At 60.9% G+C, this 54,599-nt stretch carries 61 protein-coding genes, 1 tRNA gene and 1 pseudogene (1 of these 63 running past the window's edge); 26 read left to right on the forward strand and 37 right to left on the reverse strand.

Translation table 11 applies throughout. The annotated features are described in order from the left end of the window. Positions 1-123: 123 nt before the first annotated feature. From DK870_RS22120 to DK870_RS22130, 3 genes are read right to left on the reverse strand one after another with little or no spacing between them, the layout of a single operon-like run. On the reverse strand, positions 124-666 hold the full coding sequence (locus tag DK870_RS22120) for a DUF2937 family protein (protein ID WP_060753122.1): 543 nt from the start codon (positions 664-666) through the stop codon (positions 124-126). Positions 667-677: 11 nt separating this feature from the next. Next, positions 678-1,454: a class II glutamine amidotransferase gene (locus DK870_RS22125; protein WP_090366180.1), complete on the reverse strand. Its 777-nt coding sequence runs from the start codon at positions 1,452-1,454 to the stop codon at positions 678-680. 30 nt (positions 1,455-1,484) lie between these two features. Continuing rightward, positions 1,485-1,946, reverse strand: a complete 462-nt coding sequence (locus DK870_RS22130) for a hypothetical protein (protein ID WP_060753120.1) — start codon at positions 1,944-1,946, stop codon at positions 1,485-1,487. A gap of 90 nt (positions 1,947-2,036) precedes the next feature. Between DK870_RS22130 and DK870_RS22135 the strand changes: the two genes are divergently transcribed. Next, the gene (locus tag DK870_RS22135) at positions 2,037-4,079 is read left to right on the forward strand and encodes a S9 family peptidase (protein WP_161549688.1); all 2,043 of its coding nucleotides are present in this window, start codon (positions 2,037-2,039) and stop codon (positions 4,077-4,079) included. Here the strand turns inward: DK870_RS22135 and DK870_RS22140 are convergent. Beyond that, on the reverse strand, positions 4,076-4,360 hold the full coding sequence (locus DK870_RS22140; protein WP_060753118.1) for a hypothetical protein: 285 nt from the start codon (positions 4,358-4,360) through the stop codon (positions 4,076-4,078). The genes DK870_RS22135 and DK870_RS22140 overlap by 4 nt on opposite strands. A 78-nt stretch (positions 4,361-4,438) precedes the next feature. On the opposite strand from DK870_RS22140, the gene DK870_RS22145 reads away from it, so the two are divergent. Then, positions 4,439-5,125, forward strand: a complete 687-nt coding sequence (locus DK870_RS22145; protein ID WP_161549689.1) for a hypothetical protein — start codon at positions 4,439-4,441, stop codon at positions 5,123-5,125. 10 nt (positions 5,126-5,135) lie between these two features. Here DK870_RS22145 and DK870_RS22150 read toward each other — a convergent pair whose 3' ends face one another. Next, positions 5,136-6,056 carry a ParB/Srx family N-terminal domain-containing protein gene (locus DK870_RS22150; RefSeq protein ID WP_161549690.1) on the reverse strand — a complete coding sequence of 307 codons (921 nt, stop codon included), beginning with the start codon at positions 6,054-6,056 and terminating at the stop codon, positions 5,136-5,138. Between the two features lie 98 nt (positions 6,057-6,154). Here DK870_RS22150 and DK870_RS22155 point away from each other — a divergent pair, with 98 nt between their 5' ends. The 3 genes from DK870_RS22155 to DK870_RS22165 all read left to right on the forward strand — a co-directional run bounded on the left by DK870_RS22155 (position 6,155) and on the right by DK870_RS22165 (position 7,598). Then, positions 6,155-6,529, forward strand: coding sequence for a YajD family HNH nuclease (locus DK870_RS22155; RefSeq protein ID WP_060753115.1), 375 nt, complete (start codon positions 6,155-6,157; stop codon positions 6,527-6,529). Between the two features lie 183 nt (positions 6,530-6,712). Continuing rightward, positions 6,713-7,180 carry an RNA methyltransferase gene (locus tag DK870_RS22160; protein ID WP_003189607.1) on the forward strand — a complete coding sequence of 156 codons (468 nt, stop codon included), beginning with the start codon at positions 6,713-6,715 and terminating at the stop codon, positions 7,178-7,180. 67 nt (positions 7,181-7,247) lie between these two features. Then, positions 7,248-7,598: a DUF2892 domain-containing protein gene (locus tag DK870_RS22165; RefSeq protein WP_060753114.1), complete on the forward strand. Its 351-nt coding sequence runs from the start codon at positions 7,248-7,250 to the stop codon at positions 7,596-7,598. A 42-nt stretch (positions 7,599-7,640) separates the two neighbouring features. On the opposite strand, the gene DK870_RS22170 is transcribed toward DK870_RS22165, so the two are convergent. Beyond that, a complete protein-coding gene (locus tag DK870_RS22170; RefSeq protein ID WP_161549691.1) occupies positions 7,641-8,861 on the reverse strand; it encodes a hypothetical protein in 1,221 nt (406 codons plus the stop codon). A gap of 13 nt (positions 8,862-8,874) precedes the next feature. Further along, entirely contained in the window at positions 8,875-9,324 is a 450-nt protein-coding gene (locus DK870_RS22175; protein WP_060753112.1) for a YcgN family cysteine cluster protein, read from the reverse strand. Positions 9,325-9,478: 154 nt separating this feature from the next. Between DK870_RS22175 and DK870_RS22180 the strand changes: the two genes are divergently transcribed. After that, positions 9,479-10,063, forward strand: coding sequence for a nitroreductase family protein (locus DK870_RS22180; RefSeq protein ID WP_060753111.1), 585 nt, complete (start codon positions 9,479-9,481; stop codon positions 10,061-10,063). Between the two features lie 163 nt (positions 10,064-10,226). On the opposite strand, the gene DK870_RS22185 is transcribed toward DK870_RS22180, so the two are convergent. The 5 genes from DK870_RS22185 to DK870_RS22205 form a co-directional block, all read right to left on the reverse strand. Further along, positions 10,227-11,159 carry a D-2-hydroxyacid dehydrogenase gene (locus tag DK870_RS22185; protein WP_104995809.1) on the reverse strand — a complete coding sequence of 311 codons (933 nt, stop codon included), beginning with the start codon at positions 11,157-11,159 and terminating at the stop codon, positions 10,227-10,229. 107 nt (positions 11,160-11,266) lie between these two features. Further along, positions 11,267-11,560 carry a YcgL domain-containing protein gene (locus tag DK870_RS22190; RefSeq protein WP_060753109.1) on the reverse strand — a complete coding sequence of 98 codons (294 nt, stop codon included), beginning with the start codon at positions 11,558-11,560 and terminating at the stop codon, positions 11,267-11,269. Further along, a complete protein-coding gene (gene rnd / locus DK870_RS22195) occupies positions 11,557-12,690 on the reverse strand; it encodes a ribonuclease D (RefSeq protein ID WP_060753108.1) in 1,134 nt (377 codons plus the stop codon). The genes DK870_RS22190 and rnd overlap by 4 nt, the downstream gene beginning before the upstream one ends. 122 nt (positions 12,691-12,812) lie before the next feature. Continuing rightward, on the reverse strand, positions 12,813-13,412 hold the full coding sequence (locus tag DK870_RS22200; RefSeq protein WP_161549692.1) for a class I SAM-dependent methyltransferase: 600 nt from the start codon (positions 13,410-13,412) through the stop codon (positions 12,813-12,815). Between the two features lie 101 nt (positions 13,413-13,513). Continuing rightward, complete coding sequence (locus tag DK870_RS22205; RefSeq protein ID WP_161549693.1) at positions 13,514-14,884, reverse strand: glutamine synthetase family protein; 1,371 nt, start codon at positions 14,882-14,884, stop codon at positions 13,514-13,516. 402 nt (positions 14,885-15,286) lie between these two features. Between DK870_RS22205 and DK870_RS22210 the strand changes: the two genes are divergently transcribed. Together DK870_RS22210 and DK870_RS22215 are read left to right on the forward strand one after the other, a co-directional pair. Next, complete coding sequence (locus tag DK870_RS22210; RefSeq protein ID WP_060753105.1) at positions 15,287-16,051, forward strand: transporter substrate-binding domain-containing protein; 765 nt, start codon at positions 15,287-15,289, stop codon at positions 16,049-16,051. Between the two features lie 48 nt (positions 16,052-16,099). After that, on the forward strand, positions 16,100-16,936 hold the full coding sequence (locus DK870_RS22215) for a cache domain-containing protein (protein ID WP_090366194.1): 837 nt from the start codon (positions 16,100-16,102) through the stop codon (positions 16,934-16,936). A 69-nt stretch (positions 16,937-17,005) separates the two neighbouring features. On the opposite strand, the gene DK870_RS22220 is transcribed toward DK870_RS22215, so the two are convergent. After that, positions 17,006-18,523 (reverse strand): MDR family MFS transporter, encoded by a 1,518-nt coding sequence (locus DK870_RS22220; protein WP_161549694.1) that lies wholly within the window; start codon positions 18,521-18,523, stop codon positions 17,006-17,008. Positions 18,524-18,590: 67 nt separating this feature from the next. Then, complete coding sequence (pobA, locus tag DK870_RS22225) at positions 18,591-19,775, reverse strand: 4-hydroxybenzoate 3-monooxygenase (protein ID WP_178126900.1); 1,185 nt, start codon at positions 19,773-19,775, stop codon at positions 18,591-18,593. Positions 19,776-19,964: 189 nt separating this feature from the next. Between pobA and DK870_RS22230 the strand changes: the two genes are divergently transcribed. Beyond that, a complete protein-coding gene (locus tag DK870_RS22230; protein WP_060753684.1) occupies positions 19,965-20,840 on the forward strand; it encodes a helix-turn-helix domain-containing protein in 876 nt (291 codons plus the stop codon). Here DK870_RS22230 and DK870_RS22235 read toward each other — a convergent pair. Both DK870_RS22235 and DK870_RS22240 read right to left on the reverse strand, forming a co-directional pair. Continuing rightward, on the reverse strand, positions 20,833-21,012 hold the full coding sequence (locus DK870_RS22235) for a hypothetical protein (RefSeq protein ID WP_060753685.1): 180 nt from the start codon (positions 21,010-21,012) through the stop codon (positions 20,833-20,835). The two genes, DK870_RS22230 and DK870_RS22235, sit on opposite strands and share 8 nt — an antisense overlap. A 100-nt stretch (positions 21,013-21,112) precedes the next feature. Beyond that, entirely contained in the window at positions 21,113-22,018 is a 906-nt protein-coding gene (locus DK870_RS22240; RefSeq protein WP_161549696.1) for a LysR family transcriptional regulator, read from the reverse strand. 105 nt (positions 22,019-22,123) lie between these two features. Here DK870_RS22240 and DK870_RS22245 point away from each other — a divergent pair, with 105 nt between their 5' ends. Beyond that, positions 22,124-22,990: an MBL fold metallo-hydrolase gene (locus tag DK870_RS22245; RefSeq protein WP_060753687.1), complete on the forward strand. Its 867-nt coding sequence runs from the start codon at positions 22,124-22,126 to the stop codon at positions 22,988-22,990. A 34-nt stretch (positions 22,991-23,024) separates the two neighbouring features. Then, positions 23,025-23,639 (forward strand): NAD(P)-dependent oxidoreductase, encoded by a 615-nt coding sequence (locus DK870_RS22250; RefSeq protein ID WP_161549697.1) that lies wholly within the window; start codon positions 23,025-23,027, stop codon positions 23,637-23,639. 254 nt (positions 23,640-23,893) lie between these two features. On the opposite strand, the gene DK870_RS22255 is transcribed toward DK870_RS22250, so the two are convergent. Next, positions 23,894-24,772, reverse strand: coding sequence for a LysR substrate-binding domain-containing protein (locus DK870_RS22255; RefSeq protein WP_104995801.1), 879 nt, complete (start codon positions 24,770-24,772; stop codon positions 23,894-23,896). Between the two features lie 111 nt (positions 24,773-24,883). On the opposite strand from DK870_RS22255, the gene DK870_RS22260 reads away from it, so the two are divergent. Beyond that, positions 24,884-26,521 carry a 5-guanidino-2-oxopentanoate decarboxylase gene (locus DK870_RS22260; RefSeq protein WP_161549698.1) on the forward strand — a complete coding sequence of 546 codons (1,638 nt, stop codon included), beginning with the start codon at positions 24,884-24,886 and terminating at the stop codon, positions 26,519-26,521. Positions 26,522-26,695: 174 nt separating this feature from the next. Next, positions 26,696-27,001: pseudogene (locus tag DK870_RS22265) on the forward strand (LysR family transcriptional regulator); the annotation flags it as partial. A gap of 27 nt (positions 27,002-27,028) precedes the next feature. On the opposite strand, the gene DK870_RS22270 reads toward DK870_RS22265, so the two are convergent. After that, the gene (locus DK870_RS22270) at positions 27,029-27,391 is read right to left on the reverse strand and encodes a 5-carboxymethyl-2-hydroxymuconate Delta-isomerase (protein ID WP_090366203.1); all 363 of its coding nucleotides are present in this window, start codon (positions 27,389-27,391) and stop codon (positions 27,029-27,031) included. 93 nt (positions 27,392-27,484) lie between these two features. Continuing rightward, positions 27,485-28,420, reverse strand: coding sequence for a LysR substrate-binding domain-containing protein (locus tag DK870_RS22275; protein ID WP_060753693.1), 936 nt, complete (start codon positions 28,418-28,420; stop codon positions 27,485-27,487). Positions 28,421-28,549: 129 nt separating this feature from the next. Here DK870_RS22275 and DK870_RS29440 point away from each other — a divergent pair, with 129 nt between their 5' ends. Further along, positions 28,550-28,726, forward strand: coding sequence for a hypothetical protein (locus tag DK870_RS29440; RefSeq protein WP_162843513.1), 177 nt, complete (start codon positions 28,550-28,552; stop codon positions 28,724-28,726). A gap of 49 nt (positions 28,727-28,775) precedes the next feature. Beyond that, the gene (locus DK870_RS22280) at positions 28,776-29,165 is read left to right on the forward strand and encodes a VOC family protein (RefSeq protein ID WP_060753694.1); all 390 of its coding nucleotides are present in this window, start codon (positions 28,776-28,778) and stop codon (positions 29,163-29,165) included. Positions 29,166-29,180: 15 nt separating this feature from the next. On the opposite strand, the gene DK870_RS29445 is transcribed toward DK870_RS22280, so the two are convergent. After that, positions 29,181-29,330 (reverse strand): hypothetical protein, encoded by a 150-nt coding sequence (locus tag DK870_RS29445; protein WP_178126898.1) that lies wholly within the window; start codon positions 29,328-29,330, stop codon positions 29,181-29,183. Positions 29,331-29,521: 191 nt separating this feature from the next. On the opposite strand from DK870_RS29445, the gene DK870_RS22285 reads away from it, so the two are divergent. Together DK870_RS22285 and DK870_RS22290 are read left to right on the forward strand one after the other, a co-directional pair. Next, entirely contained in the window at positions 29,522-30,826 is a 1,305-nt protein-coding gene (locus tag DK870_RS22285; protein WP_060753695.1) for an MFS transporter, read from the forward strand. Further along, positions 30,826-31,584: a substrate-binding domain-containing protein gene (locus DK870_RS22290; RefSeq protein WP_060753696.1), complete on the forward strand. Its 759-nt coding sequence runs from the start codon at positions 30,826-30,828 to the stop codon at positions 31,582-31,584. The genes DK870_RS22285 and DK870_RS22290 overlap by 1 nt, the downstream gene beginning before the upstream one ends. Here DK870_RS22290 and DK870_RS22295 read toward each other — a convergent pair. Further along, a complete protein-coding gene (locus DK870_RS22295; protein WP_060753829.1) occupies positions 31,576-32,478 on the reverse strand; it encodes a LysR family transcriptional regulator in 903 nt (300 codons plus the stop codon). The genes DK870_RS22290 and DK870_RS22295 overlap by 9 nt on opposite strands. Before the next feature lie 194 nt (positions 32,479-32,672). On the opposite strand from DK870_RS22295, the gene DK870_RS22300 reads away from it, so the two are divergent. Beyond that, a complete protein-coding gene (locus DK870_RS22300; protein WP_161549699.1) occupies positions 32,673-33,551 on the forward strand; it encodes a hypothetical protein in 879 nt (292 codons plus the stop codon). 68 nt (positions 33,552-33,619) lie between these two features. Here the strand turns inward: DK870_RS22300 and DK870_RS22305 are convergent, their stop codons facing one another. Beyond that, a complete protein-coding gene (locus tag DK870_RS22305) occupies positions 33,620-34,159 on the reverse strand; it encodes a tetratricopeptide repeat protein (RefSeq protein WP_178126899.1) in 540 nt (179 codons plus the stop codon). 245 nt (positions 34,160-34,404) lie between these two features. Here DK870_RS22305 and DK870_RS22310 point away from each other — a divergent pair, with 245 nt between their 5' ends. Beyond that, the gene (locus DK870_RS22310) at positions 34,405-35,631 is read left to right on the forward strand and encodes an MFS transporter (RefSeq protein ID WP_060753699.1); all 1,227 of its coding nucleotides are present in this window, start codon (positions 34,405-34,407) and stop codon (positions 35,629-35,631) included. A 423-nt stretch (positions 35,632-36,054) separates the two neighbouring features. Next, positions 36,055-36,294 (forward strand): type II toxin-antitoxin system RelB/DinJ family antitoxin, encoded by a 240-nt coding sequence (locus DK870_RS22315; protein WP_161549759.1) that lies wholly within the window; start codon positions 36,055-36,057, stop codon positions 36,292-36,294. A 114-nt stretch (positions 36,295-36,408) separates the two neighbouring features. Here DK870_RS22315 and DK870_RS22320 read toward each other — a convergent pair. The 5 genes from DK870_RS22320 to dapA form a co-directional block, all read right to left on the reverse strand. Further along, positions 36,409-36,498: transfer RNA gene (locus DK870_RS22320), tRNA-Ser, on the reverse strand. Between the two features lie 83 nt (positions 36,499-36,581). After that, positions 36,582-37,295, reverse strand: a complete 714-nt coding sequence (gene purC / locus DK870_RS22325; protein WP_010212191.1) for a phosphoribosylaminoimidazolesuccinocarboxamide synthase — start codon at positions 37,293-37,295, stop codon at positions 36,582-36,584. Between the two features lie 27 nt (positions 37,296-37,322). Next, the gene (locus DK870_RS22330) at positions 37,323-38,081 is read right to left on the reverse strand and encodes an MBL fold metallo-hydrolase (protein WP_104995791.1); all 759 of its coding nucleotides are present in this window, start codon (positions 38,079-38,081) and stop codon (positions 37,323-37,325) included. Positions 38,082-38,085: 4 nt separating this feature from the next. Further along, complete coding sequence (gene bamC / locus DK870_RS22335) at positions 38,086-39,201, reverse strand: outer membrane protein assembly factor BamC (protein WP_161549701.1); 1,116 nt, start codon at positions 39,199-39,201, stop codon at positions 38,086-38,088. A gap of 17 nt (positions 39,202-39,218) precedes the next feature. Next, positions 39,219-40,097, reverse strand: a complete 879-nt coding sequence (gene dapA, locus DK870_RS22340) for a 4-hydroxy-tetrahydrodipicolinate synthase (RefSeq protein WP_104995790.1) — start codon at positions 40,095-40,097, stop codon at positions 39,219-39,221. A gap of 273 nt (positions 40,098-40,370) precedes the next feature. On the opposite strand from dapA, the gene DK870_RS22345 reads away from it, so the two are divergent. Together DK870_RS22345 and DK870_RS22350 are read left to right on the forward strand one after the other, a co-directional pair. Beyond that, on the forward strand, positions 40,371-40,931 hold the full coding sequence (locus DK870_RS22345; protein ID WP_003172487.1) for a glycine cleavage system protein R: 561 nt from the start codon (positions 40,371-40,373) through the stop codon (positions 40,929-40,931). A 10-nt stretch (positions 40,932-40,941) separates the two neighbouring features. Next, on the forward strand, positions 40,942-41,415 hold the full coding sequence (locus DK870_RS22350; protein WP_161549702.1) for a peroxiredoxin: 474 nt from the start codon (positions 40,942-40,944) through the stop codon (positions 41,413-41,415). A 130-nt stretch (positions 41,416-41,545) separates the two neighbouring features. Here DK870_RS22350 and DK870_RS22355 read toward each other — a convergent pair whose 3' ends face one another. Both DK870_RS22355 and DK870_RS22360 read right to left on the reverse strand, forming a co-directional pair. Continuing rightward, the gene (locus DK870_RS22355; RefSeq protein WP_060753706.1) at positions 41,546-42,616 is read right to left on the reverse strand and encodes an AI-2E family transporter; all 1,071 of its coding nucleotides are present in this window, start codon (positions 42,614-42,616) and stop codon (positions 41,546-41,548) included. A 30-nt stretch (positions 42,617-42,646) separates the two neighbouring features. Then, positions 42,647-42,886, reverse strand: a complete 240-nt coding sequence (locus DK870_RS22360; RefSeq protein WP_090366217.1) for a sulfurtransferase TusA family protein — start codon at positions 42,884-42,886, stop codon at positions 42,647-42,649. A 94-nt stretch (positions 42,887-42,980) separates the two neighbouring features. On the opposite strand from DK870_RS22360, the gene DK870_RS22365 reads away from it, so the two are divergent. After that, the gene (locus tag DK870_RS22365; RefSeq protein WP_060753708.1) at positions 42,981-44,414 is read left to right on the forward strand and encodes a M48 family metalloprotease; all 1,434 of its coding nucleotides are present in this window, start codon (positions 42,981-42,983) and stop codon (positions 44,412-44,414) included. A gap of 67 nt (positions 44,415-44,481) precedes the next feature. Here DK870_RS22365 and DK870_RS22370 read toward each other — a convergent pair whose 3' ends face one another. The 4 genes from DK870_RS22370 to rpoE all read right to left on the reverse strand — a co-directional run bounded on the left by DK870_RS22370 (position 44,482) and on the right by rpoE (position 48,336). Beyond that, positions 44,482-45,921 carry a DegQ family serine endoprotease gene (locus tag DK870_RS22370; RefSeq protein ID WP_060753709.1) on the reverse strand — a complete coding sequence of 480 codons (1,440 nt, stop codon included), beginning with the start codon at positions 45,919-45,921 and terminating at the stop codon, positions 44,482-44,484. Between the two features lie 234 nt (positions 45,922-46,155). Beyond that, on the reverse strand, positions 46,156-47,118 hold the full coding sequence (locus DK870_RS22375) for a MucB/RseB C-terminal domain-containing protein (RefSeq protein ID WP_060753710.1): 963 nt from the start codon (positions 47,116-47,118) through the stop codon (positions 46,156-46,158). Between the two features lie 16 nt (positions 47,119-47,134). Continuing rightward, entirely contained in the window at positions 47,135-47,722 is a 588-nt protein-coding gene (locus tag DK870_RS22380; protein WP_060753711.1) for a sigma-E factor negative regulatory protein, read from the reverse strand. A 32-nt stretch (positions 47,723-47,754) separates the two neighbouring features. Further along, the gene (gene rpoE / locus DK870_RS22385; protein ID WP_060753712.1) at positions 47,755-48,336 is read right to left on the reverse strand and encodes an RNA polymerase sigma factor RpoE; all 582 of its coding nucleotides are present in this window, start codon (positions 48,334-48,336) and stop codon (positions 47,755-47,757) included. Between the two features lie 464 nt (positions 48,337-48,800). Here rpoE and nadB point away from each other — a divergent pair, with 464 nt between their 5' ends. After that, positions 48,801-50,417 (forward strand): L-aspartate oxidase, encoded by a 1,617-nt coding sequence (gene nadB, locus DK870_RS22390; protein WP_060753713.1) that lies wholly within the window; start codon positions 48,801-48,803, stop codon positions 50,415-50,417. Here the strand turns inward: nadB and DK870_RS22395 are convergent. Together DK870_RS22395 and DK870_RS22400 are read right to left on the reverse strand one after the other, a co-directional pair. Next, positions 50,386-50,832 (reverse strand): protein YgfX, encoded by a 447-nt coding sequence (locus DK870_RS22395; protein ID WP_161549703.1) that lies wholly within the window; start codon positions 50,830-50,832, stop codon positions 50,386-50,388. The two genes, nadB and DK870_RS22395, sit on opposite strands and share 32 nt — an antisense overlap. Then, positions 50,816-51,070, reverse strand: coding sequence for a succinate dehydrogenase assembly factor 2 (locus tag DK870_RS22400; protein ID WP_017255216.1), 255 nt, complete (start codon positions 51,068-51,070; stop codon positions 50,816-50,818). Before DK870_RS22400 ends, DK870_RS22395 begins: the two co-directional genes overlap by 17 nt. Positions 51,071-51,210: 140 nt before the next feature. On the opposite strand from DK870_RS22400, the gene DK870_RS22405 reads away from it, so the two are divergent. Continuing rightward, a complete protein-coding gene (locus DK870_RS22405; protein WP_060753715.1) occupies positions 51,211-52,152 on the forward strand; it encodes a folate-binding protein YgfZ in 942 nt (313 codons plus the stop codon). Between the two features lie 36 nt (positions 52,153-52,188). After that, positions 52,189-53,010 (forward strand): HDOD domain-containing protein, encoded by an 822-nt coding sequence (locus DK870_RS22410; RefSeq protein ID WP_090366225.1) that lies wholly within the window; start codon positions 52,189-52,191, stop codon positions 53,008-53,010. On the opposite strand, the gene DK870_RS22415 is transcribed toward DK870_RS22410, so the two are convergent. Next, entirely contained in the window at positions 53,011-54,396 is a 1,386-nt protein-coding gene (locus DK870_RS22415; protein ID WP_161549704.1) for a sensor histidine kinase, read from the reverse strand. Continuing rightward, positions 54,389-54,599 carry the 3' portion of a response regulator gene (locus tag DK870_RS22420; protein WP_060753718.1) on the reverse strand. Its footprint extends 461 nt past the window's final position, so 211 of the gene's 672 nt are visible here — the last part of the coding sequence; the start codon falls outside the window, past its right edge — the gene reads right to left on this strand; the stop codon is at positions 54,389-54,391. The genes DK870_RS22415 and DK870_RS22420 overlap by 8 nt, the downstream gene beginning before the upstream one ends.

A 54,599-nucleotide genomic window follows, 5' to 3' on the forward strand; every position in this document is an offset into this window, starting at 1 on the left:
AGGTGCCTGGGTTTGGGGCGGCTGCGCCACCCAGCGCGGGGCAAGCCCGCTCACTACAGATGATGTGTTCTACATCCGCCATTTAACTGACTGGCATTAGGGCTTGCTCCCTACCGCATCATGTCAGAGGCCCTTGAGGTCGCGCTCTTCAATCGGCCGGCTCTGGCGCATGCGCTTGCCGCCCAGCACGATCCAGTCGATCAAGCGATACAGGCACTCCAAGCCGAACGACAACAACATCGCCCCACCCAGCCCCCAGCCCATGGCTTCGGGCGTGAGCAGGATCTGGTAGCTGTAGCCGTTCCAGGTTTCCCGACGAATGTCCGGGTCGGCGGCCACCGCCACTTGCAGGGCGCGGATATACCACGGGCCTTGCATGGCCTGGAATTGCTTGTCCAACGCCACCTGGCGGTCGAGCAAGGTACCCAGACTGTTGGCATCGCTGCGGAACACCGGGTCGTCGCTGGCGCGGTAATGCGCCACCAATGCCTGCAAGTCGCCGTTGAAGAACTGTTGCGCGGTGGCATCGAAGCCACGCAGGCCGGTCTGGGCTTCGATCAAGTGAGCTTCGACGCGCTTGGCATAGTCGTTGATAAACCCCGGTACTTGCACACCGACCAGCAAGCCAATGGCAAACAGTACCAACCGCAGATAACTGAGCAACATGGTCGATATCCTTACTCGGTGACACCCTGGCTGACGCATTCACCGCGTCGCCACAGGCTCCATTGGCCCGGTTCGTAGCGGGTCCAGTTTTCGTTGTCGGTCAAAGGTTCGGTGGCGATGACCGTGACCACGTCATCGGGCGTGGTTTCGGCCTGAAAATCGACGATCACGTCGACATCCTTCAAGCGCGCCGGGCCGAAAGGGGCGCGCCGGGTGATCTGTGCCAGTTTGGTCGAGCAGTAGCAAAACAGCCAGTCGCCGTCACTGAGCAGGCAGTTGAACACGCCTTTGCTGCGGTATTCGGCACAAGCGGCGATCAGGTCAGGCAAGACCTGTTCGATCTCCACAGGTTCGGGGAAGGCCTCACGCACGCGGTTGAGCAAGTCGCAGAATGCCGCTTCGCTGTCGGTATCGCCCACCGGCCGGTAGAACGTGGCGCGGGGGTTGAAGTCCGCCAGCTGGCCGTTGTGCGCAAAACACCAGTTGCGCCCCCACAGTTCGCGCACGAACGGGTGGGTATTGGACAGGCACACCTTGCCCACGTTGGCCTGGCGGATATGACCAATCACCACTTCACTTTTGATGGGATAACGCTGCACCAGCAAGGCGACTTCCGACTCACTGCTGGCAGCCGGGTCCTGGAACAGGCGCAGGCCACGGCCTTCATAGAAAGCAATGCCCCAGCCATCACGGTGGGGGCCGGTGCGTCCGCCGCGCTGCATCAGCCCGGTAAAACTGAATACGATATCGGTGGGGACGTTGGCACTCATGCCCATCAATTCACACATGCCAGGGCTCTCGCTGCAGGGCGGACGACGTCAAAGGCGCGGCTCGACCCGTACACCACTGACCGGTGCCGGGCGGCGCAAGGGTTCCTCGTCGTCCTGCTCGGCGGCCAACGCGGCATCGACCGCCGCCTTGCGCTCGCGACGGGCATTGGCGGCGCGCTCGATGGGCCAGCGGATCAACACAAACACGAGATACACGGCAAACGCGATCATCGTGTACATGAACAGATCGGAAATGGCCCGCCAGGCGTTATTGCCGACCTTGAGCACCAGGTCCATGGCGGTGATGGCTACCGCCGGGGCGAACTGGGTCTTGACCGGGTCGACGATGGTCGGGCTGAACAGCAACACGGCCATCAGCAATTGCAGCGGCTCGCGCAGCCAACGCCAGATCCAGCGGGTCAGGCGCCACCATACCAACAGGCAGCCCAAAGCGGCGAAGGCGTAAAGGCCCCAAGCGATCAGATAGTCGTTCTCGGTCATGGTGTCCATGGCAAGGTAGGCAAACAGGCGGCTATGATAACGGCTTTTGCGCGTCTCGGCTGCAATGCCTGCGACCCTGCGCCAGACGGAGAGTATTCCATGCCTATAGCGACCGCCCCGATTGCCCGCAAGGGTCAAGGCCCAGACCCTTACGCCTGGCTGCAAGAGCGTGACAACCCCGAAGTACTTGATTACCTCAGGGCTGAAAACGCCTGGCAGGAAGCACAGCTCGCCGACCAGAAAGCCCTGCGCGAAACCCTGTTCGAAGAAATCAAGGGGCGCATCCTGGAAACCGACCTGTCCCTGCCCTCGCCCTGGGGACCGTACCTGTATTACACACGGACCACCGCGGGTGACGAATACGCTCGCCACTATCGCTGCCGCCGCCCGGCGGATGACAGCCACCAAGTGGATGAGAGCAGCGAAGAGCTGCTGCTTGACCCCAACGCGCTGGCCAAGGGTGGTTTCTTCTCCCTCGGCGCCTTCAGTATCAGCCCGGACCATCAGCGCCTGGCCTACAGCGTGGATACCAGCGGTGAAGAGATCTACACCCTGTACGTGAAGGAATTGGCCACCGACAAAGTCAGCGAACTGGAGTTCGAAAACTGCGACGGCAGCATGACCTGGGCCAATGACAGCCTGACCCTGTTTTTCGGCGAACTGGACGATACCCATCGCCCGCACAAACTGCATCGCTATCGCCTGGACGGTACGGCGGCGCAGGAGGTGTTCCACGAGCCCGACGGACGTTTCTTCCTGCATTGCTACCGCTCCAGCTCCGAGCGCCAGCTGCTGCTGGCCCTGGGCAGCAAGACCACCAGCGAGACCTGGGCATTGAACGCCGACCACCCAGAGCAGGACTTCACCTGCCTGGCGCCACGGGTCGAGGACCATGAATACGATGTCGACCACGGCCAGCGTGACGGCGAGTGGACCTGGTTTATCCGCAGCAACCGCGACGGCATCAACTACGCACTGTTCGTCGCCGCCGACACCGGCAGCGTGCCCGACGAGGCCGACTGGCAGAACCTGATCCCCCACAGCGACGAGGTCATGCTCGACGGTGTGAGCCTGAACGCCGGCGCCATGACCCTCAGCCTGCGCATCGGCGGCCTGCCGGTGATCGAAGTGCACCCTCAGGGCATGCCGACGTACCGCGTGGAATTACCCGACGCTGCCTATAGCCTCTACGTACAAAACAGCCTGGAATTTTCCAGCGACAAGATCCGCCTGCGCTACGAAGCCCTGAATCGCCCGGCCCAGGTCCGTCAGCTCGAACTGGCGACAGGCGCGCAAACGGTGCTCAAGGAGACCCCGGTGCTCGGCGCATTCAACGCCGACGACTACGTCAGCCAGCGCCTGTGGGCGAGCTCCGTCGACGGCACCCAGGTGCCAATCAGCCTGGTGGTCAAGCGTGACCAGCTCGGTAAAACCACACCGCTGTACCTCTACGGCTACGGCGCCTACGGTTCGAGCCTGGACCCGTGGTTTTCGCATGCACGCCTGAGCCTGCTCGACCGTGGCGTCGCCTTTGCCATTGCCCATGTGCGCGGCGGTGGCGAGCTGGGGGAAGCCTGGTATCGCAACGGCAAGCAGGCGCACAAGCAGAATACCTTCAGCGACTTTATCGCCTGCGCCGAGCACCTGATCGCCCAGGGCCTGACCACATCCAGACAATTGGCGATCAGCGGCGGCAGCGCCGGTGGCCTGTTGATCGGCGCGGTACTCAACCAGCGCCCGGAGCTGTTCCAGGCGGCGATTGCCGAAGTGCCGTTCGTCGACGTGCTCAACACCATGCTCGACCCGGAGCTGCCATTGACCATCACCGAGTACGACGAGTGGGGCAACCCTGAAGAGCCCGAGGTCTACGCACGCCTCAAGGCTTACGCGCCTTACGAAAACGTCAGCGCGCAAGCCTACCCGGCCACCTTGGTGATCGCCGGCTACAACGACAGCCGCGTGCAGTACTGGGAAGCCGCCAAGTGGGTGGCCAAGCTGCGTGACACCAAGACGGACGACAACCTGCTGCTGCTCAAGACCGAACTGGGCGCCGGCCATGGCGGCATGAGTGGCCGGTACCAGGGACTGCGTGACGTGGCGCTTGAGTACGGTTTTGTGTTCAAGGCCCTGGGGTTGGCCTAACCGCCGGGCGTCTTCGGCTTGCTGTCGCTCTGTTGCAGGCCAGGCACCGTCTGGTCTTTCGGCGGCGTGGGCAACACAATCGGTTCCAGCGCGGGCGAGCCGTTGACAGTGGCCTTGGGGGCGGCGGGGGGGCTGACTTGCGGATACAACGTGGGGGTCGGTGTGCCCGGGGCACCTGGGGTTGGCGCGGGTGCGACGGGCACGGTTTGCGCCTCTTGCGCCTGCGCCGTACCCAATGTGAGCGCGCCCAGCACAATGGCCGTTAGAATGTTGCACTTCATCGATGGCTCCATGGCCTGACCGGAATACCGTAAGGCTACTCCCAACCGCGCAAGAATGCCCTTCTCAATGAGATTTCCATGAAACGTTTCGTTCTGCTGGACACCACCCCGATCCCCGACAACGGCGGTGCCTTGTGCCTGTTCGAATATGGCGAGGATTTTGTCATCAAGATTCAGGGGGGCGATGGCGGCCAGTTGATGAATACACGCATGCATGGCTCCGAGGATGCGCTGGCGGAAATTCCCTGCCGCAAGGTCGCCGGCCGGCCGGGTTCACGCGTATTGATCGGCGGCCTGGGCATGGGCTTTACCCTGGCCTCGGCCCTCAAGCACCTGGGCAAGACGGCCGAAGTGGTGGTCGCGGAGTTGGTACCGGGCGTGGTCGAGTGGAACCGCGGCCCGCTCGGGGAGAAGTCCGGGCGCCCGTTGCTGGACCCGCGCACGGTGATCCGCCTGGAGGACGTGGCCAAGGTGCTGCAAGCCGAGCCCCAGGGCTTTGACGCGATCATGCTCGATGTGGACAACGGCCCCGAGGGCCTGACGCAAAAGGCCAATAGTTGGTTGTATTCCGCCGCCGGCCTGGCCGCCTGCGCCAAGGCCCTGCGCCCCAAAGGCGTGCTGGCCGTGTGGTCGGCCAGCGCCGACAGGCTGTTCAGCGACAAACTGCGCAAGGCCGGGTTCAAGGCCGAAGAAGTGCAAGTCTTTGCCCATGGCAACAAGGGCACCCGGCATACCATCTGGATTGCGGAAAAAATCAAAGGTTGAACACAGAGGGTCAGTTCAGGGACTTGCGGTAATCGATCACGTACGGCACTTTCTTGTCGAACGTCTTTTCCAGCTCGTTGCGGTCCAGCTGGGTCATGCCGCCCAGTTGATGTGCGGTAAAACCGCTGTCACCGACCGGTGAGCCCGGTGCCAGGCTGACCATACGCTTGGCCACCGCTTCAATGGCATCCTTGTAGCCGCCCTTCTTGTCCAGGTTGTAGGCGCCCAGGTCGATCTGGGTGCGCAGCCAGTTGCCCCAGTAGAACTCCAGGAATTCCGGCGCGATGGCGCCATCGTCCGGCTTGCCGTAGGCGGCCTTGCGGGTGAAATACACCAGGCTGCGGAAAGTGTCGTCCTGCAGGTTCTTGAAGCCCAGGTGCGCCGGCAATTTCGCGGGCGACAACGCCTGGCCCTGGTTGTCCTTGAGCCAGACCTTGCGCGCCGCCTGCATGCGCTGCCAGAAAGCGGCCATGTCCGGGCTGCCGCTGAAATCATCGGTGACCTTGACCCACATTTTCAGCTTGGGACCGCCGCCGGGCACTTCCCACAAGGTGGTGAAGCTGTGGTGACCGTCGGTGAGGTACAACTGACCGGCCGGGCCGACGACCACGGTCTTCATGTCTTCGGGATGGGCGCCTACCGGGTCCTTGCAGGTGAAACTGCTCGGTTGGTGCAGGTCGGCCTTTTTCGGCACTTTGTCGGCCGCGCCCTGGCCGTTGGTCTCGCAGTACTCATCGAAGACCTTGGCCGGCTTGTCGGCGAACAAGCCCAGGCTGTAGTAGATCTGGTCAAAACCCACCACAGCCTGGGTCGGGTGCAGTTGTTCAAGGGCAACCTCGATCACCTGCCCCGGCTTGGGCGTGGAGAACGCCTGGGCCTGGGCGGTGACGACACACAGCAGTAACGCAACAATCCATGAATGCAGACGCATGAGTTTCAGATCCTTGTATGTAAAGTGAAGCAGTCATTTACAGCGCGAGCGGCTAGAATCAACCCTATCCGTGAACCCGCAAATAGCCAGGAGCCATGATGAGCTCGACCAACCCGCCCTCCCACACCGCCAAGCTGGATCGCATCCTCGCCGATGCCCAGCGCGACCGGGAAATGGGCTACCGCGACAAAGCCTTGAAGATGTACCCACACGTATGCGGCCGCTGCGCCCGGGAGTTTTCCGGAAAACGCTTGAGTGAACTGACAGTACACCACCGCAACCATAACCATGATGACAACCCCCAGGATGGCTCCAACTGGGAGCTGCTGTGCCTGTATTGCCACGACAACGAACACTCGCGCTACACCGACCAGCAGTACTTCGGCGACGGCTCCACCAGCAGCCCGACCATTGCCAAGGCCACCCATAACCCGTTTGCGGCGTTGGCTGGGTTAATGAAGAAGGACAGCTGATAAATAGGGGGTTGTCGGTGCCGGCCTCATCGGGAGCAAGTCGAATCGTCGCACCGCCCCTCCTACATTTTGATGGGTGAATACCGTCAAATTTGTGGGGGCTTGCTCCCGATAGCGATCGCCCAAGCACTACAGCAGGCCGAGGCCGTATAATCGCGGTTTTTCTGCAAGGCACCCTTTCCCGTGGGCAATAAACGCTACAGCTGCATCGGTCTGTATAACCCCAAATCCCCCGAGAACGTCGGCTCGGTGATGCGTGCCGCCGGCTGCTACGGCGTGGCCTCGGTGTTCTACACCGGCGTGCGTTACGAGCGCGCCCGGGACTTCATCACCGATACCAAGAAGGTCCACCACGACATTCCCCTGATCGGCATCGATGACCTGAAAAAGATCCTGCCCCTGGGCTGTATCCCGGTCGCCGTGGAACTGGTGGAAGGCGCCCGCCCGCTGCCCGAATACACTCACCCCGACCGCGCGCTGTACATCTTCGGCCCCGAAGATGGCTCCCTCGACAAAGAGATTCGTGACTGGTGTGAGGACGTGGTGTACATCCCGACTACCGGCTGCATGAACCTCGCCGCCACGGTCAACGTGGTGCTCTACGATCGCCTGGCCAAGGGCAACAACACCCGTTCAGGCCCCAAGTATTAATTTTCCGGGAACATCCGGCGCCTGCAAACAGTCAGCTATTTACACTTGCCCTTGTTGGAGAGAGATCATGAGCGACAGCAAATACCTGCGACCGGCGATCGAACACGCCCCACTCGACACACAGCCCACCCAGAACGTGCACGGCTGGGAACGTATCGGTTCGGTGGCCGGCGGCGTGATGATGGTCGGCAAAGGCCTGCGCCGTGGCGGGATTTTCGGCTTGATCCAAGTGGCAATCGGCGGCGTGGCGCTGGCCCGTGGTTTTACCGGGCACAGCTCGCTCAAAGACAAGCTGGAGCAGGGTCGCCAGGAAATGAACAGCGTGCGCACGAAGATCGAGCGTGCCGGCCAAGAGTTGAAGAACCTCAAGACCAAGGCGGAAGTCGCCGCAGAAAAAGCCACCAAGACTGCTGGTTAATCGCCGCCCCCTTCCACACTTTGATCGGTACATGACTGGGGATCAACGCAACAGCTTGGTCTCCAGCACCACCGACGACTCGCCGATCACACTTTCAGCCAATTGCACGAACTGCGCAGTGGTGATGCTGTTCACCCGCATGACCGCTTGTGCCAGATCGTCCAGCGAACGCTTGTTGTGGGTTTTCACGCGGATTTCGCGGTCGAGCTCCTGCAACAGCAGCACCGCCTGGGCCACCGCCCCGGCGCTGATGTGCTCGCCGCGCAATGTGCTGACGCCCTTGCCGTCCTTGCCCAACCGCGCCTGTATGGCCGCGTAGCGCTCATCGGTTATACCTCCGGCGCGCCGCATCAGCTCGATCGCGTAATACTCGCCCAGGCCCTCGCGAATCCAATCGCTGCTGTCGTGATCATTGAAGCGGCCGATGGCCTGCACCACTTCGCGGATCAGCGGGCTGCTGCCGTTTTCGCTGACCAGTGGCGTGCGGCTGCTGAGGTAGATCGAATCGCGCGATGCCACCACGCCCCGGCGCATCGGGTCGTTGGCGCCCACGATCAACAGTTTCGCTGGATGGCGCGGAAACGCCGCTTCCACTTGCGGCCAGACGAATGTCAGCAGCGTCAAAACATCCATGCGGCGCATGCCCTGGCCCTTGGGCGAGGCCACGGTGACTTCGGTTGCACCCAGCCGTATGCGACGGCTGCCGAGGGTGCCGGCGAGCATCCAGCCGGTGGGGCGGTCGAACAGGCGGGAGACGTTATCGACGCGAAATTTGTTTTTACCGATGCGCGGCCAGGCGGTTTCGATGCTCTTCCAACCGGAGGGCAATTCGAACACCAGGCGCGAAACCAACTCGGTTCCGTCCTGTTGGTCGAGCCGAGCGGTTGGCACCAGGTCTTCACCGCGCAGCAGCGCCCAGTTGGGCGTCATCCGTGTTTCATAGACACCGGGCTTGCGGGCATGGGTAAGGCGCACGCGGTAGGTCAGGCTGGACTTGTCGGCACTGGGCTGCCAGAGGCCGCGGCTGCCGGTAACGGTCCACTGACCGTCGGCCTTGAAATCGCTGTAATCGCCCGCGCGCCCCAGGTCCAGGTTGAGGCTGCGCACCGCCGAGCCTTGGGACAGGCTCACGCGCACTTCGGCCTGATCGCTCTGGGGCAGCAACTTGACGTGATAATCCAGGTCGACTTTGTTCGCACACCACGCCGACATGCTCAGCGCCAGCAACACCAGGCTTGCCGCCAGCTTGGTTCCCCCCCGCATACACACTCCTTGGTCAACCGGCACGGAAGATCAGGTAATCCTCCCAGTCGTCTTCGGGCACGCTGCCTTCGCTGAGCATGCGCCCGGACTGGGAAATGCGTTCGTGATGGACCGCATCGCGGTCACCGCAGACCAGGTGGTGCCACAGCGGCAGGTCTTTGCGCTCGCTGACCAGGCGGTAGGCGCAGGTCGGCGGCAGCCATTTGAACTGATCAGCCTGGCCCGGCGTGAGCTGGATGCAATCAGGCACCGAGGCGCGACGGTTCGGGTAGTCGGTGCACTGGCAGGTTTTCAGGTCGAGGAGTTTGCAGGCGATACGCGTGTAATAAACACTGTTGTCGTCTTCATCCTCGAGCTTTTGCAGGCAGCACAGGCCACAGCCGTCGCACAACGACTCCCACTCCTCCTGGTCGAGGTGTTCAAGGGTTTTGCGTATCCAGAAAGGTTCGACTTTGGCGGCCATGGCTCTACATCAACATCATCAGGTGAAAAGGCCGCCAGTCTAGTGCCCAAGCCCCTTGGGGCCAAGCGCTTACGACTGGCGGTGCGACCAGACTTGTCAGTCTAGTCGCCGCGCAGTAGCTTTGAGCACCGAATTGACGATCAGGAACTTGCCCATGAGCCGTGTTGCCGACTACCCGATTCATACCCAATTCACCGACCGTTGGTCGCCCCGGGCCTTTACCGGCGAAAGCATTCCGCAAGAGACGCTGCTGAGCTTTTTCGAAGCCGCACGCTGGGCACCGTCGGCCTACAACTCACAGCCGTGGCGCTTCCTGTATGCGCGTCGCGACACGCCGAACTGGGAGCGCTTCCTGAGCCTGCTCAATGAATTCAACCGGGGCTGGGCACAGCACGCGTCGGCCTTGGTGATCATCGCCTCGAAAACCGACTTCATCGCCCCCGGCGCCAGCGAAGAAACCCCGGCACTGTGGCACACCTTTGACACCGGTTCTGCCTGGGGTCACCTGGCCCTGCAAGCCAGCCTCGCCGGCTGGCACACCCACGGCATGGCCGGCTTCGATCAGGAACTGACGCGCAAGGAGCTGAAGATTCCGCAAGGTTATGCGCTGCACGCCGCCGTGGCCGTGGGCAAACTGGGCGATAAATCGACCTTGCCTGAATACCTGCAAGGCCGTGAAGCGCCGAGCTCGCGCCGGCCGTTGAGCGAGCTGATCTGCGAGGGTGACTTCAGCCTCTGACGCTATGTGGAAGGGGCAAGCCCTGATGCCAGTCAGTTAAAGATTAACGCGGTCACTGTGGGAGGGGGCTTGCTCCCGATAGGCCGCGCAGCGGCCTCAAAAATGGGCCTGCTACGCAGGCCATCGGGAGCAGGCCCCCTCCCACAATGTGTTCCGAGTGCAGTCAGTAACCGCGCGCGAAATCCACTTCCCCGCGCAACGCCTGCTTGGCCTGATACGCCCGCAGGTTCTGCACAAACAACGCCACCATCTTCGCAGGCGACGTCGGCGCCGAACTGTGCCCGGTCAGCAGCAGGCCCCAGGCGGTCCAGAACGGGTGGCGCTGCGGCAACGGTTCCTGGCGGCACACGTCGATCACCGCGCCGGCCAGGTGCCCTTCTTTCAACGCCTCGACCAGATCGGCATCGACCACCGCCACGCCGCGCCCGACGTTGATGAACAACGCGGTAGGCTTGAATTGCTTGAACAGCGCCGCGTCGTACAGGTCATGGGTGTCGGGCGTGTTGGGCAGCAGGTTGACCACGTAGTCCACCTCCCCCACCAACCGGCCCAATTGATCGAGCGCGGCCACTTCAATAAATGGCGCCTGCTCACGTGCGGTGCTGGCGATACCGTAGAGCTCGACGCCAAACGGCAACAGAAACTCTGCCACGCTCTGGCCGATATCGCCGGTACCGACTACCAGCACTTTGCGCCCCGCCAGGCTCTGGCCCAGGCGGTTGTCCCATTTGCGCTCGACCTGGCTGACCAGCCGCGCCAGCACTTCACGCTCATGGCCCAGCATGTAGGTGAGTACAAACTCGGCCATGACCTGGCCAAAGATGCCGACCGCACGGGTCAGGCGATAGTTGCGCGGCAAGCCTTCGGCCAGTAGCGGCGTGATACCCGCCCAGGTCGATTGCAACCATTGCGGCTGGTGGCCCTGACGCAACAGGGTCGCCAGCAGGTCCGGCTGGCCCAGCCACACCGGGCAATCGGCGGCCAGGCGCGACAGTTCGGCGGAATCGCCGCTGGTCAATACTTCAAGGTCCGGAGCCGCTGCGCGCAGCAGTTGGGCGTAGAGCGGGTGATCCTGTTCAGCAATCAGAACACGCATGGTTCAAACCTTTCAAAAACAGTGCAGACGGCCGCCCGCATCCTTACGGCCACCGCCAACTAATACGAGTCCATGGAAGAAGGTGCCCTGAACCGGGCACTGATCGATTACACCGGGTCGTTGCGGCGCAGCAGCTCTTCGGGCAAGTGTTCGATGTACTCGTCCTCGGCCGGCGGCATTTGCAGGTGGTAGCCCTGCTTGTCGAGGTTTTCCAGGACTTGCACGATGTCTTCCTGTTGCAGCTTGCGCTCGGGCGTCAGCACCAGGTCGAACGCGTGCACCGGCTTGCCGAACACCGTGACCAAGCCTTCGGGCACGCGCTCCAAAGCATCGCTTTTGAGTACGTAGAGGTACATGCCGGCACGTTTCGGGCTGCGGTAGATGGAGCAAATACGTTTCAAGGCTGTTCTCCGGCAGTGGCCAGGCTGTCGAGCAGCGCCTGGCCCATCAACTCGCGGCGCCAGCCACGCAGCGAGTCTGGCAATTGGTAAGGCCCATCGGGGTAGCCACTCTTGACCAGGGCTTCGAGGGTTTTCTTGCGCAGCATCAGTTCCGGCGCCATCTCCAGGCGTTCGGCGAACGCCTGGCCCTGGGCACGCAGTGCTTTGATCAGCGCGGCAGCCTCGACCGGCAAGGGTTCTGCAACGGCAGGCGGCCATTGGTCCGCGGGCACGCTAGCGGCACGTTTGATCAGGTCCAGCAGGAACTGGCCGTCCTGACGCACAGTGCGCGGGTGCATGTCTTCGATCTTGCCCAGGGCGGTGAGGTTATCCGGCTGGGTTTTGGCCAGGGGCCATAACGAATGTTCGCGAATGATGCGGTTGCGCGGCAGGTCACGGGCACGGGCCTGCTGTTCGCGCCAGGCGCACAGTTCGCGCAGGACCGCCAGTTGGGCGCGGGACAGTTTCCACGCCAGCTTGGCCTCGCGGTACACCTCGTACGGGTCGACTTCGCGGCGCAGGTTGGCCACCAGTTCGGCGCCGTCTTCCAGCACCCAGGCGTACTTGTCGGCAGACAGTTGCGGGCGCAGGCGCGTGTAGACCTCGGCCAGGTGCACGGCGTCTTCGGCGGCGTAGCTCACTTGGGTCTCGGACAATGGCCGCTGCAGCCAGTCCGAGCGGGTCTCGCCCTTGGGCAACTCGATATCGAGCACGGCGTGCACCAGGCGCGAGTAGCCCATGGAAAAACCAAGGTTCAGGTAGGCCGCGGCCAATTGGGTGTCGAACAACGGCACCGGCAGGCTGCCGGTCAGGCGCAACAGCACTTCGAGGTCTTCGCTGCAGGCATGCACCACCTTGATCACCGCTGGGTTTTCCAGCAAGGCGGCCAACGGTTGCCAGTTGTCGATGGTCAGGGGGTCGATCAGGTAAGCGCGGACGCCATCACCAATCTGGATCAGCCCGGCAATGGGATAAAAAGTGTCGACCCGCATGAATTCGGTATCGAGGGCAACGAATGGCAACTGCTGCCATTCGGCGCAATGCTGGCCGAGGCTATCGTTGTCGCAGATCCAGTGAATATCGATGGCCACACGGCTCTCCCTTGAAGAATGGCGCGCAGTATATATCGCGAAAGGGGCTTGCGAGCATTCGCAGTGCACACACGATCATGAAAACTCCGACAAGAAATGGAGAATAGTCCGACGAGCGGGACTTATCCTCTCTTACGCAGAACGTAGACCCGCCATAACTGGGAGCCTGGGAGGAATTCCTGGTAATTCAGGACCTTGAAACCGGCCTGGCGGAATTCGCCTTCCACCGCCGCGCGCGCGCTCACCGAGACGATCACCGTGTCACGGCTGACCCGATGAAACTCGTGCAGCAAGGCCAGGCGCACCTCGCTGTCGTGGACGTGGCGAAACAATTCCAGGCAGAAAATGCAGTCCACCGCATTCGCCGACAAGCCAATGGAAAACGCTGACCCCTGGAAGGTCTTGATCCGCTTGAGCAACGTCGCCGGATGATGGGTGCGGGCGTGGTCGAGCATGGCCTGCGAGTTGTCCGAGGCCAGGATCACCCGGTTGACGTGTTCGCCCAGCACCGGCCAGAACCGCCCCGAGCCGCAGGCCAGGTCGAGGATCAGCCCCGGCTCGCCGGCCACGCTCAACGCATGGCGCACCAGCCGCGCAGTCCGCCAAGCGGCCAGGCGCTGCAACAGCCTTGGCGGACGGGTGTCACCGCACACCCGGGCATGTTCACGGTCACAGCGCTCGGTGAATTCGATCTCGATGGAGGATGGTGAATGTGGCGACATCGCGGGCTCATGTAAGCGAAACGGTAGTAAGCGTCCTTGATTCACAGCTTAACCATCGCAACGTGAAAAAAAGGTCGAAACCGTCACGACTACAACGCCCTTCAGACCTGGTTCAGGTACCAGCGCCAATCCTGCTCACCCACCTCCCCCATGAACTGACGATATTCGGCGCGCTTGACCGCCAGGAACACCCAGAGGAACTCACGGCCGAAAGCCTCCTGCGCCCAGGTTGAAGCTTCCAATGCACGCAGGGTGGTGAGCCAGTCGGTGGGCAGGAGCTGCGTGGCCTGGGCGTAGCCATTACCTTGCACCGCAGCGCCGGGGTCGCACTGTTCGCGGATGCCCCGATGGATACCGGCCAGAATCGCGGCGGCAGCCAGGTAAGGGTTGGCATCGGCGCCGCAGATGCGGTGCTCGATATGCCGCGAGTTCGCCGGGCCGCCAGGGATGCGCAGGCTGACAGTGCGGTTGTCCACCCCCCAGGTGGCGGCCAGCGGCGCGTAGCTGTTGGTCTGGAAACGACGGTAGGAGTTGGCGTTGGGGCAGAACATCAGCAGCGAGTCGAGCAAGGTGCCGAGCATGCCGCCCACCGCCTGGCGCAGCAGCGGTGTGCCGTCGGCGGCGTCGCTGGCAAACAGGTTGTGACCCTGAGCGTCTGCCAGGCTGACGTGCATGTGCATGCCGGTGCCCGCCAGGTCGTCGAACGGCTTGGCCATGAAGCAGGCGGTCATGCCGTGTCGGTGAGCCACGCCCTTGACCAGGCGTTTGTAGCGCACCGCTTCGTCCATGGCTTGCAACGCATCGGCGCGATGCTCCAGGGTGATTTCCACCTGGCCTGGGGCATATTCGGAGATCGCCGTACGCGCCGGGATACCTTGCAATTTGCAGGCACTGTAGAGGTCGGCCAGAAACGGCTCGATCTGCTCCAGCTCGCGCAGGCCATACACCTGGGTCGAGCGTGGGCGACTGCCATCCGCATCCCGCGCCGGTCGCGGGCGGCCGTTGCGGTCGGGCTTCTGGTCGAGCAGGTAGAACTCCAGTTCCGCCGCCATCACCGGGTAGTAACCATCGGCGTTCAACCCCTCGATAACCTTGGCCAGCAAATGCCGGGGGTCGGCCACGGTGGCCGGCAAGCCTTCGGTGGGGTGCATGCTGACTTGCACCGCCGCCGTCGGGATCAGCCGCCATGGCATCCGCTGCAAGCTGCCGCTGACCGGGTAGGCGCGGCAGTCGATATCACCGACATCCCACACCAACCCGGAGTTTTCCACATCATCACCGTTGATGGTCAGGCCAAGGATGGTGCTGGGCAACGGCCGGCCGCTTTGGTACACCGCCAGCAGTTCATCGCGGTGCAGCAACTTGCCGCGCGGTACACCATTGTTGTCGAGGATAAACAGCTCGAACATCTCGATGTCCGGGTTGTGTTCAAGGAACGCTTGGGCTTCGTGCAGGCTGGCAAAAACACTCATGGCAATTCTCATACGTTTGTATCAGGCAGGCGCACAGGCGCCGCCGGGCAGATGCGCACAGGTGCGCGTCATCCATGGGGCGAATCAACGTAGGAGAGAGGTATCCGGTGGGCGGGCGTGACGGCAATGGAACAGCGCCCAGAAAGCCAGTTCGGACGGCAACGCCTCGACGACCGTCGAACCGCTCGGCACTAAAGCGCAGGGCGATATCTCGGGGTGGGTGTCGGGGGAACCATCCATGTACGGATCACAGTGAGGTAGATGCCGGCCAGCGTCACATGCGCACAACCGGTGTTCAATTCAGGGTTGGCGGAGTGTGGTTGCGGCTCGGCTAAACATTTGCCATCCCAGGGCCCGCTGGAAATAATGACCGCCCCGCCCATGCCCCAAGGACTCGACCGCATGAAAGCTCCGCTGGCCTTCTGTTTATTGGCAAGTCTGACCTCCTACGCCCTGGCTGATTCGCGCCTGGACGATGTGCTTCAACGCGGGACGCTGACCGTGTGCACCACCGGCGACTACAAGCCCTACTCCGCTTTGCGCGCCGATGGCCGTTATGAAGGCATCGACATTGCCATGGCCGAATCCTTGGCCAAGAGCCTCAACGCCAAGATCCACTGGGTACCCACCACCTGGAAAAGCCTGATGCCGGACTTCCTGGCTCAACGTTGCGACATCGCCGTGGGCGGTATTTCCGTGTCGCTGGAGCGCCAGAAAAAAGCCTTCTTCAGCCAACCGCTGGGCGTCGACGGCAAGATCCCGTTGGTGCGCTGCGCCGATGTGCAACGCTACCAGAGCGTCGAGCAGATCAACCAGCCGCAGGTGCGGGTGATCGAGCCGGCCGGCGGCACCAATGAAGTGTTCGCCCGCGCCCATCTGGGCCAGGCGCAGATCCGCCTGCATGACAATGTGACGATCTTCGACGAACTGCTGGCGGGCAAGGCCGACGTGATGATTACCGACGCCAGCGAAGCGCGCTACCAGCAAAAACAGAAGCCCGGGCTGTGCGCGGTCAACCCGGAGCGGCAGATGCAGTACAGCGAAAAAGCCTTCCTGCTGCCCCGGGATGATGTGGCCTGGAAAAGTTACGTCGACCAGTGGCTGCACCTGAGCGTGGCCACCGGGGAGTACGAAGGCATTGTCAGCCAGTGGTTGGCGGCACCCTGAGCCGCAGCCGTCTACGCTGTTGTCACACTGATAAGAAGAGGATGGGTAATGAAGGGACTACTCCGGTTCACCTGGCTGCTGCTGTTGTGTTTCGGCCCGGTGCACACAGCCACTGCGAATGACGATGCCCAGGCCGCCAAGGCCCTGTTGGAAAAAGCCTTGGCTTACTATCAGAGCAACGGCGACAAGGCCTTGGCCGCGTTCAGCCGCCAGGGCGAGTTTATCGACCACGACCGCTACGTGTTCGTGGTCGACACCCAGGGCGTGCTGCTGGCCAGCGGCGGGCCGTCTTCCGCCTTGATCGGTCGCAACGTGTCCGAACAGCTCGGCCCGGACCTGCAAGCCTCGTTCAAACAGGCGCTGGCCACCCCCGAAGGCCAAGGTATCCAACAGGCCGACTACCGCTGGCAGAACTGGAACGATGGCAAGGTCGAACACAAGCATGTGTTCTATCAGCGCGTGGGCCAGCGCATCCTGGCGGTGGGTTACTACTTGCCGCGGGCGACTCCGGAACAAGCGCGAGCCTTGCGCGACAAGGCGGTGAAGGCGCTGGTCAAGGATGAGGCCGGTACGCTCAAGGCCATCAACTCACTGCAAGGTGGGTTCCTGCAGGATGATCTGTATGTGTTCGTAGTGGACCTGGATACCCGGCGCTATGTGGCCCACGGCACCAACCTGCGACTGGTCAACACCGACTTCAGCAAGATCAAGGACCCGGACGGCAAGCCCGTCGGCGAGCCTATCCTGCATCTGATGACCCAACAGGACCAGAGTGAATACAAATACCGCTGGAAAAACCCGGTCACCGACAAGGTGGAAAACAAGCATGCGTACTTGCGCAAGACCGGACATTTCATGGTGGCGGTCGGGTACTACAGCCCCTGATCAGGCTTGAAACCCATCAACTGTGGGAGGGGGCTTGCTCCCTCCCACAGTTGCTTTTCGTTCTTTCAGTTATCTAGCTTTGTCTTCGCGCCCGCGCAGCAGGCGATTGGGCATTGCAATCGCCGCCGCCAACCCCAGCAGCGACACCGCCGCACTCACCATCAGCAGATGTCGGAACGTCACCGCCAGCTCTCCGCGCAGGGCATCCTGCGCCGGGCCTGGCGCGGCGTTCAGGCCGTCGAGCAGCACGTTGCCGGAACTGCCCTCGGTAACCAACGCACCGCTGGCCAGATGGGCAAAGCTGGAATCCTGCAACAGCGCCAGCAGCAGCGCCGACATACACGCCACCCCCACCGCCCCGCCCAATGAGCGGAACAGGTTGGTAGTGCTGGTAGCGACGCCAATGTCACGCTGCTCAACGGAGTTTTGTGTGCCGACCAGGGACGTCGGGAACTGCATGCCGGCAGCGATGCCGCACAGCAGCATGAAAATCGCCGTCAGCCCGACCGCCTGCGGTGCACTGTAGGCCATGCCCAGAATGGCGAACGGACTCAACAGCGCGCCGGTGAGAATCATCGGTTTATAACGGCCGGTCACCGAGGTCATGCGCCCGGCAAAGTAGGCGCCCATCGGTAAGCCCATGGCCAACGGCAGCAGGTGCAAGGCGGCGCTGTCGGCACCCGAGCCAGTCACCGTCTGATAACGCAGGGGCATCAACACCGTCAGGGAAATCGCCTGGAAGCTGGTGAAGAAAATCGTGCACCAGCACAGCACCGCGCTACGGTTGGCGAACAGGTGCATGGGCAATAACGGCTCGCGCGCCCGGCGTTCGTGCCACACAAACGCGCTCAGCGCCACCCACGCACAGGCCAACAACCCCAATACCTGCTCATCACGCCAATGATGGCCCTGGCCGATTTCGGTGATGCCCAGCAGCAGGGCAGTCAGGCCGATGATCATCAGCACGGTGCCGAGGTAGTCGATGATCGGTTTGCGCTGCGGCACCGGCAGCCCTACCAGCGTGCGATGGGCCACATACCAGGCACCGGCACCCAGGGGCAGGTTGATCAGGAACACCCAGCGCCAGGACAGATACTCGGTCATATAACCGCCCAACACCGGCCCGGCCACGCTGGCCACCGCGTACATACTACTGAAATAGCCCTGGTAACGCCCGCGCTCACGAGGCGGGATAATGTCGCCGATAATCGCCTGGCTTACGGAAATCATGCCACCGGCGCCGATACCCTGGAGAATCCGCGCCAGCACCAGTTGCTCCATGCTTTGCGCCATGCCGCAGAACAGCGAGGCCAAGGTGAACACGCCCATGCCGATCAGCATCATCGGTCGCCGCCCGTACAGGTCGCCGAGCTTGCCGTAGATCGGCACCGCCACCGTCATCGCGACCATATAGCCGGAGATCACCCAGGCCAGCAGGTTGACGTCATGGAATTGCGCGGAGATGGCCGGCATCGATACGGCGACGATGGTTTGGTCCAGTGCGCCAAGGAAGATCGCCATCATCAAGGCGACAAGCACACTGCGTACGGCGGGGACGGATGGGGCGGGCTGATTCAGGTAAGTCACGGCGCAACCTTCGAGCAGAGCCCGCGAGGCAGGAAAGGCCTGCGGGAATGCTCGATACGATAGCAGGCTACTCGATAGCTTCGTAAGGAAGTCCGACGTAATTTTCCGCGATGGTTTGACGCCCCGCCTGCGAGTGGATGAAGTATTCCAGCTCACTCTGTGCAATCCGCTGGCTGAAGCCGTCCGCTTGCGGAAACTGATGCAGCATTGAGGTCATCCACCAGGAAAACCGTTCGGCCTTCCAGACGCGACGCAAGCAGATCGCGGAATACTTCTCCAGCAGGTCCACCCGCCCTTCGCGATACACCTTGAGCAAGATCCGATACAGCGTGCTCACATCGCTGGCCGCCAGGTTCAAGCCCTTGGCGCCGGTGGGGGGCACGATGTGCGCGGCATCCCCGAGCAGGAACAGGCGCCCGTACTGCATCGGTTCCACCACGAAGCTGCGCAGGGGCGCGATGCTTTTCTCGATCGACGGGCCGGTGACCAACCGTTGCGCAAGCGGGCCGGGCAGGCGGTTTTTCAGTTCGTCCCAGAAGCGCTCGTCCGGCCAGGCTTCCAGCGACTCGTCCACCGGCACTTGCAGGTAATAGCGACTGCGGGTCGCTGAGCGCATGCTGCACAGGGCGAAGCCGCGCGCGTGTTTGGCGTACACCAGTTCAGCATGAATCGGCGGCGTGTCGGCCAGGATGCCCAGCCAGCCGAAGGGGTAGACCCGTTCGAAAACGCTCAGCGACTCGGCCGGGATCGACTGCCGGGCCACGCCGTGGAAGCCGTCGCAACCGGCAACGTAGTCGCACTCCAGGCGAAAGGTTTCGCCTTGGTGCTCGAAGGTCACCCAGGGACGCTCTGTTTTCAGATCATGGGGCTGCACATTGGACGCTTCGTACAACGTCACGGCGCCAGCAGCGGCGCGGGCAGCCATGAGGTCGCGGGTGACCTCGGTCTGGCCGTAGATCATGACCGATTGGCCGCCGGTCAAGGTCTTGAGGTCGATGTGGGTCAACTCGCCATCGAGTGCCAGCTCGAAACCATCATGCACCAGCCCTTCGGCGTCCATACGTCGGCTGACGCCTGCTTCGCGCAGCAGGTCGACCATGCCCTGCTCCAGCACCCCGGCGCGGATGCGGCCTTGCACGTAGTCGGCGCTCTGGCGCTCTAGGATGAGGGTTTGGATTCCGGCGTTGTGCAACAGCTGGCCGAGCAGCAATCCGGAAGGACCGGCGCCGATAATGGCGACTTGAGTCTTCAGCGTTTTCATTATTCTTATCACCTGCTGGCTTCACCCGAACTGATCAAGTGAAAGAGTTGTCATTGGTCTTGTGGCTGACATTTTTCACTTGAGCGGGCAGCATAAGAAGGTGAGAACTGCTACAAAACCTGCGCTTTTTGCCAATTTGGGCGATTACCGCACCACTGTCCTGAGTATCGGATTAAAACCATGACCAAAACCGCGATTCCGGTCTTCAAGCTTTATGGGGAAAGCCAGCAATGGCCTACGCCCGATTTGTTGCACTGCGAAACCATTTCCCGAAGGAGTCGGGAATACCAGTGGGAAATCCAGCCCCACCGGCACGCGGATCTGTGCCAGTTGCTCTATGTACACAAGGGCCAGGCGCACCTGGAAATCGAAGGCCAGCACACCACGCTCGACGAAGCCACGCTGCAGGTGCTGCCGCCGTTATGCGTACACGGGTTCCGGTTTTCAGAAGATGTGGAAGGCTACGTGGTGACACTGTCGGCACCGCTGGTCAGCCACTTGCAGACGCAGTTGGGCAGTACGGCCGGCGGCCTGCAGACCTTGGGCAATTATCCGGCCGGCAAGGACAGCGACTACCTCAACAGCCAGTTCGCACGTTTGCAGGACGAGTACGCCGACGAGCAGCCGGCACGGGACATGATGATGCATGCCCTGGTCAGCGTGCTGCTGGTGTGGATCAGCCGCCAGGCCATTCAGCGTCGCCACCCACGGCCGCCCCGTGGCCGCGAGTATTTTCGCCGTTTCACCCAGTTGATCGAACAGCACTACCGCGAGCATCCCAAGATCGAAGACCTGGCTCACAAGCTGGGCATCTCGGTCTCGCACCTGAACGGGACATGTCGGGAGCTGGGCGGCCAACCGGCCTTGCAGATCATGCACGACCGCCAGTTGCTGGAAGCCAAGCGCCTGCTGACCTACACCAGCATGACCATCAATGAAATGTCGGAGGTGTTGGGGTTTTCCGACCCGACGAATTTCTCTCGGCTGTTTCGCCGACGGGTCGGGTTCTCACCCAAGGCATTTCGCGAGCAATTGAAGGCCGGGCAGCCTACCTGAGCGCGCTGAAACTGCCGGTGCGGGGAACGCATTGGTCCTGATGACAACCGATCGCGAATGCCGCCGGCTGCATGCGTGTCTGTTCAACGCGGTAGGCGGCAGTCCCGTACAGCGCAGTGGCAAATGCGCTGAGGGTGAAAATCATCAGGTACTTTCTGGTTTTGATGCTCATGGCACAGACCTCTGAACGGATCTACACAGTGCTGTTTTAAGCATAGGTCAGCCGGAGCGACTTGCCATTATCGGGCGTCATTCAATCGGTTTATATCCGCTCAAAGACCTTTGTCCCACAAAGGCTCTTCCGGAAACCTGAGCACAAGGAAATCCAGCAGGCTACGCAGCGCCAGGGACATGTGTTTACGCGAGGCATACACCGCATAAACATTCATTTGCTGAGGCTCGGCCTCCGGTAGCAAACGGATCAGTTCACCACTACGGATGTAGTCCCCCGCCTGATAGCTGGGCAGCCGCGCCACACCAGCCCCTGCCAATGTCACCCGTAACAATGTCGTTGCCTCATTGGCGGTGATATTGCCTTGCACTGCCACCGACACCGGTTCTGCATTCTCGGTGAAGTGCCAGAGACTTTTGCCGAAGTAAGAGTGCGTCAGGCAATTGTGCTGCACCAGGTCTTGCACCTGACGAGGGTGTGGATGTTCGCGCAGATATGCTGGCGAGGCGCAGATGACCGAACGGCAGAGCGTCAGCTTGCGGGCGATCAGGCTGGGGTCCAGTTCGAGACTGGTGCGAATGGCCAGATCGATACGCTCATCCACCAAGTTCACCGTACGATCAAGCATTTGCAGGTCGATACTCACTAACGGGTACTGCTTGATGTACTCGGCCACGGCATCCGCCAACTGTGCCTGGCCGAACGAACTACTGACACTGAGCCGCAACTGGCCACGCGGCGCTTCGTCCGGCTCACTGACGGCAGCCTGCATGTCGTTGCACAACTCCAGCATCTGGCGGCACCGAGGCAGCGTTTCGATACCGGCGGCGGTCAGGCTCAGCTTGCGCGTGGTGCGGTGCAGCAGGCGCGCACCAACCCAGTCTTCCAGCTCGGCCAAATAGCGCGAGACCACCGGACGCGACAGATCCAGATGGTCGGCGGCGGCCGATTGACTGCCCAAGTCGACCACTGTCACAAACACGCGCATTGCTTGAAGACGATCCATGATTTGCCCGATTTTAGAAACAAACTATGTCCAAGCATCGCATTTTTTGTTGCGTTTGGTGCAACTAAGCTCTGTACACCCCTTACCGATGGCAGGAGCTGCCCGATGTTCTCGACCTTCAAACGCCTGACCCTGGCCACCGCCGCCCTCGCCTTCGCAGCCCACGCGGCAGCGGCCGAGCTGAAACTCGACGTGTACAACCCAGGCGAAGCCGCGATATTCCCGGTCAGCTCGGTGCTGGTCAGCGGCGCCAACGACGCGATCCTGGTGGATGCGCAATTCGGCAAAGGCCAGGCCGAGCAACTGGTGCAGAAAATCCGCGCCAGCGGCAAACACCTGACCACCATCTACATCAGCCACGGCGACCCGGACTACTACTTCGGCCTCGATACCCTGACCGCAGCGTTCCCGGACGCCAAGGTACTGGCACCGCAACCGGTGGTTGACCACATCAAGGCCACCGTGGCCGGCAAACTGGACTTCTGGGGCCCGAAAATGGGCGCCGACAAACCGGCCAAAACCCTCGTGCCGCAAGTGCTTGAAGGCCACAGCCTGACCCTTGAAGGCGAGCAACTGGAGATCGTCGGCCTGGACGGCCCGCAACCGGATCGCAGCTTTGTGTGGATCCCGTCGATCAAGGCCGTCGTCGGCGGTGTGGTCGTGGCCGAAAACATCCACCTGTGGATGGCCGACACCCAGAGCGCGCAGTCCCACAAAGATTGGCTGGCAACGCTGCAACGTATCGAACAACTGAAACCGCGCACGGTGATTCCAGGCCACTACCTGGGCAGCCCATCGCTCAAATCCGTGGCGTTTACCGCCGACTACATCAAAGCCTTCGATATCGAGACCGCCAAGGCCAAGGACTCCGCTGCCCTGATCGCAGCCATGAAGAAGCGTTACCCGACCCTCGCCGATGAAAGTTCGCTGGAACTGAGCGCCAAAGTCGCCAAGGGCGAAATGAAGTGGTGATTGGTTTTAAACCCTGACCGTACTGGAGAATGTCATGAGCAAGATTGCAATCATTGGTGCCACCGGCCGTGCCGGTAGCCAACTGCTGGAAGAAGCGCTGCGCCGTGGGCATACCGTCACCGCCATCGCCCGTAATACCGACAAACTGACGGCACGCCCAGGCGTGACCGCCAAGCAAGTCGACGCCCTGGATGCCGACGCCCTGCAACAGGCCGTGAGCAGCCATGATGTGGTGATCAGTGCCGCACACTTTTCCACCCTGCCCGCCAGTGCGGTGATCGACCCGGTGAAAAAGGCCGGGGTGAAACGCCTGCTGGTGGTGGGCGGTGCCGGTTCGTTGCTGCTGCCAGGTGGCAGCCGTGTGATCGACAGCCCGGGCTTCCCAGCCGAATACAAGGCGGAAGCCAGTGCGGGCGCGGAGTTTCTCGATACGCTGCGTCAGGAGAAGGAACTGGACTGGACATTCCTGTCGCCATCGGCGGAGTTCGTGGAAACCGAGCGCACCGGGAAATTCCGTTTGGGCCAGGATGATTTGCTGGTGAGCAGCGAAGGCCGCAGTTGGATCAGCTTCGCTGACTTTGCGATCGCGTTGATCGACGAAGTTGAATCACCGAAGCACTCCCGCCAGCGCTTCACCGTCGGCTACTGATCCACTACAGGCAACCGGTAGTATGCCTGTAATGAGCGGGCTTGCCCTAATGCCAGTCAGTTAAGCGATGAAAGCGGTCGATGAATAAATTGTGGGAGGGGGCTTGCTCCCGATAGGCCGCGCAGCGGCCTCAAAAATGGGCCTGCTACGCAGTCCATCGGGAGCAAGCCCCCTCCCACAGTGACCGCGTTAAGCCTTAACTGACTGGCATTAGGGCTTGCCCCCCAGCGCGGGGCAAGCCCGCTCACTACACGTCAGGTCGGGGTGGGTTTTGCTTGATTCGCCAGCCATTCCATTAGTGCTTCAAGGCCTGCCGACAGCTCGGCGCCCGGTGGGCGCACCAGGTAATACGCCATCCCCGTCGGCACCCGCAGTTCAAACGGCATCGCCAGCCTGCCGGCCGTGACATCCTCGCCAATCAACGCGCTATCACCGATCGCCACGCCTGAACCTTGTGACGCCACCGTCATAGCCAGATCCAAGGTCTCGAAATGATGCCCCTGGGCCAGATTGCTCAGCCGCGTATCCGCTGCTTTCAACCACAACGCCCAATCCCGTCCATCCCGGGTAGGATGCAGCAGCACCTGTTGCTGCAAGTCGGCCGGTGCCCGCAAACCACCGAGCAAGGCGGGAGCGCAGACCGGCGTGAGTTGCTCATCAAACAAATGCCGCGCTTCGGCAGGTGGCTCGGCGATGGGCGCGTAGATCACCGCCGCGTCGAATGACTCGCGGCGAAAATCCACGGTGTAGGCCACGGTGGTGGTGAGCTCCACCGGCACATCCGGACGTTCACGTTGCCATTGCATCAGGCGTGGCAGCAACCAACGCATGACACAGGTGGGCGCCTTGAGTTGCAGGGTTTCGCGACGATCGCCGATCTGCTCCAGCGCATCCACGATCAAGCCAAATACTTGCTGTACGCGCAGCGACCATTCACGGCCCTCTTCGGTCAGGCTCAAGCCCCGGGCCTGGCGCTGGAACAAGGCGTAGCCGAGGTGGCTTTCCAACCCGGCAATCTGCCGGCTCACCGCGCCCTGGGTGATATGCAATTGCTCGGCGGCGCGGGTGAAGTTGCAACACTGGGCGGTGACCCAGAACGTGTGCAGGGCGGGCAGCGGAGGAAGACGTTTCATCGCAATTGAGCCATGACGTGAGGACATGGCTAGTATGACTTTTTATCGATTGTTGCCGCTACCGCCCAGCCGCTCCAATACCGCCTCGAAACCCTCACAAGAGCGACATGTATGGCGACCTGCGGCGAAGTACTGGTCAATCTCCTGGAACGCTACGGCGTGGACCAGGTGTTCGGCATTCCCGGCGTGCACACCGTGGAGCTGTACCGCGGCCTGGCACGCTCCGGCATCCGTCACGTCACCCCGCGCCATGAGCAGGGTGCCGGGTTTATGGCTGATGGTTACGCGCGTACCCGCGGCAAGCCAGGCGTGTGCTTCATCATCACCGGCCCCGGCATGACCAATATCACCACCGCCATGGGCCAAGCCTACGCGGACTCGATCCCGATGCTGGTGATTTCCAGCGTGCAATCGCGCAGCCAATTGGGCGGCGGGCGCGGCAAGTTGCACGAACTGCCCAACCAGAGCGCGATGATTGCGGGCGTGGCGGCGTTCTCCCATACCTTGATGTCGGCCGCAGAATTGCCGGGCGTCCTGGCACGGGCCTTTGCCGTCTTCCAGGCCGGTCGACCGCGCCCCGTGCATATCGAAATTCCGCTGGACATACTGGTGGAAAACGCCGATGCATTGCTCGACTGTACGCCCGTCAGCGTGGCGCGAGCCGGCGCGGCACCCGCGTCGGTCAAGCAGATGGGCCAGTTGCTTGGCGCAGCAAAACGCCCGCTGATCCTGGCGGGCGGCGGTGCCATCGAGGCCGCGCCTGAGTTGACGCGCCTGGCCGAAATCCTCGGTGCACCGGTAGCCCTGACCATCAATGCCAAGGGCATGCTGCCCTCCTCCCATCCGCTGCTGATCGGCTCGACCCAGACCCTGCCCGCCACGCGCGCGCTGGTGGCCGAGGCCGATGTGGTGCTGGCGATCGGCACGGAGCTGGCGGAAACCGACTATGACGTGACCTTCGCCGGTGGCTTCGAGATCCCAGGGGCGCTGCTGCGTATCGACATCGACGCCGACCAGACCGTGCGCAACTACCCGCCCCAAGTGGCGCTGGTGGCCGACGCGCAAATCGCCGCCGCAGCCTTGCTCGACGACTTGCACAAACAGGTATTGCCGACCCGCGATTCGACCTGGGGCGGCCAACGAGTCGCCCGCCTGTGGGCGGAACTGACGCCGGCCTGGGATGCCGCCACTCGCGCACAGACGTTGTTGCTCGACACGGTTCTGGATGAACTGCCGGGTGCAGTGCTGGTAGGTGATTCCACCCAGCCGGTGTACAGCGGCAACCTGACCCTGAACCTCGACCACCCACGTCGCTGGTTCAACTCTTCCACTGGCTACGGCACCTTGGGCTATGCCTTGCCGGCCGCCATCGGCGCCTGGTTGGGACGTGGCGACGGGCAGCCGGTGGTGTGCCTGATCGGCGACGGCGGGTTGCAGTTCAGCCTGCCGGAGCTGGCCAGTGCCGTGGAAGCCCGCACGCCGGTCATCGTGCTGCTGTGGAATAACCAGGGTTACGAAGAGATCAAGAAATACATGGTCAACCGCGCCATTGAGCCCGTGGGTGTAGATATCTATACGCCGGACTTTATCGGTGTGGCCAAAGCCTTGGGCTGCGCGGCCGAAAGTGTGCGGGGCATCGAACCGTTGCGGGCGGCCTTGCGCGCCGCCACGGATCGCCAGGGGCCGACGCTGATTGAAGTCGACCAGGCACTGTGGATGCAGGAGGTTGCAGCTGCCGTAGGGTATTGAACGGTGTGTCTATCGATGGCGTGCAGGCGGGGACTGACGTCGTGTTACCAACATTATTTGTCCCACACCAAACATAGAAACGACCTACAGAGCTTTCTATTGGTACGGCCGTTCCGTTAAGCTTTTGTGCAGTCTTGTACTGAGTTCGGTACAACGGGTTTACGGACGAAACCGATGCTAAACAGTAACTTGCTCAGAAAGCTCGATATGCAGGACTTGATGGTGTTTATCGCCGTCTATGACCAGAGCAGCGTTACCGAGGTCTCCGAAACGCTGTTCGTCAGTCAGTCCACCGTGAGCTACAGCCTGAAGAAGCTGCGCACCAGCTTTGAAGACGAGCTGTTTATAAACACGCGGGCCGGCATGCGCCCGACTTACAAGGCCACCACCATGTATGGCCATGTGCTGAAGATCCTGGAGAGCATCAACCTGTGCCACGCCGGCGGCCAGGCCTTCGACCCGAAACAGAAGGCCGCCTCGACTTGGTGACGGCGTCGGCTTCAAGCCTTAGCCGATTGCGACTTTGCTGTAGGACTCACGATCCATGTCGTCCAGTTGCACGCTGAGCTGAACCTGCACATCCGCCGGCCATTCGCCCAAGTCCTGCAAGGCCGCCAACAGGCTTTGCGACAACTGTTGCTTGATCTGCGGCGACCGCCCGCTAAGCAGCGACAGCTTGACCGCGATAAAACCGCGTGGGCTGAGCGAGGTGCCCACCTGGAAATTCTCCACCTTCACTGCGCGGCTCTTGATATCGAACTCGGAAGCGAACTGCCCGGACGCCATCAGCACGTTGTTGAGCCGCAACAGGGTTTTCTCGACAGGCAAGTCCGTAAGGTTGGCGGTGTATTCCAGATGCAGGTGCGGCATTAAAAGCTCCCGATGGTTGTAGGAAAAGAGTCATACATATAACACGCAGGCGCACTGATTCAGAGCGCTTTCAGTTCTCCCTCAAGGGGTGTCTCAAGATTTTGCCGGCGGCGCCGCCAGTGAGTCGCGGTCACTCATGAACGCCTCCAGCCGCGAGCGCATCCAGCGTTCCGCCGGGTCGGTATCGACGTGGCTGAGCCAGACCATGGACAGGTCGAGGGTCGGGGTTTCAAACGGAAATGGCTCGCAGAACAGCTGCCCGCTGGCGGCCATGGCCTGGGCGGTGTAGTCCGGCAAGCTGGCGATCATGTCGGTGCCGGCGAGCAACGCCGGCAGCGCGCTGTATTGCGGCACCGATAGCACCACCTGGCGCTTGCGGCCGATCTCGGCCAGCCATTCATCGGCAAACCCGGACACGTTGGCGGTGTGCGACACCAGCACATGAGGGCGTGCGCAATATTCGTCGAGGGTCAGCGGTGTGTCCGAGGCATCGGCGCGTAGCAGGCACGGGCGGATATGCCGCAACAGCTTGCGCTTGGCATTGGCCGGCAGACCGCGGGTCTGGGTGATGCCGACGGTGATATCACCGGATGCCAACAAGTCAGGGATGCGCCAGTAATCCACATGCTGCACCACAAACACCACCAAGGGCGCTTCCTGGCGCAAAGCCCGCAACAGCGGCGGTAGCAGACCAAACTCGACGTCATCGGACAGGCCGATACGGAAGGTCATGGTGCTGCGGGACGGGTCGAAATCGTGAGTCAGGCTCAGGGCCGACGACAGCGAATCCAGGGCCGGCGACAGGTGCTGGATGATTTCCTCGGCCCGCGCCGTCGGTTCCATGCGGTGGCCAACGCGAATGAACAGCGGGTCATTGAACAAGGTGCGCAAACGGTTGAGGGCCGAACTGATGGTCGGCTGGCCGAGAAACAGCTTCTCCGCCACCCGCGTCACGTTGCGTTCGAGCATCAGTGCCTCGAAGACCACCATCAGGTTGATGTCGGCCTTGCGTAGTTCATTACGATTCATCGGCGCCTGCCCCTCTCCCCAAGACAACGCGCAGTTTAGAAAGGCCGCCGGGCTGCGTCTATGTGAACACTGTTCATCGAGCGGCTTTGCGACTATAAATCAGCTCTTGAAGGTCACAGGAACACCATCGTGCTGTTCATTATCGCCTTGGCCATTGTCGTGGCCGGGTTTTGTCTATGGGTTGTCCGATTCATCGCCAACCCCACCGTGAGGACACTGCTGCGCGTTTTTATCGGCTTGTGCCTGGCGACGGTGGTCGCCTATATGGTGCTGGCGGCGGGGTTTCCGACGTCGCTGCTGGTTTGATCTTGATCTGAAATAGCCTCAACCCACTTGTGAGCAAGGACTGCCAAGCATGAAATTCGCCTACACCATCATCTATGTGCCGGACGTTGCCGCCTCCCTGGCATTCTTTGAAATAGCCTTCGGCTTCACTCGCCGTTTCCTGCATGAATCGGGTACCTATGGCGAGCTGGAAACCGGCGAAACCACCCTCTCGTTTGCCGCCCACGAATTGGCAGGCATGAATTTCGACGGCGGCCACGTGCAGGCCCATGCCTCCAGCAAACCGCTAGGAATGGAAGTGGGTTTCGTCACCGAGGACGTGTTCGCCGCCCACGCCAAAGCGCTCGTCCATGGCGCGACAGAACTGTCGCCACCGAGCACCAGGCCCTGGGGGCAGGTGGTGTCTTATGTGCGTTGCCCGGATGGCACGCTGGTGGAATTGTGTACCCCGATCCATTGATCGGGGCACACCCTTTCAACGCTTGAGCGGAATCTCCTCATCAAGCGGTGACAGTTCCGTAGAGTCATCATGCTTCCAGGTCTGGGGCTTCTCCTCCTCATGCTGACGCTGGGGTTGTACACGCTCCGGCTCATCCCGTTCCTTCTGCTCATTATTCATAGCCACCTCCCTTCCTTAAGAATGGTTCACCCATCCAGCATAGAACAGAGCAATGATTTTGGGCGCATGCTCCAATTGATAACAATTACGCATCAATTAATCCAAATAACTCACTTATCATTTCTAAATGTGTCAGCCACTATCCCGGGTCTTAAGCGAAACAAGCTCTTAAAAAGAACGCTGGAGACACAAAAACCATGACTAGCCCTTCCCGGCCCGACGCTGCCCCTTCGAAAGTGGGTGCAGTCCTACGCGTTACCTCGGGCAACTTCCTCGAACAGTTCGACTTCTTTCTGTTCGGCTTCTACGCCACCTATATCGCTGCCGCGTTCTTCCCCGCCGCCAATGAGTTTGCGTCATTAATGATGACCTTCGCCGTGTTCGGCGCGGGTTTCCTGATGCGTCCACTGGGCGCGATCGTTCTGGGTGCCTATATCGATGACGTCGGTCGCCGCAAAGGGTTGATCATGACTCTGTCGATCATGGCCAGCGGCACGCTGCTGATCGTGCTGGTACCGGGTTATCAGACCATTGGCCTGTGGGCACCGCTGCTGGTGCTGCTGGGTCGCTTGCTGCAAGGTTTTTCGGCCGGCGCGGAACTGGGCGGCGTGTCGGTGTACTTGTCTGAAATGGCCACACCGGGCCGCAAAGGCTTCTACACCAGTTGGCAGTCCGGCAGCCAACAGATCTCCATCGTGGTTGCGGCCGCCTTGGGTTATGGCCTGAACCAATGGATGGAACCGGCTGTAGTTGCCGATTGGGGCTGGCGCATTCCCTTCGGCCTGGGTTGCGTGATCATCCCGTTCATTTTTGTACTGCGACGCAACCTGCAGGAAACCGAAGAGTTCGCCAACCGCAAACATCGCCCAAGCATGCGCGAAGTGCTGGCGACCCTGGCGAAGAACTGGACCATGGTGATCGGCGGCATGCTGATGGTTGCCATGACCACCACGGCGTTCTACCTGATCACGGTCTACGCGCCGACCTTCGGCAAGACCGTGCTGCAACTGAGCACTTCCGACGCCTTGCTGGTGACGTTGCTGGTGGCGGTGTCGAACTTTGTCTGGCTGCCGATCGGCGGCACCCTGAGCGACCGCTTCGGGCGCAAGCCGGTGCTGGTGGCCATGACTGCCCTCACCGTGATCACCGCCTACCCGGCGCTGTCGTTCGTGGTGAATGCGCCAAGCTTCGCGCATATGCTCGAAACCTTGCTGTGGTTCTCCTTCCTGTACGGCATGTACAACGGCGCAATGATCCCGGCCCTGACCGAAATCATGCCGGTGGAAGTACGTGTGGCCGGTTTCTCCCTGGCTTATAGCCTGGCGACCGCCATTTTCGGTGGTTTCACCCCGGCGATCTCCACCTGGTTTATCCATGTCACCGAAGACAAGGCTTCGCCGGCCTACTGGATGATGTTTGCCGCGCTGTGTGCCCTGTGCTCGACCTTGGCCCTGTACCGCCGCGCCAATACCCGCGGGCAGATGCTGCAGGAGGCCGTATGATGCGCACCCTACTCAACAGCCTTACGGCCCTTGCACTCGGCGCCCTGGCACTGACGGCGCAGGCCGAAGAACTCAACGTGATGACCTCCGGTGGTTTTACCGCTGCCTATAAATTGCTCGGCCCGCAATATGCCAAACAAAGTGGCGACACCCTGAATACCATCCTGGGTCCGTCCATGGGCAAGGCGCCGGAAGCGATTCCCAACCGTCTAGCGCGTGGCGAACCCGCCGATGTGGTGATCATGGTCGGCTATGCGCTCGATGACTTGATCAAGCAAGGCAAGGTCGACCCTGCGTCCCGCGTGGAACTGGCGGACTCGCGTATCGGCCTGGTGGTGAAAGCCGGCGCGGCCAAACCGGCGATCGGCACTGACGCCGAATTGAAGGCCACGCTGACCCAGGCCAAATCCGTGGCTTATTCGGACAGCGCCAGCGGCGTGTATGTCGAGAAGGAACTGTTCAAGAAGCTCGGCATGCCCGCCAAAGGCACGATGATCGAGCGCCTGCCGGTGGCCGAACAGGTCGCCAAGGGTGACTACGAGGTCGGCTTGCAGCAGGTGGCGGAACTGTTGCCGATACCAGGGGTGACGTTTGTGGGCAAGATCCCGGAAGACGTGCAGTCGGTGACACGCTTTGCGGCGGGGATTCCGGTCAACGCCAAACACCCGGCCCAGGCCAAGGCACTGCTGAAGTTCCTGGCTTCACCCGAGGCGCAACCGGTGGTGCAATCCACCGGCCTGGACTCGGTGTCACGCTGACCGAAACGGCATCTCCCGTACCAACCGCTCCAACTCCAGCGCCGCCGGCGGCAACGTCCGCCCGCGGCGCTTGATCAAGCCCACATTGCGCATCACCTGCGGTTCCACCAGCGGCACACTCACCAGGATCGGGTGTTCGCCCGCGGGCATCGCAATCGATGGCACCATCGCCACGCCCAACCCCGCCTCCACCAGCCCGATCATCGTGGTCACGTGGTGGGTCTCGCAGACACTCGGTTTCTTCACCCGCACGCCGCGCAGGGCCTGGTCCAGCAGAAAGCGGTTGCCCGAGGACTTGTCCACGGTGATGTAGTCGTATTCGTAAGCTTCAGCCCAACTCACACTCTGGCGCCCGGCCAGCGGATGGTCATGCCGGCAGGCCAGGACGTAGCGCTCCTGCAACAGCAATTCGAATTCCACTTCATCGGCCAGGCTGCCGCTGAAACTCACACCGAAATCCGCCTCGCCGCTCTCCACGGCATTGCAGACCTCACCGGCGCTGGCATCCAGCACCTGCAGGCGAATCTTCGGATAGAGCTTGTGAAACTCGGAGATCACATGGGGCATGAAGTAATAAGCGGTGGACGGCACGCAGGCGATGGTGACGTTGCCCATCCGCGTGGACGCCACATTGCTGATGCCCATCAAGGCGATGTCGAGGTCGTCGAGAATACGCTCCACCTGGGGCAGGAACGCACGGCCGACCATGGTCAGGTTGACCCGTCGGGTGGTGCGCTCGAACAGCTTCACATCGAGGGCGGATTCGAGCTTTTCGATACGTCGGCTAAGAGCCGGTTGCGAGATTCGGATGGCCTCGGCGGCACCGCGAAAACTGCCTTTGTCTACCACAGCGCGGAAGGCTTGAAGGTCATTGAGGTCGAAGTTGATGATCACGAAGGTGGCCAGTGGCTGTCAGGATGGGGGCATTATCGTACGGGAGCGGATGGGACGTCATGTACCCGGGGCTGGGCGTCGCCTGCAAGCACGGTTTTCGGGGACAGCCGATTTTCCCGGGGTGAAGTTCAATGGCAGCCTTTGGTAGGGTGTCCGACTCGATTATTTTTTCCCATTCCTACCGGCGTACATCCATGAATCGAATAATAAAAAAACACCAGGCACTGCGCTGCGGCGCATGGATCCTTGGTCCGCTATGCCTCGCTACCCTGAGCTTTTTTGCCTGGCAGAGCTTCTATCCGGTGCAGGCGAGCGACGGCTGGAGCTATAGCGTGATTCATCGAGACGTGGCCAAGGCGGCGTCGCTGATGCCCCTGCACGATGGCTCGCTGATGGTCAGCCAGGAACTCAAGGACGGGCTGGGCAGCATTGTGCGAATCCACGCGGATGGGCAACGCGAAGTCGTAGTGGCCAACCTGTCCAAACCCGACGGCATGGTCGCCACCCGTGGCGGCTGGGTGTTCAGCCAGGAATCAGGTGGCGCGCCGGTCAGCTTTCTCAAGGACGGCGCCGTCACGGAGTTGTTCCGCGGTGAAAACGTACAGGGCCTATGGGTCGAGGGCGACGACCTGTACGCCATTGAAGACCGCAAGCCCACCGGCCGCCTGATGCGCTACCGCTGGAGCGACCAGTCCCTGAGCATGCTGCGCGATCAGGTCGAGGAAGGCGAATCCATCGTGCGTTGCACGGATGGGCGCATGCTCTATACCGAAAAGAAAAAAGGCGTGGTCCGCGAACTGACCGATGATGGCAGCGACCCGGTGGTGCTGGCGGGCTTGAACAAGCCAACGTTCCTGATGTGTGATGAGCGCGGGTTGTGGGTCAACGAAGACTCGACGCACCGGGCACGCCTGTTGTTGATTGACCCTCGGGGCGAGCAGCAGACCATTCTGTCGTTCTTGAAGGCGCCGCAATCGATTGTGCCGACAGGACGGGGCACCTATCTGCTGGCGGAAGGGGGGAGGAACCGGGTGTTGGAACTGGTGCCGCAGACGCTCGCCGTCTCACCGTAAGACTCGTCGCAGACCAGGAGTCCTGGCGAGCCTTTCAGCGCGGCACCGGCATACCAAAGTGTTCGGCGTCACGCCTGCGGCGCGGCCGCAATGGCTTCGGCCAGGTCCTGATACTCTTCGCAGGTGGTGCTGCACAGGGCTTTGATTTTCGCCAACTGTTCCTGCGCCAAATCCATGCGCCCCTTGATCACATATGCCTCACCCAGGTACTCGCGGACCTGGGCATAGTTGGGGTCGAGCGCAACGGACTTCAGGTAATAACCGATGCCTTCATCGGTGCGTCCCAGTTTGCGCGTGGCATAACCACGGTAGTTGAGGGCCTTGGCGGTGTTGGGGTTGTGCAGGGTGTCGAGCAAGGCCAGCGCTTCATCGTACTGCCCATCCTTAGCTAGGCGGTACGCGTAATCGGTACGGTCGGCGTCCGAGATGGCTTTGCTGGTTTGCAGCACGCATTTTCCGCTCTTGGTATCCCAGACCTGGCCTTTGGGGCAGTTCGGCTTGGGCGGCGCCGGTTCGTCCCCGGATGCGAGAACCTGGCCTGCAAATAAAGCCGCGGCCAGAAGAAATGCGCTGCGGTAACCAACGGCCTGCTCACGGTAAGTCTTCATGATGGTCATGCTCCGTCACACTGAGGAAGAACAGCAACAAGAGATATCTGCCACCATGCGCCATTTTTACTGGCAGGTTAAGCGTGGTCTGACTGTCGGCCTAAAGAGCGTCGAATCGATTGTACTGATGGTTATTATCGAAACGAGCGCCTCGGTGGTTGCTAAAAACGATTTATATAATCGCCTCCAGTTTCTCCTCCCCTGCGCCTGGCTTCAGGCGACACATCTTTCTGGAACCCGATACCATGCCAAGTGCCAGCCAGGCCCCAAGCGGCCGCCCGGAACATGATCAACAAAGTGTCAAACAGCAGTGGCTGGCGATTCTCTCGGTCGCGGTGGGTGCCTTCGCCCTGGTGACCAGTGAATTCCTGCCGGTGGGCGTACTCAATGATGTCGCCAGCGACCTCGGCATCAGTGCCGGCCATGCCGGCCTGATGGTCACTCTGCCCGGCATCATGGCCGCCCTCGCCGCCCCGTTGCTGTCAGTGATGATTGGCGCCATGGACCGCCGCTATTTATTGATCGGCCTGACGCTGATCATGATCATCGCCAACACCGTCGTGGCGTTCGCCAGTGACTTCAGCCTGCTGCTGTTCGGTCGCGTCCTGCTGGGCATCAGCATCGGCGGGTTCTGGGCCACCGCCATCGCCCTCAGCGGCCGTCTCGCTCCCAGAGGCGTGGGCGTGGCGAAGGCCACCTCGATCATCATGATGGGAGTGACACTGGCCACCGTCCTCGGCGTGCCCGTCGGCACCTGGCTCAGCGGCCTGATGGGCTGGCGCATGACCTTCCTGGTCACCGCGCTGGTAGGCGTACCCGTGCTGCTGGCGCAGGTCTTTTTGCTGCCGCGGCTCGACCCGGAAAAGGCCATCCTCATCAGTGACCTGCCGGCCTTGTTTATCAACCCACGCGCTCGGGTCGGTTTGATCGCAGTGTTGCTGATCGGCCTGGCACACTTTGCCGCCTACACCTACGTCGCGCCGTTCTTCAAGAACAGCTCCGGCTTCGACGGCCAGACCATTGGCTCACTGCTGCTGATGTTTGGCATAGCCGGTGTCGCCGGTAACATTTTTGCCGGCTTCGCCGCCAACCGCAGCGTGCGCTACACCCTGCTGCTGGTCGCACTGATGATCGGCACCAGCACCGCCCTGTTCCCCTACTTCGCCACCGGCCTGATCGGCGCGACGATGTTGATCGCACTCTGGGGCTTCGCCTTTGGTGCCTTCCCGGCCTGCGCCAGTATCTGGATGTTTGTCGTGGCGCCCAAGGATGTTGAACGCGGTATGCCGCTGTTCGTCGCCTTGTTTCAGGTGATCATTGCCTTGGGTTCATTCTTCGGCGGGCGGATTGTGGACCAGATGGGTAGCTCGGTGCTGTTGAGCCTGGCTACGGCGTTGGTCGGCGTAGGTTTTGTCACGGTGCTGGTGCTGGGGCGAAATGTGAGTAACAGCTTGGTAGCGCAATCTGCCTGAGCAGAAAGAGCTGTTGAAAAGCCTGCTGAGCATTGAGCTTGGCAGGCTTTTTTATTTTCAGCGGACGCGCATCGCAAGTCCCGATTTGGAAAAGCTTCGTAATGAAAACTCGCACAGTGAAGCTTGTGTACCCACGCCCCTGAACTAGCCTCGAAAGGGTCGCCATGTGGCGACGTACTGCCAAGGAGCTTACATGCCAACCAGATATCGTGATGCCGTCACCGGAGAGTACGTGACAGAGGCTGAGGCAAAGAAAAGACCAAGGGAAACGGTGAAGGAGAAGGATAAAAAGTCGCCGTCAAAGCCACAGGGTAAGAAGTGATGTCGAGGTTGGAAGACAACGCCATACGTCGAGACAGCCTTGCCAACACGGCATACCTGAGCCAATGTAACGACAAACGTCATTACATGAGTAACGCTTCCATGGCATCTATAAACATCCGCATCGATGACGACCTGAAAGCTCGCGCCTACCTGGAACTGGAAAGGCTTGGCGTCACGCCTTCTGAACTGATGCGCCAAACCCTGCAATATGTAGTAGAGCGCGGTCAATTGCCTTTCAAGCCTGTGCTGATGACTGAGGATGATGAAGCCTTGCTGGCCAAGGTGCGGGAACAATTGGCGTCCCCTCAACGCGTAAGGGTTTCTATAGATGATCTATAGCCATGTGATCATGGTTTTATCAAAGAACATCTGAGCGTTTGAGCTGTAGTAAATGCTCTGCCAAAAACGAAAAAGCCCCGTAGCTTACTCAGCTACGGGGCTTTTTCTATGTAATGGCGGAGAGATAGGGATTCGAACCCTAGGTACCGGTGAAGGTACAACGGATTTCGAATCCGTCCCATTCGGCCACTCTGGCATCTCTCCAACGGCGCGCATCATAACAGTGTGTTTCACGGAAGCAAACCCCAAAAGAGATTTTTTTCCGTGCTATCAGATGCTTGCGTCGATTAAAGCGGTACGCCGAGACGGTTGGCGACTTCTTCGTAGGCTTCGATAACGTCACCGAGGCCCTGGCGGAAGCGGTCTTTGTCCATCTTTTTCTTGGTGTCTTTGTCCCACAAGCGGCAGCCGTCCGGGCTGAATTCGTCGCCCAGGACGATGGAGCCGTCGTGGAATACACCGAATTCCAGCTTGAAGTCGACCAGCAGCAGGCCGGCGTCGTCGAACAGCTTGCTCAGCACGTCGTTGACCTTGAGGGACAACTCCTTCATGCGCGCCAGTTGCTCGGCGGTGCCCCAGCCGAACGCCACAACGTGGGATTCGTTGATGAACGGGTCGCCCTTGGCGTCGTCCTTCAGGAACAACTCGAAGGTGTAGGGGTTGAGCTTGAGGCCCTCTTCCACGCCCAGGCGCTTGACCAGGCTGCCGGCAGCGTAGTTACGCACGACGCACTCGACCGGGATCATGTCGAGCTTCTTCACCAGGCACTCGTTGTCGCCCAGCAGTTTGTCGAATTGGGTCGGAATGCCGGCCGCTTCGAGTTTCTGCATGATGAAGGCGTTGAACTTGTTGTTCACCATACCTTTGCGATCAAGCTGTTCGATGCGCTTGCCGTCGAACGCCGAAGTGTCGTTGCGAAACAGCAGGATCAGGCGGTTGGCGTCGTCGGTCTTGTAAACCGACTTGGCCTTGCCGCGGTAGAGTTCTTCACGTTTTTCCATGATGGGCTCCGCTTTGAGTGAGGTGGGCTAGGCGATATGTCGCCAGTCGAGCCCTGAATCTTGATCGGCCAGTTGCAGCCAGTCCGGGTCGCACCCGAGGGTGTCGACAAAACATTGCCGGGCAAGCGTCGGCAGGTTGTTCTTGCTGCTCAGATGGGCCAGGACCAGGTGTTGCAGGTCTTGCCAGCCCAACTCATACACCAGGTACGCCGCCTGGTGGTTGTTCAAATGTCCCAGTTCGCCACCCACCCGCTGCTTGAGAAAGTACGGGTAATGACCACGAGCCAGCAGGTCACGACAGTGGTTGGACTCGATCATCAAGGCATCGAGATTGCGGTACCCGTCCAGCACCTTCGCACAGTAGGAACCCAGGTCGGTGAGCACACCGAAACGCCGCTCACCGTCGCTGAATACGTATTGCGTCGGCTCCTGGGCGTCGTGCGCCACGGCGATCACGTTGACGCTCAACGCGCCGATCTGCAGTTGCTCACCACCGGCCAGGAAACCTGCAGGCTCAATGGGTTTGCGCATCCCGCGCAAGGTGCCGCGACTCAGGTACACCGGCAGATTGTAGCGCCGAGACAGCAAACCCACGCCATGCACATGGTCGGCATGTTCGTGGGTCACCAGAATCGCGCTCAACTGCGCGGGGTGAACCCCCAGGCGCAGCAGGCGCCGCTCGGTTTCTCTTAACGAGAAACCACAATCGACCAGCACGTACGTGTCGTCATGAGCGACCAGCGTGCCGTTCCCTTGGCTACCGCTGCCGAGAACGGCAAAACGCATCGGATCAGCCCAGGTTGTCCTGAATCACGCCCAACACCTTGCGTGCGGTTTCAGCCGGCGCAACGGTGTTGATGTTCTTCTCGACGGTGACCTGCACGCTGTCGCCCACCTTGCTCAAACGAACCTGATAACGCTCGGCGCGGGTTTCGATCTCTTCCTTGGTCGGCTGGCTGCCAAACAACTTGCCGAAGAAACCTGGCTCGTCGTCTTTCTTCTCGGCCTTTTCCGCCACGTTGATGTAGTACAGGCCCAGGCTGCGGTTGATGTCCTCAACACGCCAAGGGCCCTTCTCCAACGCACGGCCTACACTGGCCCAGGCACGGTCCAGGTCTTCACCCAGGTTCAGCACCACGTTGCCGCTGCCGTCTTCGGAGAGGCTGACACGGTTAGGCGTATCGTAGTCGCGTGCAGCAAGCAGGGAAACCGAACCGCCCTTCTCGGAGATACGGCTCATGTTGGCCAGCATCTCATCGACCAGCGCGGCGTCAACGCCGGTGTTGACCGAGCGGTTGGTGAATTCGACATTGGCCGTGCTGCCGGCAGGACGCTCGGCGCTGACCACATAGACTTCACTGGTATTACGCTGCACGCCAGGCTCGATGCGCACACGCACACGGGATTCGCTGTCGGCCGCTACACCACCGGCCTGCAGACGCTGGGCCATGTTGGCGGACAGTTCACTGCCGTGCTGCCAGGCCGTGGTGAACTCACCGGTCTGCGGGCGCTGCTGGTCAATGCGGAAACCGTTGTCCTGGAAGAACTGCACCGCCACCGGCCAGACTTCGGCAGGTGGGCGCTGCGCCACGATCCAACGGTTGTCGCCGCTTTTCTGCAGGCTGTAGTCGCTGGCATCCGCCACGGCCGTGATCGGCTGTGGACGCGGTACCACGAACTCGCCTTTGATGGTTTCATCGGCAACGTTGCGTGGAATCGGCAGCAGTGGGTCAAGGCGCTTGGCGACATTGACATCAGGCGGCAGTTGCATCGGCTTGGTCGCTTGCGCGTCCAGGTAGTCGCTGCCGCGGTCACGGAAGTAGCCTTCCGGGCCCCAAATCCAACCGCAGCCACTGGTGCTGGAGATAATCAAGGCAAGTGCGGAAAGTCCGGCCAATCGCTTCATGCGTAATGCTTCCTCAATTAAACCAGGACGCCGGACTGGCGCAGGGCCTGTCGCAGCGGTTCGTGACAGGCTTCGCTGAGACGGGTGAGCGGCAGACGGATACCGTCCGGCATCATGCCCATTTCAGTCAGTGCCCATTTCACGGGAATAGGGTTGGATTCAATAAACAGGGTCTTGTTGAGCGGCATCAGCTTCTCGTGGATCGCTCGGGCGGTCTCGGCATCACCGGCAATGGCGGCGGCGCACATTTCGCTCATGGCACGCGGGGCCACGTTGGCGGTCACGGAGATGTTGCCCTTGCCACCCAGCAGGATCAGCTCGACAGCCGTGGCGTCGTCACCGGAATACACCAGGAAATCGCTGCTCACGCCGGCCAGGATGTCCTTGGCGCGCTGCAGGTCGCCGGTGGCTTCCTTGATACCGATGATGTTCGGCACGGTGGACAGGCGGATCACGGTCTCAGCCTTCATGTCGCAGGCGGTACGGCCCGGGACGTTGTAGAGGATCTGCGGGATCTCGACAGCCTCGGCGATGGCGCGAAAGTGCTGGTACAGGCCTTCCTGTGTCGGCTTGTTGTAGTACGGGGTCACCAGCAGGCAAGCGTCGGCGCCGGCCTTCTTGGCGTTTTTGGTCAGCTCGATCGCTTCACGCGTCGAGTTGGCGCCCGTACCGGCGATGACGGCAATGCGGCCCGCGACACGCTTGACCACGAATTCGATCACCTGGATGTGTTCTTCCACATCGAGGGTCGCCGATTCACCCGTGGTGCCGACCGCAACAATGGCATTGGTGCCTTCTTGCAGGTGGAAGTCCACCAGCTTGCCCAGGCTGTCCCAGTCGAGATGACCTTGTGCATCCATGGGTGTGACCAGTGCCACCATACTGCCCGCAATCATGCAACCGCTCCTGCCGGAAAAAGAGAGCCGTAATGGTACTGGCGCCAAGATGCTTGCACAAGCGAAGTACCGTCTGAGGATGCGTTCTGGATCAACTAAACGACGGGCAATGCCATCATTGGGCCAAAGCATGGCCTGAAGCACGATGAAACCAGACCGGTCGCGCAATGAAAACGCCGCCTCCTAGCCCTTGGCGACGCTTTTCGCTACCCTTGATCCTTTGATCGATACAGCCCACACGGTATCGACCGCTCATCGCTTTAGGAAGGCTGCATGTCCACCCCCACAGTTCGCGAACAATTCCTTGTTATCAGTGCCCTCGGCGCCAACCCCATGGAGCTGACCAACGTCCTGTGCCGCGCCAGCCATGAGAACCGCTGCGCCGTCGTGACCTCCCGCCTGACCCGCCACGGCGAGTGCAGCGCGCTGGTCCTGCAGATTTCCGGCACCTGGGATGCCCTGGCGCGCCTGGAGACCGGCTTGCCGGGCCTGGCCAAGAAGCACGACTTCACCGTCAACGTGGTACGCAGTGCCGCGCTGGAGAATCGCCCTCAGGCGCTGCCTTATGTGGCGTATGTCAGCTCGGCTTATCGCTCGGACATCGTCAACGAGCTGTGCCAGTTCTTCATCGATCATAACGTCGAGCTGGAGAACCTGACCTGTGATACCTATCAGGCGCCCCAAACCGGCGGCACCATGCTCAACGCGACGTTCACCGTGACCCTGCCGGCCGGCGTGCAGATCAGTTGGCTGCGCGACCAGTTCCTGGATTTCGCCGACGCCCTGAACCTTGACGCCCTGATCGAACCATGGCGCCCTCAGAATCCAATGTAAGGAAGTCCTCATGCCGGTAGCCATCGACACACCCGTGACCGATTTCGAAGCCCAGGCCACCAGCGGCCAGACCTTCAGCCTCGCGGCCCTCAAGGGCAAGCAAGTGGTGATCTACTTCTACCCCAAGGACAGCACCCCGGGCTGCACCACTGAAGGCCAGGGTTTCCGTGACCAGTACGCAGCCTTCCAGGCCGCCAACACCGAAGTCTTTGGCGTGTCGCGTGACAGCGTGAAGTCCCACGAGAACTTCAAGGGCAAGCAGGCGTTCCCGTTCGAGCTGATCAGCGACAAGGACGAAGCAGTTTGCCAGCTGTTTGACGTGATCAAGTTGAAGAAGCTGTACGGCAAGGAATACCTGGGCGTGGATCGCAGCACCTTCCTGATCGACAGCGAAGGGGTGCTGCGCCAGGAATGGCGTGGTGTAAAAGTGCCAGGTCACGTGGATACCGTCCTGGCTGCGGCACAAGCCTTGAACAAGCACTGATTGTAGTGAGCGGGCTTGCCCCGCGCTGGGCGGCAAAGCCGCCCCAACACGGACGCCGCGGTGTTTCAGACAGACCGAGGCGCCTGGGTTTGGGGCGGCTTTGCCGCCCAGCGCGGGGCAAGCCCGCTCACTACAATAGCGGTGCAACTATAGGTTCCTGTCGCGGCCACGCGTCGAGCACCGCCTTGAACAGCGTCGCCAGGGGAATCGCGAAGAACACGCCCCAGAATCCCCACAACCCACCGAACAACAACACCGCGCAGATGATCGCCACCGGGTGCAGGTTGACGGCTTCCGAGAACAGCAGCGGCACCAGCACATTGCCATCCAGGGTCTGGATGATGCCGTACACCGCCATCAGGTAGATGAACTGGTCGCTCCACCCCCACTGGAACAAGGCGATCAACGTCACCGGCACCGTCACCACCACTGCGCCGACATATGGCACTACTACAGACACGCCCACCAGCAGTGCCAGTAACGCCGCATAGTTGAGCCCGAGGACCACAAAGGCGATGTAGGTGACGCCCCCACAGATAACGATCTCAATCACCTTGCCGCGAATGTAGTTGGCAATCTGACGGTTCATCTCTTCGGCCACTCGGGTAATCAGCGCCCTTTCACGCGGCAGGTAACCGCGGACCCAGCGGCCGATCATCTCGCGGTCCTTGAGGAAGAAAAACACCAGGATCGGCACCAGCACCAGATAGATCATGATGTTGACCAACAACGGCAGGCTGGACAGAGAAAAGGTCAGCGCCCACTGCCCGAATTTTCCGATCTCGCCGCGCGCCAGTTCAATGGCCTGCACCACCTGCTCATCCGACACCAGATGCGGATAGCGTTCAGGCAACATCAGCAACAACGACTGCCACTTGGCCAACATCCCCGGCAACTCGTTGAACAGGGTGATCAACTGGTGCCACAGCAGCGGCAGCACCACCACGATGAATACCACCAGCAAGCCCATGAACAGGGCAAACACCAACCCCACCGCCACACCACCCGGTAAGCGCAAACGTTCCAGGGTGTTGACCAACCCTTGCATCAGGTACGCCAGCACCATCCCTGCCAGTACCGGCGCCAGCATGCCACCCAAAGTGAGCACCGCCGTAAAAGCCAGGAACAGCAGGACCGCCAGCACCACGGCCTCTTCATCGGAAAAGTAGCGCTGGATCCAGTCTCGTAACACTTTGAACATCAATCAACCTCGGATGATGGGGCGAACGATTCAGGCCTTTCGTAGCCAGTAACAGTACACCCCGGCGGCATCTTCTTCGTGCAGCAGGGTGTGACCGGCCAACTTGGCAAAGGTCCGGAAATCGCGCTGGGAGCCGGCATCCGTGGCGATCACCTTGAGTACTGCGCCACTGGCCAATCGATTGAGTTCCAACTTGGCCTTGAGCAGGGGCAACGGGCAATTCAGGCCGCTGGCATCAAGCTCCGCATCAAAGGCTACAGCGTCGGTCATGGTTTTACTCCGGACAAGCGTTGGGCTGCTTAGAATATCTGGTCCGAAGCTCAGTGTCCGGCTACAGTAGACTCTTTGTCGAAAGGCTTTGTGCATGACTTTTTTGCGCCCTACCCTGCTGACGCTGGCTTGCCTGCTGGCCTCTCCAGGCTTCGCTGACGACCTGCCGTCACTTGGCGACGCCAGTTCTGCCATTGTCTCGCCACAACAGGAATACCAACTGGGCCGCGCCTGGCTTGCCTACTTACGCGGCCAGGTGTCGCAGCTCAATGACCCGCAGCTCAAAGACTACGTCGAAACCAGCGTGTACAAACTGGTGGAGACCAGCCAGGTCAATGATCGGCGCCTGGAATTCATCCTGATCAACAGTCCGCAACTCAACGCCTTTGCCGCGCCCGGCGGGATTGTCGGGGTCAACGGCGGCCTGTTTCTCAATGCCCAGACCGAAGGTGAGTACGCCTCGGTATTGGCACACGAACTGGCTCACTTGTCCCAACGTCACTTTGCACGGGGCGTGGAAGCACAGTCGCGCATGCAGCTCCCGATGATGGCCGCCCTGCTCGGCGGCATCATCGCCGCGGCGGCAGGCGCAGGTGACGCCGGCATTGCCGCCATTGCCGGCAGCCAGGCGGCGGCTATCCAGGAGCAGCGCCGGTTCTCGCGCCAGAATGAACAGGAGGCTGACCGGATCGGCATCCTCAACCTGGAAAAAGCCGGGTACGACCCGCGCTCCATGCCCACCATGTTCGAACGGCTGATGCGCCAATACCGCTTCGACGCCAAGCCACCGGAGTTCCTGCTGACTCACCCGGTTACCGAATCACGGATTGCCGACACCCGCAACCGCGCCGAACAAGCCAAACCCGGCGGCAAGGAAGACAGCCTGCGCTATCAACTGATCCGCGCGCGCGTACAACTGCAATATGAAGACACCCCAGGCCTGGCCGCCAAGCGGTTCCAGGCACAACTGGACGAAAACCCGAAAAACGACGTGGCACGCTATGGCCTGGCCATTGCCCAGATCAAGGGTACCCAGCTCAAGGCGGCCCGAGAAAACCTGGCACCGCTGCTGGCCAAAGCCCCCAATGACATCACCTACAACCTGGCGCAGATCGAGTTGGACATCACCAACAATCGCCTGCCGGATGCCCAGCAACGCACGGACCGGATGCTCACCCAATACCCCGGCAACTATCCGCTGAATCAGGTGCGCGTGGACTTGCTGCTCAAGCAGAACCGTACCGCAGATGCGGAGAAAGCCCTGGACGGTTTGCTCAAATCCCGACCCGATGACCCGGATGTCTGGTACCAGGTCGCCGAGACCCGCGGTTTGTCCGGCAACATCATCGGTTTGCATCAGGCCCGCGCCGAGTACTTTGCCTTGGTGGGTGACTTCCAGCAGGCCATTCAACAGCTGGACTTTGCCAAGCGCCGGGCAGGCAACAACTTCCCGCTGTCCTCGCGTATCGATGCACGCCAACGTGAATTGATTGAACAGGAACGTCTGGTGAAAGGGATGATGGGCTAAATCCATCGCCCACAAAAAAGCCCCGCCTTCGTTAAACGAAGGCGGGGCTTTTTAATAGGCTAGAGCCTTACTCAGCCAGCTTGAACGTGATGAAACTCGCACGCCCCTGACGCAGCACACGCATCGACACCGAGCGATTCTTCGGCAACGCCTTGGCGATGTCGGCGAACTCCTTGGTGGAGTTGATCGCCTGATTGTTCAGGTGGGTGATCACATCCCCCGGCTGCAGGCCGATCAAGGCGGCTGGGCCGTCCTGGACTTCCTTGATCACCACGCCACCCTTCAGGTCGAAGCTCTTCTTCTGCTCAGCGGTCAGCTCAACCACCGCAATACCCAGGCGGTTGCTGCTGCGCTCAACGCCTGGCTTGGCGTTGCCCAGCGCATCGAGGGCGGCGCCTTCTTCAGGGATAGCCCCTACGGTCAGCTCGACGTTTTGACGCTTGCCATCACGGATCACTTCCAACTTGGCCTTGCTGCCGGCTTTCAGAGCACCGACCAGGTGCGGCAAATCGGCGGACATGATGATCGGCTGGCCGTTCATGCTCAGGATCACGTCGCCAACTTGCAGGCCGCCTTTGGCAGCCGGGCCGTCGTCCTGAATCTGTGCGACCAGGGCACCGGCCGGCTTCTCGAGGCCGAAGGATTCAGCCAGGTCTTTGTTCACCTCCTGGATCACGACACCCAACCAGCCGCGGCTGACTTTGCCACCGCTCTTGAGCTGGTTGGAAACGTCCATGGCAACATCGATCGGGATCGCGAAGGATACGCCCATGAAGCCACCGGAGCGGGTATAGATCTGCGAGTTGATACCCACCACCTCGCCCGCCAGATTGAACAACGGACCACCGGAGTTACCTGGGTTGATCGGCACATCGGTCTGGATGAACGGCACGTAGTTTTCGTTCGGCAGGCTGCGGCCAATGGCACTGACGATGCCTTGGGTGACGGTATGGTCAAAGCCGAATGGCGAACCGATTGCCACGACCCACTGCCCGGCTTTCAAGTCCTGGGATTTACCCAGTTTCAGTACCGGTAAATCCTTGCCATCGATTTTCAGCAAGGCCACATCCGAGCGCGGGTCCGTGCCGACCAGCTTGGCTTTCAATTCACTGCGGTCGGCCAGGCGCACGAGGATCTCGTCAGCATCGGCAATCACATGATTGTTGGTGAGGATGTAGCCATCGGGCGAAATGATGAAACCCGACCCCAGGGACTGCGCTTCGCGCTGGCCACCGCCGCCTCCACGTGGGGAGCGCTGTTGCGGCATACCCCGTTCGAAGAACTCGCGCAGCATCGGCGGCAGCCCTTCGAGGTCCGGCATCTGCTGGTTCGAGACTTTGCGCTCGGGCAGTTTCTGCGTGGTACTGATGTTCACCACGGCAGGCGAGGCCTGCTCCACCAACTGGGTGAAGTCAGGCAGTTCGGCCGCTTGCGCGGACACAGCCTGACCCAGCACCAGCACCGTGGCGACTATGGATAAGTAAGACTTCAAACGTGGTATCGACATACAGCTCCCGTTACGACGAGCAGGGTTGAGCGACAGGGTTCAAGAAACACCGAAAACTACGATCGGCATCTTTGTTCCGCGAACAAAACAAGGCCGGAGCCGACAAGCCCTGACCTATAAAAAACATGGGGATTTTTTGCAAGTGAAAATAACGAACCAGACATTTCATGCTCTCAATACCCAACCAAGCAGAGGCTCACATTGGAAGGTCAGGATGAACATAGGATTAACAACTCATGGCTGGGTGGCAACCTTTTCACCGCGCACCGACAGCGCGATGCGTTCGGCGGTGCCGATGGGGATTTCGCCGACAACCGTCACCATCATCTCGCCGTCCACCGTGTTCAGGCGCCGCGACACCGCAACCGTAGGCCCCAGTTGAGTGCGGGTTTCCGTCACGCTCGCTCCGTCTGTCGACTCGAGAAACACCGAGAAGCGTGCAAGGCCGTCGCTATACATCCAACTGTCGACAGTAGATTGGGTTTGGCTATCTCGGCGTGCGTTACTGCTGATGGGCTCAAAACCAGGCGGCAGCCAGTTCAGGTGCCATGCCTGATCGGCAGGTACTTCTGGCGCGTTGTTGTTGGAAACGGCGACGGCTTTACATTCGCCGCTGGGCTGCAGATCGCGATCAGAAAGCGCGACCGACGTATTCAGGCGGGTGAATTGAAAACGTTCCAACAACTGCCCCTGATCGTTGAGTAACAACGATTTGAGTGGCAATGCCGTTTCGCGATCCAGATGCAACTCGAAGCCATATCGGTATTGGTCTCGAGGGGTGATCGAGACAATCACCGCATTACGACCGGCCACACGGGATTTCCCGATAACGGACAGTTCATAAAAGGGAGTGAGCTTTTGGGGATCAAGAACACGCGCGGCCGAGGCATCACGCGAATTCCCAAGGCCTGCGACGAGTGTGCCGCTGACGCATTGAGTACGACCATCTATCCGTACGACTTCCTGGGCAGAACCGTCGAGCTGGAGTAATCGCTCACGAACCTGACCATTCTGGACACGATGCCAGATGTCATGGGTAGAAAAACTGCCATTACGTTCGTAGACGAACGTACCTTCGAAGCTTTGTTGCTGCTCTGCACGCCCAAGTCGAGTCAGCCAGTCTTGGGCTTCGTCGGCATGGGCGGATAGTGCAAACCAGCTACTGAGCAAAAGCGTGAGGAGCGGTATGGCGCGCATAGTGCTCCTCAGCGATTCAACGGTTTTCCAGGCTTGCAGCACGTGCATAAGGCAGAGCGCTTTCAGTACCTTTCAAGGCCGACTCCTGTGCGTGTTGACGCAGGTAGCCTGGAAGGCGCTGATCCTGCCAGCCGGATTGCCCTTGCAGTACGCCATTGGCCATTGGGCCGGTGGTGTCAGAGCTTTCCTTGTAGCCGGCCAGTACAGCCGGGCCCTTGACTTGCGGACCAGCCATGACCGGCTGCTGAACCTGTTGGGCCAGCTCGTTACCGGCAATTTCGTCCTGGTTGTACAGGCGAACACCCGCCAATACGGCAACAGTCACCGAAGCAGCAACCGCCAGGCGACCCAGGCTACGCCATGGACCACGAGCAGCTTTTGCCGGAACGGCTTCATCGGCCAGCGCAGCAGAAACGGCCGCAGCAATATCCAAACGAGGGATTAGTAGATCCTTGTGCATCACCGCCCGAGCGACTTGGTAACGAGACCAGGTATCACGGGTTTCGGCATCATCAAATGCGTTGAGCACTCGACGAAGTTCCAGTTCATCCGCTTCGTTATCCATCACTGCGGACAGCGATTCCTGCAGGGCATCACGACTCATGGCGGTTCCTCTCTTGGCTGTCGCCGCTGTCTTTAGTTTTCCTGCAACAACGGTTGCAAGGCTTTGTCGATGGCTTCCCGGGCCCGGAAAATCCGTGACCTTACAGTCCCCACCGGACATTGCATGACGCTCGCAATGTCTTCGTAACTCAGACCATCGAATTCACGTAAAGTTAACGCGGTACGCAAATCTTCCGGCAGTTGCTGAATTGTGCGATGAACGGTGCCTTCGATTTCGTCGCGCAGCAATGAACGCTCCGGCGACTCGAGATCCTTGAGGCCATGATCACCATCGTAAAATTCAGCATCTTCTGAACTTACATCACTATCGGGTGGGCGGCGGCCGCGAGACACCAGATAGTTCTTCGCCGTGTTAATGGCGATGCGATATAGCCACGTGTAAAACGCACTATCACCGCGGAAATTGCCTAGTGCACGATATGCCTTGATAAAGGCTTCCTGTGCTACATCCTGCGCCTCATGGGTGTCGTGCACGAATCGCACGATCAACCCGAGAATTTTGTGCTGGTATTTCAGCACTAGCAGATCAAATGCACGCTTGTCACCGCGCTGAACGCGCTCGACCAGCTGCTGATCCTCTTCCTGGGTTAGCATGAACACTCCTCGTTGTACTTGAAGGAGGCTTGCATAACTAAATGACCAGGCTTGCAAACATAGACTCGGGCTTTTCGCAAAAGTTCTCCCCTTTCAAGCAAGTTTCCGGCGCGCACTGTTTTGGCACACACGAAAAACGCAGCTCGGGCAACGCCGGCTGCGCGAATAATCTTGTCGTCGGCTTCCTGACGCGTCCAATGCTCCCGACGGGCCAATAAACTCAACGTTTTCCCAGCTTTCGGGCAACCTGCTATTGAGTCGGGACTGCTGCAAAAAGTTCCCCCCTCCAATAACCGGCTCATTTCACCCGACTGATGCACGGCAATCTCATATTGCCACGAATGCCCGACTATTGTGCCGCTCCCCCCCTCTATATACTAGTGGCCCGTGTGACCCTTTGATTCGCCGATCCAGGCGTCCTGTTTGCGCCAGCCTTTCGGATCGCTTTTTGCGGAATCCTTCCAATGAGCCAACAGTTTCAACACGATGTCCTGGTGATCGGTAGCGGCGCGGCCGGCTTGAGCCTTGCGCTGACCCTTCCCAGCCATTTGCGCATTGCCGTACTGAGCAAGGGCGACCTGGCCAACGGCTCGACCTTCTGGGCCCAGGGCGGGGTCGCCGCCGTGCTGGACGACACCGACACGGTGCAATCCCACGTTGAGGACACCCTGAATGCCGGCGGTGGCCTGTGCAATGAAGACGCGGTGCGCTTTACCGTCGAACATAGCCGCGAAGCCATTCAATGGTTGATCGACCAAGGGGTGCCGTTCACGCGTGACGAGCAGGCGGGCAACGATGATGGCGGATTCGAGTTCCACCTGACCCGTGAAGGCGGCCACAGCCATCGCCGCATCATCCACGCCGCCGATGCCACCGGTGCCGCGATCTTCAAGACCTTGCTCGAACAAGCCCGACAACGCCCCAACATTGAATTGCTGGAACAACGCGTCGCCGTCGACCTGATCACCGAAAAACGCCTGGGCCTGGACGGCGAACGTTGCCTCGGCGCCTACGTGCTCAACCGCGCCAGCGGCGAAGTCGATACCTACGGCGCACGCTTCACCATCCTCGCATCCGGTGGTGCAGCCAAGGTCTACCTCTACACCAGCAACCCCGACGGAGCCTGCGGCGATGGCATCGCCATGGCCTGGCGTTCCGGCTGCCGCGTGGCCAACCTGGAATTCAACCAATTCCACCCCACGTGCCTGTACCACCCGCAGGCCAAGAGTTTCCTGGTCACCGAAGCCCTGCGCGGTGAAGGTGCACACCTGAAGCTGCCCAATGGTGAGCGCTTCATGCAGCGCTTCGACCCACGCGCCGAACTGGCGCCACGGGATATCGTCGCCCGCGCCATCGACCATGAAATGAAGCGCCTGGGCATCGACTGCGTCTACTTGGACATCAGCCACAAACCCGAAGCCTTCATCAAGAGCCACTTCCCGACGGTCTACGAACGCTGCCTGACCTTCAATATCGACATCACCAAAGGCCCGATCCCGGTGGTGCCGGCGGCGCACTACACCTGTGGTGGCGTAATGGTCGACCAGCACGGGCGCACCGATGTACCGGGCCTGTATGCAATTGGCGAAACCAGCTTCACCGGCCTGCATGGCGCCAACCGCATGGCCAGTAACTCGCTGCTTGAGTGCTTTGTCTACGCGCGCTCGGCTGCGGCCGACATTCTTGAACAACTGCCATACATTCCAGTGCCCGCCGCCCTGCCCCGCTGGGACGCCAGCCAGGTCACCGATTCGGATGAAGACGTGATCATCGCCCACAACTGGGACGAATTGCGGCGCTTCATGTGGGACTACGTAGGGATCGTGCGCACCAATAAACGCCTGCAACGGGCGCAACACCGGGTGCGATTGTTGCTCGATGAGATCGACGAGTTCTACAGCAACTATAAGGTCAGCCGCGACCTGATCGAATTACGCAACCTGGCCCAGGTGGCGGAATTGATGATCCGCTCGGCCATGGAGCGCAAGGAAAGCCGGGGGTTGCATTACACCCTCGACTACCCCCAGATGCTACCCGAGGCCCGCGACACTATCCTGGTGCCAACCACCTACGGCGGCTGAACTTGAGGCGCACCCGCAGGCGCCGATGCACATCGGCAGCCTGCGAGTCCTTCGGCACACAGAGCGAACGCACGCGCCACTCACCCTGCACCCGATAACGCAGCACCACGATCCATGGCAATGCCAGGCTGTCGGGGCGCAGTTGCACGCTGTGCCAGCCGCGCTCATCACTGAACAGCTGCCAGCCCTCTTCATCCCGGCGCAGACCGCGAACCGACGAACGGTGAGTCAGCCGGATGTGGCGCGGTAGTGCCCAGGCGGCATGCGCCAGGCACAACAGCGTGCCAAGGCTTGAATAAGGAAGGTCGAGAACCAGCAGACTCCCCAGCGCGAGCAACTGGGCAAGCAGATATGCCGCCAGCAGCAGCCCAGAGGCCTGCCAGCGGCATTCGAAGCGATTACTTGGGCTGGACACGGTCCAGGATCATCCGGACCATGCGTTGCAGCTCCGGGTCTTCGGATTCGCTGCGCTCCATGAACCAGCCGAACATGTCCTGGTCTTCGCACGTCAACAGCCTGACGTAGAGGTCACGATCCACCTGATCGAGCGTCGCATAGACCTCTTTGGTGAACGGCACCAGCAACACATCCAACTCCAACATGCCGCGGCGGCTGTGCCAGTAGAGGCGATTGATTTCTACATCTTCGACCATGGAGCGCTCCTCAAATAGAGCGCAAGTATACAGGCCCGACGGCGGTGGAACAGTCGGCTTTGGTCGCCCCTTACGGAAACTATCCATTTGCCGGGCGCCCCTCTATGATGCACCCATGACTTTTTGACCTGCGATGACCCATGGCTGACTCTGCTTTTTTCTGCCCCTTGTCCCACGAAGGCGTTCTCGCCGTCCGCGGCGCCGACGCTGCCAAATTCCTGCAAGGGCAACTGACCTGCAACCTCAATTACCTGAGTGACACTCAAGCCAGCCTCGGCGCGCGCTGCACCCAGAAAGGGCGTATGCAGTCGAGCTTTCGCATCCTGCTGCAAGGCGATGGCGTGCTGCTGGCAATGGTCTGCGAATTGCTCGAGCCGCAACTGGCGGACCTGAAAAAGTACGCGGTGTTCTCCAAGTCCAAACTCACTGACGAAAGCGCCGCCTGGGCACGCTTTGGTCTGGCGGATGCGGATCAGGCCCTGGCCAGCCTCGGCCTTCAATTGCCTGGCGAGACCGACAGCGTCGTACGTACCGACTCGCTGATCGCCATCCGTGTGTCCCCCGGCCGCGCCGAACTCTGGGCCCCTGCCGAACAAGCCGAAGCCCTGCACGCGCAACTCAATGCACAGTTGAAGGAAGCCGGCTTGAATGACTGGCTGCTCGGCCAGATCCGCGCCGGCATCGGCCAGGTCATGCCGCAAACGCGCGAACTGTTCATTCCACAGATGCTCAACCTGCAGGCCGTAGGCGGCGTCAGCTTCAAGAAAGGTTGCTACACCGGCCAGGAAATCGTCGCCCGTATGCAATACCTGGGCAAGCTCAAGCGACGCCTGTATCGCCTGAGTCTCAACGCGGCCGAACTGCCGGAGCCCGGCACCCCGCTGTTCTCTCCCAGCCACAACAGTTCGATCGGCGAAGTGGTGATCGCGGCAAAAGCTGACTCATCCGTTGAACTTCTGGCGGTGTTGCAAGCCGAAGCTGCCGACAGCGGCGATGTGCACTTGGGCACCCTGGAAGGCCCTGGCCTGCAACTGCTCGACCTGCCTTACCCACTGGATCGCGATAAAGAGATCCAGCGTTAATCGCCGTACCTTTTTGCAGCACCCTAGAGAGCATGAATGAACAAGCTGGCGGAAAAAGTTCAACAGGCTTTGGTGAAGGCCATCGACAACGATGACCTGGTTCTGCCGACATTACCGGAAGTGGCCCTGAAGATTCGCCAAGCCGCGGAAGACCCGGATATCAGCATCAGCCACTTGAGCAAGGTGATCGGTCGCGATACCGCTTTGTCGGCGCGGCTGATCAAAGTGGTCAACAGCCCACTGTTGCGCGCAACCCAGGAAGTCACCGACCTGCATACCGCCATCACCCGGCTGGGCACCAACTACAGCAGCAACCTGGCCATCGGCCTGGTGATGGAGCAAATCTTCCACGCCCGCTCCGAAGTGGTCGAGCTGAAAATGCGTGAAGTCTGGCGGCGCAGCCTGGAAGTGGCAGGCGTCAGCTATGCCCTGTGCCGCCGCTTCAGCCAGTTGAAGCCGGACCAGGCAGCCCTTGGCGGGCTGGTCCACCAGATCGGCGTGCTGCCGATCCTCACCTATGCCGAAGACCACTACGAACTGCTCTCGGACCCGGTCAGCCTGAATCACGTCATCGACAGCATTCACCCGGTGCTCGGGAACAAACTGCTGCGCGTCTGGGATTTCCCGGAGATGCTGGCCAACCTGCCGGTGCAATACCTGGACCTGGAGCGTGACTCGGCGAAGCTGGACTACATCGACCTGGTACAGATCGCCAACCTGTATTGCCACCGAGGCACCGGCCACCCGTTGGCGAACGTACCGGTATCGACATTGCCGTCCGCCAGGAAACTGCGCACAGATCTCTACAGCGATGCCCTTCTGACAGAGCTGGATGAAGCACGCTCGATGTTTTACTGATCACCCCGCGATAAAACTCACCCGCACTTTCAACCCCGCCGATTCACCGTCGTGCAAACTGATCTGCGCCAGATGCGCCCGGCAGATCTCCCCCACAATCGCCAACCCCAGTCCCGAACCCACGCCCTGCTGGCTACGGCGGTAGAAACGTTCGAAAACCCGGTCCCGCTCATCCAGCGGGATACCTGGCCCATCATCCTCGACCTCCAGCACGGCCGGGGCCATGACCCGCAGGATCACATTGCCGCCAGGCGGGGTGTGGGCGAGTGCGTTATCCACCAGGTTGCTCAGCAGTTCATTCAACAACGTCGGCTCGCCGCGCAGCCACACCGGTTCATCGGCTTCCAGGGCCAGGGCGACACCCCGCGCATGGGCCAGCGGCGCCATGGCCATGCCCAGTTCCCGCGCCAGTTGGCTGAGGTCGAGTAGCTGCGCACCACCCTCGGCAATCGCCCGGGCGCCGTTTTCGATGCGCGCCAGGGACAACAATTGATTGGCCAAGTGCGTCAGGCGGTCGGTGCCCTGGGCCGCCGTCTCCAGGGTGCTGCGCCAGGTGCCGGGGTCTTCGGCACGCAGGCCCAGTTCCAGCCGAGCCTTCAATGCGGCCAACGGGGTACGTAACTCGTGGGAGGCGTCGGCAATGAACTGCGCCTGGCGCTCGAACTGGCCGCGCAGACGTTCGGTGAAGTGGTTGATGGAACGCACCAGAGGGCCAAACTCATGCTGCACTTCCACCAACGGCAGCGGCCGCAAGTCGTCGGGCTGACGCTCCTCCACCGCCGTACGCAGGCGCTCCAGCGGGCGCAGCGCCGCGCTCACGGCAAACCACACCAACAGCAACGCGCCGATGGCCAGCATGCCCAAGCGCAGCAAGGTGTCGGCCATCAGGCTACGCGCCATGGCGACGCGCGCCTCCTGCGTCTCGGCGACGCGAATTTCCGCCATGCCGTTCATATTCGGTTCGGAGACCGCCTTGAGCAGGCTCACCACCCGCACGGACTGACCCTGATACTTGGCGTCATAGAAGCGCGCCAGGGCCGGGTAATCATCGGTACGCGGTGTGCCGGGCGGCGGGCCTGGCAGGTTTTCGTAGCCCGAGATCAGCTTCTGATCGATGTCATTGACCTGGTAATAAATGCGCCCGGCACTGTCATAGGCGAAGGTATCCAGGGCCACATACGGCACATTGGCACTGAGGGTGCCATCGACCTGGGTCAAACCGGCGGCGATCGTCCGCGCCGAGGCCAGCAGCGTACGGTCATAGGCGGTGTCGGCGGCTTCGCGTCCATTCCAGTAAGCGCTCATGCCGCTGGCGAGCATCAACACCACCAGCAGCAGCGCCAGGTTCCACAGCAGCCGCCAACGCAGGCTGCTGGGCTTATGCATCACGCGCTTCCAGCAAGTACCCCAGGCCGCGGAATGTCACGATGGCGATGGGCTGCCCATCAAGCTTCTTGCGCAGGCGATGCACGTAGATTTCGATCGCATCGGGGCTGGCCTCCTCATCCAGGCCGAACACCTGGGAAGCCAGTTGCTCCTTGCTCATCACACGACCCGGGCGCGCAATCAAAGCCTCCAGGACCGCTTGC

Origin of the sequence: Pseudomonas sp. Q1 (genome assembly GCF_009935975.1) — a bacterium.
In the GTDB taxonomy this organism is placed as follows: Bacteria; Pseudomonadota; Gammaproteobacteria; order Pseudomonadales; family Pseudomonadaceae; genus Aquipseudomonas; species Aquipseudomonas palleroniana.

Excerpts from the sequence above, each read along its gene's own strand:
- DK870_RS22355 (WP_060753706.1), bottom strand. The coding sequence starts at position 42,616 with ATGTTCAAAGTGTTACGAGACTGGATCCAGCGCTACTTTTCCGATGAA.
- DK870_RS22170 (WP_161549691.1), bottom strand. The coding sequence starts at position 8,861 with ATGCGGGGGGGAACCAAGCTGGCGGCAAGCCTGGTGTTGCTGGCGCTG.
- DK870_RS22240 (WP_161549696.1), bottom strand. The coding sequence starts at position 22,018 with ATGGATCGTCTTCAAGCAATGCGCGTGTTTGTGACAGTGGTCGACTTG.
- DK870_RS22410 (WP_090366225.1), top strand. The coding sequence starts at position 52,189 with ATGAACAAGCTGGCGGAAAAAGTTCAACAGGCTTTGGTGAAGGCCATC.
- DK870_RS22280 (WP_060753694.1), top strand. The coding sequence starts at position 28,776 with ATGAAATTCGCCTACACCATCATCTATGTGCCGGACGTTGCCGCCTCC.
- DK870_RS22405 (WP_060753715.1), top strand. The coding sequence starts at position 51,211 with ATGGCTGACTCTGCTTTTTTCTGCCCCTTGTCCCACGAAGGCGTTCTC.
- bamC (WP_161549701.1), bottom strand. The coding sequence starts at position 39,201 with ATGAAGCGATTGGCCGGACTTTCCGCACTTGCCTTGATTATCTCCAGC.
- DK870_RS22245 (WP_060753687.1), top strand. The coding sequence starts at position 22,124 with ATGTTCTCGACCTTCAAACGCCTGACCCTGGCCACCGCCGCCCTCGCC.
- DK870_RS22270 (WP_090366203.1), bottom strand. The coding sequence starts at position 27,391 with ATGCCGCACCTGCATCTGGAATACACCGCCAACCTTACGGACTTGCCT.
- DK870_RS22310 (WP_060753699.1), top strand. The coding sequence starts at position 34,405 with ATGCCAAGTGCCAGCCAGGCCCCAAGCGGCCGCCCGGAACATGATCAA.
- DK870_RS22350 (WP_161549702.1), top strand. The coding sequence starts at position 40,942 with ATGCCGGTAGCCATCGACACACCCGTGACCGATTTCGAAGCCCAGGCC.
- DK870_RS22375 (WP_060753710.1), bottom strand. The coding sequence starts at position 47,118 with ATGCGCGCCATACCGCTCCTCACGCTTTTGCTCAGTAGCTGGTTTGCA.
- DK870_RS22120 (WP_060753122.1), bottom strand. The coding sequence starts at position 666 with ATGTTGCTCAGTTATCTGCGGTTGGTACTGTTTGCCATTGGCTTGCTG.
- DK870_RS22260 (WP_161549698.1), top strand. The coding sequence starts at position 24,884 with ATGGCGACCTGCGGCGAAGTACTGGTCAATCTCCTGGAACGCTACGGC.
- nadB (WP_060753713.1), top strand. The coding sequence starts at position 48,801 with ATGAGCCAACAGTTTCAACACGATGTCCTGGTGATCGGTAGCGGCGCG.
- DK870_RS22315 (WP_161549759.1), top strand. The coding sequence starts at position 36,055 with ATGGCATCTATAAACATCCGCATCGATGACGACCTGAAAGCTCGCGCC.
- rpoE (WP_060753712.1), bottom strand. The coding sequence starts at position 48,336 with ATGCTAACCCAGGAAGAGGATCAGCAGCTGGTCGAGCGCGTTCAGCGC.
- DK870_RS22135 (WP_161549688.1), top strand. The coding sequence starts at position 2,037 with ATGCCTATAGCGACCGCCCCGATTGCCCGCAAGGGTCAAGGCCCAGAC.
- DK870_RS22305 (WP_178126899.1), bottom strand. The coding sequence starts at position 34,159 with ATGAAGACTTACCGTGAGCAGGCCGTTGGTTACCGCAGCGCATTTCTT.
- DK870_RS22180 (WP_060753111.1), top strand. The coding sequence starts at position 9,479 with ATGAGCCGTGTTGCCGACTACCCGATTCATACCCAATTCACCGACCGT.
- DK870_RS22330 (WP_104995791.1), bottom strand. The coding sequence starts at position 38,081 with ATGCGTTTTGCCGTTCTCGGCAGCGGTAGCCAAGGGAACGGCACGCTG.
- DK870_RS22360 (WP_090366217.1), bottom strand. The coding sequence starts at position 42,886 with ATGACCGACGCTGTAGCCTTTGATGCGGAGCTTGATGCCAGCGGCCTG.
- DK870_RS22380 (WP_060753711.1), bottom strand. The coding sequence starts at position 47,722 with ATGAGTCGTGATGCCCTGCAGGAATCGCTGTCCGCAGTGATGGATAAC.
- DK870_RS22210 (WP_060753105.1), top strand. The coding sequence starts at position 15,287 with ATGAAAGCTCCGCTGGCCTTCTGTTTATTGGCAAGTCTGACCTCCTAC.
- DK870_RS22365 (WP_060753708.1), top strand. The coding sequence starts at position 42,981 with ATGACTTTTTTGCGCCCTACCCTGCTGACGCTGGCTTGCCTGCTGGCC.
- DK870_RS22345 (WP_003172487.1), top strand. The coding sequence starts at position 40,371 with ATGTCCACCCCCACAGTTCGCGAACAATTCCTTGTTATCAGTGCCCTC.
- DK870_RS22290 (WP_060753696.1), top strand. The coding sequence starts at position 30,826 with ATGCGCACCCTACTCAACAGCCTTACGGCCCTTGCACTCGGCGCCCTG.
- DK870_RS22165 (WP_060753114.1), top strand. The coding sequence starts at position 7,248 with ATGAGCGACAGCAAATACCTGCGACCGGCGATCGAACACGCCCCACTC.
- DK870_RS22300 (WP_161549699.1), top strand. The coding sequence starts at position 32,673 with ATGAATCGAATAATAAAAAAACACCAGGCACTGCGCTGCGGCGCATGG.
- dapA (WP_104995790.1), bottom strand. The coding sequence starts at position 40,097 with ATGATTGCGGGCAGTATGGTGGCACTGGTCACACCCATGGATGCACAA.
- DK870_RS22150 (WP_161549690.1), bottom strand. The coding sequence starts at position 6,056 with ATGCGTCTGCATTCATGGATTGTTGCGTTACTGCTGTGTGTCGTCACC.
- DK870_RS22175 (WP_060753112.1), bottom strand. The coding sequence starts at position 9,324 with ATGGCCGCCAAAGTCGAACCTTTCTGGATACGCAAAACCCTTGAACAC.
- DK870_RS22255 (WP_104995801.1), bottom strand. The coding sequence starts at position 24,772 with ATGAAACGTCTTCCTCCGCTGCCCGCCCTGCACACGTTCTGGGTCACC.
- DK870_RS22235 (WP_060753685.1), bottom strand. The coding sequence starts at position 21,012 with ATGAGCATCAAAACCAGAAAGTACCTGATGATTTTCACCCTCAGCGCA.
- DK870_RS22140 (WP_060753118.1), bottom strand. The coding sequence starts at position 4,360 with ATGAAGTGCAACATTCTAACGGCCATTGTGCTGGGCGCGCTCACATTG.
- DK870_RS22370 (WP_060753709.1), bottom strand. The coding sequence starts at position 45,921 with ATGTCGATACCACGTTTGAAGTCTTACTTATCCATAGTCGCCACGGTG.
- purC (WP_010212191.1), bottom strand. The coding sequence starts at position 37,295 with ATGGAAAAACGTGAAGAACTCTACCGCGGCAAGGCCAAGTCGGTTTAC.
- DK870_RS22125 (WP_090366180.1), bottom strand. The coding sequence starts at position 1,454 with ATGTGTGAATTGATGGGCATGAGTGCCAACGTCCCCACCGATATCGTA.
- DK870_RS22415 (WP_161549704.1), bottom strand. The coding sequence starts at position 54,396 with ATGCATAAGCCCAGCAGCCTGCGTTGGCGGCTGCTGTGGAACCTGGCG.
- DK870_RS22275 (WP_060753693.1), bottom strand. The coding sequence starts at position 28,420 with ATGAATCGTAATGAACTACGCAAGGCCGACATCAACCTGATGGTGGTC.
- DK870_RS22285 (WP_060753695.1), top strand. The coding sequence starts at position 29,522 with ATGACTAGCCCTTCCCGGCCCGACGCTGCCCCTTCGAAAGTGGGTGCA.
- DK870_RS22215 (WP_090366194.1), top strand. The coding sequence starts at position 16,100 with ATGAAGGGACTACTCCGGTTCACCTGGCTGCTGCTGTTGTGTTTCGGC.
- DK870_RS22130 (WP_060753120.1), bottom strand. The coding sequence starts at position 1,946 with ATGGACACCATGACCGAGAACGACTATCTGATCGCTTGGGGCCTTTAC.
- DK870_RS22205 (WP_161549693.1), bottom strand. The coding sequence starts at position 14,884 with ATGAGTGTTTTTGCCAGCCTGCACGAAGCCCAAGCGTTCCTTGAACAC.
- DK870_RS22145 (WP_161549689.1), top strand. The coding sequence starts at position 4,439 with ATGAAACGTTTCGTTCTGCTGGACACCACCCCGATCCCCGACAACGGC.
- DK870_RS22200 (WP_161549692.1), bottom strand. The coding sequence starts at position 13,412 with ATGTCGCCACATTCACCATCCTCCATCGAGATCGAATTCACCGAGCGC.
- DK870_RS22400 (WP_017255216.1), bottom strand. The coding sequence starts at position 51,070 with ATGGTCGAAGATGTAGAAATCAATCGCCTCTACTGGCACAGCCGCCGC.
- DK870_RS22250 (WP_161549697.1), top strand. The coding sequence starts at position 23,025 with ATGAGCAAGATTGCAATCATTGGTGCCACCGGCCGTGCCGGTAGCCAA.
- DK870_RS22155 (WP_060753115.1), top strand. The coding sequence starts at position 6,155 with ATGAGCTCGACCAACCCGCCCTCCCACACCGCCAAGCTGGATCGCATC.
- DK870_RS22185 (WP_104995809.1), bottom strand. The coding sequence starts at position 11,159 with ATGCGTGTTCTGATTGCTGAACAGGATCACCCGCTCTACGCCCAACTG.
- DK870_RS22230 (WP_060753684.1), top strand. The coding sequence starts at position 19,965 with ATGACCAAAACCGCGATTCCGGTCTTCAAGCTTTATGGGGAAAGCCAG.